The 57,671-nt window shown below is 59.2% G+C and carries 49 protein-coding genes (2 of these 49 running past the window's edge); 30 read left to right on the top strand and 19 right to left on the bottom strand.

The annotated features are described in order from the left end of the window. The 7 genes from MPN23_RS06125 to MPN23_RS06095 all read left to right on the top strand — a co-directional run. Window positions 1–1,364: the 3' portion of a monovalent cation/H+ antiporter subunit D family protein gene (locus MPN23_RS06125; RefSeq protein ID WP_243546819.1), read on the top strand. 187 nt of this gene lie to the left of the window's left edge; the window shows 1,364 of its 1,551 coding nt (coding positions 188–1,551); its start codon lies off the left edge, out of view; the stop codon is at window positions 1,362–1,364. A gap of 9 nt (window positions 1,365–1,373) precedes the next feature. Next, entirely contained in the window at window positions 1,374–1,631 is a 258-nt protein-coding gene (locus MPN23_RS06120; RefSeq protein ID WP_243546818.1) for a hypothetical protein, read from the top strand. Next, the gene (locus tag MPN23_RS06115) at window positions 1,621–3,411 is read left to right on the top strand and encodes a Na(+)/H(+) antiporter subunit D (protein ID WP_243546817.1); all 1,791 of its coding nucleotides are present in this window, start codon (window positions 1,621–1,623) and stop codon (window positions 3,409–3,411) included. Before MPN23_RS06120 ends, MPN23_RS06115 begins: the two co-directional genes overlap by 11 nt. 25 nt (window positions 3,412–3,436) lie before the next feature. Then, window positions 3,437–4,972 carry a complex I subunit 4 family protein gene (locus tag MPN23_RS06110; RefSeq protein WP_243546816.1) on the top strand — a complete coding sequence of 512 codons (1,536 nt, stop codon included), beginning with the start codon at window positions 3,437–3,439 and terminating at the stop codon, window positions 4,970–4,972. A gap of 12 nt (window positions 4,973–4,984) precedes the next feature. Further along, window positions 4,985–6,412, top strand: a complete 1,428-nt coding sequence (locus MPN23_RS06105; protein ID WP_243546815.1) for an NADH-quinone oxidoreductase subunit N — start codon at window positions 4,985–4,987, stop codon at window positions 6,410–6,412. A gap of 228 nt (window positions 6,413–6,640) precedes the next feature. Continuing rightward, window positions 6,641–8,074 carry an anion permease gene (locus MPN23_RS06100; protein ID WP_243546814.1) on the top strand — a complete coding sequence of 478 codons (1,434 nt, stop codon included), beginning with the start codon at window positions 6,641–6,643 and terminating at the stop codon, window positions 8,072–8,074. A 73-nt stretch (window positions 8,075–8,147) separates the two neighbouring features. Next, entirely contained in the window at window positions 8,148–8,732 is a 585-nt protein-coding gene (locus tag MPN23_RS06095) for a type I restriction enzyme HsdR N-terminal domain-containing protein (RefSeq protein ID WP_243546813.1), read from the top strand. Between the two features lie 5 nt (window positions 8,733–8,737). Here the strand turns inward: MPN23_RS06095 and MPN23_RS06090 are convergent, their stop codons facing one another. Then, window positions 8,738–8,953, bottom strand: a complete 216-nt coding sequence (locus MPN23_RS06090; RefSeq protein ID WP_243546812.1) for a ferredoxin — start codon at window positions 8,951–8,953, stop codon at window positions 8,738–8,740. Between the two features lie 73 nt (window positions 8,954–9,026). Here MPN23_RS06090 and MPN23_RS06085 point away from each other — a divergent pair, with 73 nt between their 5' ends. Genes MPN23_RS06085 through aroC form a run of 9 tightly spaced genes read left to right on the top strand, consistent with a single transcriptional unit; the run spans window position 9,027 to window position 17,539 of the window. After that, a complete protein-coding gene (locus tag MPN23_RS06085; protein WP_243546811.1) occupies window positions 9,027–10,028 on the top strand; it encodes a phosphotransferase family protein in 1,002 nt (333 codons plus the stop codon). Next, window positions 10,004–10,963, top strand: a complete 960-nt coding sequence (locus MPN23_RS06080) for an ABC transporter ATP-binding protein (protein WP_243546810.1) — start codon at window positions 10,004–10,006, stop codon at window positions 10,961–10,963. The genes MPN23_RS06085 and MPN23_RS06080 overlap by 25 nt, the downstream gene beginning before the upstream one ends. Continuing rightward, complete coding sequence (locus tag MPN23_RS06075) at window positions 10,960–12,168, top strand: ABC transporter substrate-binding protein (RefSeq protein ID WP_243546809.1); 1,209 nt, start codon at window positions 10,960–10,962, stop codon at window positions 12,166–12,168. Before MPN23_RS06080 ends, MPN23_RS06075 begins: the two co-directional genes overlap by 4 nt. Then, window positions 12,158–13,036, top strand: coding sequence for an ABC transporter permease (locus tag MPN23_RS06070; protein ID WP_243546808.1), 879 nt, complete (start codon window positions 12,158–12,160; stop codon window positions 13,034–13,036). Before MPN23_RS06075 ends, MPN23_RS06070 begins: the two co-directional genes overlap by 11 nt. Then, complete coding sequence (locus tag MPN23_RS06065) at window positions 13,033–13,818, top strand: ABC transporter permease (RefSeq protein ID WP_243546807.1); 786 nt, start codon at window positions 13,033–13,035, stop codon at window positions 13,816–13,818. Before MPN23_RS06070 ends, MPN23_RS06065 begins: the two co-directional genes overlap by 4 nt. Before the next feature lie 59 nt (window positions 13,819–13,877). Continuing rightward, window positions 13,878–14,399 (top strand): shikimate kinase AroL, encoded by a 522-nt coding sequence (gene aroL / locus MPN23_RS06060; protein WP_243546806.1) that lies wholly within the window; start codon window positions 13,878–13,880, stop codon window positions 14,397–14,399. Between the two features lie 37 nt (window positions 14,400–14,436). Beyond that, entirely contained in the window at window positions 14,437–15,798 is a 1,362-nt protein-coding gene (locus MPN23_RS06055; RefSeq protein ID WP_243546805.1) for a TrkH family potassium uptake protein, read from the top strand. A gap of 17 nt (window positions 15,799–15,815) precedes the next feature. After that, window positions 15,816–16,469, top strand: coding sequence for a potassium channel family protein (locus tag MPN23_RS06050; RefSeq protein ID WP_243546804.1), 654 nt, complete (start codon window positions 15,816–15,818; stop codon window positions 16,467–16,469). 8 nt (window positions 16,470–16,477) lie between these two features. Beyond that, complete coding sequence (gene aroC, locus MPN23_RS06045) at window positions 16,478–17,539, top strand: chorismate synthase (RefSeq protein WP_243546803.1); 1,062 nt, start codon at window positions 16,478–16,480, stop codon at window positions 17,537–17,539. A 2-nt stretch (window positions 17,540–17,541) separates the two neighbouring features. On the opposite strand, the gene MPN23_RS06040 is transcribed toward aroC, so the two are convergent. Together MPN23_RS06040 and MPN23_RS06035 are read right to left on the bottom strand one after the other, a co-directional pair. Continuing rightward, window positions 17,542–18,186 (bottom strand): FlgO family outer membrane protein, encoded by a 645-nt coding sequence (locus MPN23_RS06040; RefSeq protein WP_243546802.1) that lies wholly within the window; start codon window positions 18,184–18,186, stop codon window positions 17,542–17,544. A gap of 62 nt (window positions 18,187–18,248) precedes the next feature. Beyond that, window positions 18,249–19,076: a purine-nucleoside phosphorylase gene (locus tag MPN23_RS06035; RefSeq protein WP_243546801.1), complete on the bottom strand. Its 828-nt coding sequence runs from the start codon at window positions 19,074–19,076 to the stop codon at window positions 18,249–18,251. Between the two features lie 93 nt (window positions 19,077–19,169). Here MPN23_RS06035 and MPN23_RS06030 point away from each other — a divergent pair, with 93 nt between their 5' ends. The 10 genes from MPN23_RS06030 (at window position 19,170) to MPN23_RS05985 (ending at window position 27,370) form a co-directional block, all read left to right on the top strand. Continuing rightward, the gene (locus tag MPN23_RS06030; RefSeq protein WP_243546800.1) at window positions 19,170–19,922 is read left to right on the top strand and encodes a motility protein A; all 753 of its coding nucleotides are present in this window, start codon (window positions 19,170–19,172) and stop codon (window positions 19,920–19,922) included. Further along, window positions 19,922–20,665 carry an OmpA/MotB family protein gene (locus MPN23_RS06025; protein WP_243546799.1) on the top strand — a complete coding sequence of 248 codons (744 nt, stop codon included), beginning with the start codon at window positions 19,922–19,924 and terminating at the stop codon, window positions 20,663–20,665. Before MPN23_RS06030 ends, MPN23_RS06025 begins: the two co-directional genes overlap by 1 nt. 32 nt (window positions 20,666–20,697) lie before the next feature. Then, the gene (locus MPN23_RS06020; RefSeq protein WP_243546798.1) at window positions 20,698–21,075 is read left to right on the top strand and encodes a PilZ domain-containing protein; all 378 of its coding nucleotides are present in this window, start codon (window positions 20,698–20,700) and stop codon (window positions 21,073–21,075) included. Between the two features lie 57 nt (window positions 21,076–21,132). Next, window positions 21,133–22,497 carry an ATP-binding protein gene (locus MPN23_RS06015; protein WP_243547357.1) on the top strand — a complete coding sequence of 455 codons (1,365 nt, stop codon included), beginning with the start codon at window positions 21,133–21,135 and terminating at the stop codon, window positions 22,495–22,497. 1 nt (window position 22,498) lies between these two features. Next, the gene (locus MPN23_RS06010) at window positions 22,499–24,766 is read left to right on the top strand and encodes a Clp protease/crotonase-like domain-containing protein (RefSeq protein ID WP_243546797.1); all 2,268 of its coding nucleotides are present in this window, start codon (window positions 22,499–22,501) and stop codon (window positions 24,764–24,766) included. Window positions 24,767–24,817: 51 nt separating this feature from the next. Beyond that, window positions 24,818–25,468, top strand: coding sequence for a biotin attachment protein (locus tag MPN23_RS06005; RefSeq protein WP_243546795.1), 651 nt, complete (start codon window positions 24,818–24,820; stop codon window positions 25,466–25,468). A 32-nt stretch (window positions 25,469–25,500) separates the two neighbouring features. Further along, window positions 25,501–25,845 carry an enolase-like domain-containing protein gene (locus MPN23_RS06000; protein ID WP_243546794.1) on the top strand — a complete coding sequence of 115 codons (345 nt, stop codon included), beginning with the start codon at window positions 25,501–25,503 and terminating at the stop codon, window positions 25,843–25,845. 44 nt (window positions 25,846–25,889) lie between these two features. Further along, window positions 25,890–26,456: a single-stranded DNA-binding protein gene (locus MPN23_RS05995; protein WP_243546793.1), complete on the top strand. Its 567-nt coding sequence runs from the start codon at window positions 25,890–25,892 to the stop codon at window positions 26,454–26,456. Window positions 26,457–26,861: 405 nt separating this feature from the next. After that, window positions 26,862–27,125 carry an RNA recognition motif domain-containing protein gene (locus MPN23_RS05990; protein WP_243546792.1) on the top strand — a complete coding sequence of 88 codons (264 nt, stop codon included), beginning with the start codon at window positions 26,862–26,864 and terminating at the stop codon, window positions 27,123–27,125. An 89-nt stretch (window positions 27,126–27,214) separates the two neighbouring features. Next, complete coding sequence (locus MPN23_RS05985; RefSeq protein WP_243546790.1) at window positions 27,215–27,370, top strand: hypothetical protein; 156 nt, start codon at window positions 27,215–27,217, stop codon at window positions 27,368–27,370. Window positions 27,371–27,444: 74 nt separating this feature from the next. Here MPN23_RS05985 and MPN23_RS05980 read toward each other — a convergent pair whose 3' ends face one another. From MPN23_RS05980 to MPN23_RS05950, 7 genes are all read right to left on the bottom strand, one after another. Continuing rightward, window positions 27,445–28,059 carry a peroxiredoxin gene (locus MPN23_RS05980; RefSeq protein ID WP_243546787.1) on the bottom strand — a complete coding sequence of 205 codons (615 nt, stop codon included), beginning with the start codon at window positions 28,057–28,059 and terminating at the stop codon, window positions 27,445–27,447. Between the two features lie 8 nt (window positions 28,060–28,067). Further along, complete coding sequence (locus tag MPN23_RS05975; protein ID WP_243546785.1) at window positions 28,068–28,610, bottom strand: peroxiredoxin family protein; 543 nt, start codon at window positions 28,608–28,610, stop codon at window positions 28,068–28,070. A 188-nt stretch (window positions 28,611–28,798) separates the two neighbouring features. Beyond that, window positions 28,799–29,524: a 4Fe-4S dicluster domain-containing protein gene (locus tag MPN23_RS05970; RefSeq protein ID WP_243546784.1), complete on the bottom strand. Its 726-nt coding sequence runs from the start codon at window positions 29,522–29,524 to the stop codon at window positions 28,799–28,801. Window positions 29,525–29,534: 10 nt separating this feature from the next. Then, window positions 29,535–32,552: a formate dehydrogenase-N subunit alpha gene (fdnG, locus tag MPN23_RS05965; RefSeq protein WP_243546782.1), complete on the bottom strand. Its 3,018-nt coding sequence runs from the start codon at window positions 32,550–32,552 to the stop codon at window positions 29,535–29,537. Window positions 32,553–32,576: 24 nt separating this feature from the next. Beyond that, window positions 32,577–32,801: a hypothetical protein gene (locus tag MPN23_RS05960; RefSeq protein ID WP_243546780.1), complete on the bottom strand. Its 225-nt coding sequence runs from the start codon at window positions 32,799–32,801 to the stop codon at window positions 32,577–32,579. Window positions 32,802–33,034: 233 nt separating this feature from the next. After that, window positions 33,035–33,820: a hypothetical protein gene (locus MPN23_RS05955; protein ID WP_341540101.1), complete on the bottom strand. Its 786-nt coding sequence runs from the start codon at window positions 33,818–33,820 to the stop codon at window positions 33,035–33,037. An 82-nt stretch (window positions 33,821–33,902) separates the two neighbouring features. Further along, a complete protein-coding gene (locus MPN23_RS05950; protein WP_243546778.1) occupies window positions 33,903–37,115 on the bottom strand; it encodes a DEAD/DEAH box helicase in 3,213 nt (1,070 codons plus the stop codon). A 233-nt stretch (window positions 37,116–37,348) separates the two neighbouring features. Here MPN23_RS05950 and MPN23_RS05945 point away from each other — a divergent pair, with 233 nt between their 5' ends. Then, entirely contained in the window at window positions 37,349–38,947 is a 1,599-nt protein-coding gene (locus MPN23_RS05945; protein ID WP_243546777.1) for a peptide-binding protein, read from the top strand. Between the two features lie 114 nt (window positions 38,948–39,061). Further along, window positions 39,062–41,227 (top strand): RelA/SpoT family protein, encoded by a 2,166-nt coding sequence (locus tag MPN23_RS05940; protein ID WP_243546775.1) that lies wholly within the window; start codon window positions 39,062–39,064, stop codon window positions 41,225–41,227. Window positions 41,228–41,308: 81 nt separating this feature from the next. Here the strand turns inward: MPN23_RS05940 and MPN23_RS05935 are convergent, their stop codons facing one another. The 7 genes from MPN23_RS05935 to MPN23_RS05905 all read right to left on the bottom strand — a co-directional run bounded on the left by MPN23_RS05935 (window position 41,309) and on the right by MPN23_RS05905 (window position 52,312). Next, entirely contained in the window at window positions 41,309–41,725 is a 417-nt protein-coding gene (locus tag MPN23_RS05935) for a PPC domain-containing DNA-binding protein (protein WP_243546774.1), read from the bottom strand. A gap of 101 nt (window positions 41,726–41,826) precedes the next feature. Continuing rightward, on the bottom strand, window positions 41,827–43,044 hold the full coding sequence (locus MPN23_RS05930) for an NAD(P)H-dependent flavin oxidoreductase (RefSeq protein ID WP_243546772.1): 1,218 nt from the start codon (window positions 43,042–43,044) through the stop codon (window positions 41,827–41,829). Between the two features lie 98 nt (window positions 43,045–43,142). Next, on the bottom strand, window positions 43,143–44,336 hold the full coding sequence (gene lhgO / locus MPN23_RS05925; protein WP_243546771.1) for an L-2-hydroxyglutarate oxidase: 1,194 nt from the start codon (window positions 44,334–44,336) through the stop codon (window positions 43,143–43,145). Window positions 44,337–44,364: 28 nt separating this feature from the next. Beyond that, a complete protein-coding gene (locus MPN23_RS05920) occupies window positions 44,365–47,253 on the bottom strand; it encodes a PD-(D/E)XK nuclease family protein (RefSeq protein ID WP_243546770.1) in 2,889 nt (962 codons plus the stop codon). Then, the gene (locus MPN23_RS05915; RefSeq protein ID WP_243546769.1) at window positions 47,253–50,426 is read right to left on the bottom strand and encodes a UvrD-helicase domain-containing protein; all 3,174 of its coding nucleotides are present in this window, start codon (window positions 50,424–50,426) and stop codon (window positions 47,253–47,255) included. Before MPN23_RS05915 ends, MPN23_RS05920 begins: the two co-directional genes overlap by 1 nt. Continuing rightward, complete coding sequence (locus MPN23_RS05910) at window positions 50,423–51,325, bottom strand: DMT family transporter (protein ID WP_243546768.1); 903 nt, start codon at window positions 51,323–51,325, stop codon at window positions 50,423–50,425. Before MPN23_RS05910 ends, MPN23_RS05915 begins: the two co-directional genes overlap by 4 nt. Beyond that, a complete protein-coding gene (locus MPN23_RS05905) occupies window positions 51,326–52,312 on the bottom strand; it encodes an ornithine cyclodeaminase family protein (RefSeq protein WP_243546767.1) in 987 nt (328 codons plus the stop codon). A 157-nt stretch (window positions 52,313–52,469) separates the two neighbouring features. Here MPN23_RS05905 and MPN23_RS05900 point away from each other — a divergent pair, with 157 nt between their 5' ends. Then, window positions 52,470–53,276, top strand: a complete 807-nt coding sequence (locus tag MPN23_RS05900) for an RluA family pseudouridine synthase (RefSeq protein WP_243547356.1) — start codon at window positions 52,470–52,472, stop codon at window positions 53,274–53,276. 93 nt (window positions 53,277–53,369) lie between these two features. Here the strand turns inward: MPN23_RS05900 and MPN23_RS05895 are convergent, their stop codons facing one another. After that, on the bottom strand, window positions 53,370–54,839 hold the full coding sequence (locus tag MPN23_RS05895) for a 30S ribosomal protein S1 (protein ID WP_243546765.1): 1,470 nt from the start codon (window positions 54,837–54,839) through the stop codon (window positions 53,370–53,372). Between the two features lie 23 nt (window positions 54,840–54,862). Beyond that, window positions 54,863–56,284 (bottom strand): signal recognition particle-docking protein FtsY, encoded by a 1,422-nt coding sequence (gene ftsY, locus MPN23_RS05890; RefSeq protein ID WP_243546763.1) that lies wholly within the window; start codon window positions 56,282–56,284, stop codon window positions 54,863–54,865. A gap of 229 nt (window positions 56,285–56,513) precedes the next feature. Here ftsY and asnS point away from each other — a divergent pair, with 229 nt between their 5' ends. Further along, on the top strand, window positions 56,514–57,671 hold the 5' portion of the coding sequence (gene asnS / locus MPN23_RS05885; RefSeq protein WP_243546761.1) for an asparagine--tRNA ligase. It continues 210 nt past the right edge of the window; the window shows 1,158 of its 1,368 coding nt (coding positions 1–1,158); its start codon is at window positions 56,514–56,516; its stop codon lies off the right edge, out of view.

The raw sequence follows: 57,671 nt of genomic DNA, 5'->3' as shown, positions 1-57,671 counted from the left end.
TCTGGGGCTTCACGCTGTTCCACATCATGCCCGGCATCACGGTCTCGTTCGCGGCCGACGGCCTGAGCATGATCTTCGGCATCGTGGCTTCGTTCCTGTGGTTCTTCGCAACCAGCTACAACATCGGCTACATGCGGGAACTCAGGGAACACGCCCAGACCCGGTACTACATCTGTTTTGCAACCGCGATCTTCGGCGCCATGGGCGTCAGCTTCTCGGCGAACGTGTTCACCCTGTATCTCTTCTATGAAGTCATCACGGTGTTCACCTATCCGCTGGTCGCGCATCATCAGGACAGGGAAGCATTCATCGGCGCGCGGAAGTACATCATCTACCTGATGGGTACCTCCAAGCTCTTCCTGCTGCCCGCCATGGTCCTGACCTACGTGCTGTGCGGCACTCTTGATTTCAACCTGACGGACATCGCTCACGGCATGTTCCCGGCAGAGGTTGTTGCCGAACATCCCAGACTGGTGGCCATGACCTACGTCCTGTTCATCGCGGGTATCGGCAAGGCCGCGCTCATGCCGTTCCACAACTGGCTGCCTTCGGCAATGGTCGCACCCACTCCGGTGTCGGCGTTGCTGCATGCGGTGGCAGTGGTCAAGGCAGGCGTGTTCTGCGTGAGCCGCCTGATCCTGTCCGCGTTCGGCACCAAGACACTGGGAGGCCTGACCCTGAGCATGCTGTACATCGGCGAGCCCGGATCCGGTCTGGGGGACACGAATCTCGGCATAGCCACTGCGTTCGTGGCGGCATTCACCATTGTGGTCGCCTCGTTCATCGCGCTGACCAAGGACGACATCAAGGCGCGTCTGGCCTATTCCACGGTCAGCCAGCTTTCCTATGTGGTCATCGGCGTGGCCATGCTCGCCGACTCCGCAGTGCAGGGCGGGCTGATGCACATTGCCCACCACGCGTTTTCCAAGATCACGCTCTTCTTCGGCGCAGGCGCAATCTACGTGGCCACGCATCTGAAGAAGATCAGCCTGATGAACGGGCTGGGGCGCAGGATGCCCTGGACGTTCGCGGCATTCGGGCTGGCGTCCGTGTCCATGATAGGCATGCCGCCGGTCTGCGGCTTCGTGTCCAAATGGTATCTGGTCAATGGCACGCTTCAGGTCGGGCAGACCGTGCTTCTGGTTGCCCTGCTGCTGTCCACGGCCCTGAACGCCGGGTACTTCGTGCCCATCCTGTACAGGGCATTCTTCAAGAAGCCTGCACCGGACGCCAACATCGAACAGTACAATGAAGCGCCAAAGGTGATGGTCATTCCGCTGTTCGCGACGGGTGTGATTTCGGTTCTGCTGGGCCTGTATCCCCAGACGTTCCTCAACTTCATCAACGTCTTCGGGAAGTTCTAGGGGGCTTATATGAGTCAAGGTTTAGGTGGCATTCTCGAAAAGTGGCGGGAGTCGTGGAAGGCGTGGAGAACGGCCTTCTTCGTGATCCTCGCGGTGCTGGTGGGGTTGAACTTCTTCATCCATCCGCATCATCCCCACTTCGGTCTCGACAAGTATCCCGGATTCTTCGCCGGATTCGGTCTGGTGGTCGGGCTGGGCATGGTCATCATCATGAAAAGGATCATCCAGCCGTTCATCGCCCGCAAGGAGGACTTCTATGGAGACTAGTTTTCTCCACCCGTCCGCGGGTTTTCTGCTGCTGGCGTTCGTCACGCTCTTCATTCCGAAGGAGCTGTGGAAACAGAAAGTGGTCCGCTATGTGGCCCTGATTCCGCCGGTGCTGGCCCTGTATTCGGTCATGATGGTGGAGCCGGGCACCTACGGGTTTTTGACCTATCTTGATCAGGGATTGGTGTTGGGGCGCGTGGACAAGCTGTCCGTGATTTTCGGACAGGTCTTCGCCATCATCGCCATTGCAGGCACGATCTATTCCCTGCATGTGGAGGAAAAGGGCCATTACGTGGCCGGCTCCCTGTATGTTGCGGGCGGTTTCGGTTGTGTATTCGCGGGCGATCTGGTCACGGTGTTCCTGTTCTGGGAACTCATGAGCATCGGTTCCACCTTTCTGGTCTGGCAGGCCCGGACAAAGGAATCCGTGGGAGCCGGTTTCCGGTATTTCATGTACCATACCGTGGGCGGCCTGCTTCTGCTCGGCGGCCTGCTGCTCAAGTACAAGGCCACGGGCAGCTTCGTGTTCGACTGGGTCGATCCCGCAGCCGCTCAATACTATGACTGGCTGATTCTTCTCGGCTTCTGCGTGAATGCGGCCGTGGTGCCCCTGCATGCATGGCTGCCGGACGCCTATCCCCGTGCATCCATTGCGGGCGCGGTGTTCATGTGCGCCTTCACCACCAAGACCGCCGTGTACGTGCTTTGCCGCGGATTCCACGGCTGGAGCGTGCTGGCGTTCGCCGGTACGGCCATGGCAGTGTATGGTGTGCTGTACGCGTGCATCGAGAACAATGCGCGGCGAATCCTGTCCTACCACATCGTGTCCCAGGTCGGATACATGGTGGCAGGCATCGGCATCGGCACGGCAATGACCATGAATGGCGCCGTGGCTCACGCCTATGCCCACATCCTGTACAAGGGCCTCCTGTTCATGGGAGCCGGCGCCATCCTGTATGCCACGGGCACGGCCAAGCTCGACAAACTCGGCGGTCTTGTCCACAAGCTGCCGTGGGTCATGGTCTGGTACATGGTCGCGGCTCTGTCCATCTCCGGCATGCCGCTCTTCAACGGCTTCATCTCCAAGACCATGACGATTGCCGGGGCTGCCGAGGCGCATCAGGTGCTGTTGGCTCTGGGCATGGAGATTGCGGCGGTCGGTACGTTCATTTCGGTGGGCATCAAGCTGCCGTACTTCGCCTTCTGGGGAAGAAAGAAGGAATACGAGGGTGAAGTAAAGCCCATTCCCGTGAACATGTATGTGGCCATGGCCTTTACCGGTTCGCTCTGCATCATTCAGGGCGTGTATCCGGACATCCTGTATCGCTACCTGCCGTTTGCGGTGGAACACCAGTACGTGCCCTGGACCGTGTGGAACGTGCTTCAGGCGCTGCTGCTCCTGGGATTCTCCGGGCTGGCGTTCTACCTGACCCGCAAGATCATCACCCCGCACGCCTCCCTGAACCTCGACTTCGACTGGTTCTACAGGCTGATTGGCAGGGTAACCATGCGCGTGTTCTGCTGGCCGGTTTCCAAGGTCGACGACGTGTGGACCGAGGTCTATCGGACCGTGGGACTCAGATCGCTCATAGGACTGGGCAATGCCACTTCGGTCTTTGACAAGAAGGGCATTGACACCGTTGTTGACGGCAGCGCGTACACGGTTCGCAACATCGGACGCCTCGGTGCCCGTGTGCAGACCGCGCGGTTGCAGGATTATCTGGCACTGGCGGCCGTTCTCGGCCTGGGCATATTCGCCCTGGTTTGGTACTTCGGCTAGGCCGGCAAACAGAGGAGAGGTTGCTTTGGACTTCGGATACCCGGTTCTGACCTTACTGATCTTCTTCCCGCTCGTGGCGGCGTGCGGCCTGTTCTTCATCAGGGCGCCACAGGTGGTGCGGACATATACCATGGCCGCGTCCCTGATCGAGCTGCTGCTGGCCATTCCCACATTGGGATTTCAATTCAACGCGGACTTCCAGTTCGTCGAACGCATTCCCTGGGTCGCCAAATGGGGACTGGAATACTATCTGGCCGTGGACGGCATCAGCATTCTGATGGTCTGGCTCAGTCTGGTGGTCCTGCCCCTTTGCGTGATGTGCTCATGGACGTACATCGGCAAGCGGGTCAAGGAATTCCACTTCTGCCTGCTGTTCATGACCGCTGCGTGCGTGGGCGTTTTCTGCGCCATGGACTTCGTGCTGTTCTACGTGTTCTGGGAAGCCATGCTCATCCCCATGTATCTGCTCATAGCGGTATGGGGCGGCGACGACAGGAAGTACGCTTCCATCAAGTTCTTCCTGTACACTCTGGCCGGTTCCACCCTGCTGCTGGCGGCCATCGTGGCCTTCCGCATCTCGGGCGGCACTTTTGCCATTCCGGAACTCATGACCCAGACCTTCGGCTTCCGTTTCCAGTTCTGGGCATTTCTGGCCATGGCGCTGGCCTTTGCCATCAAGGTGCCCATGTTCCCGTTCCACACATGGCTTCCGGCTGCGCACGTTCAGGCCCCTGCGGCCGGGTCCGTGATTCTGGCGGCCGTGCTGCTGAAGATGGGAACCTACGGCTTCCTGCGCTTCTGCCTGCCGCTGACTCCGGCGGCCAGCGAATACTTCGCCCCCATGATGATCGCGATCTCCATCGCCTCCATCCTGTACGGCGGAGCCATCGCCCTCGGGCAGAGCGACATCAAGAAACTGATCGCCTATTCCTCGGTGGCCCACATGGGCTTCGTGACGCTGGGCATCTTCCTGTTCAACATGCGCGGCGTGCAGGGGGCCCTGTTCCAGATGCTGAACCACGGCATCATCACGGGGGCGCTCTTCATGATGATCGGCTGCGTGTATGAGCGGAGCCACAGCCGGGAGATCAGCCACAACATGGGCATGGGCAAGTACATGCCCGGATTCATGGCTTTCTGGGGTCTGTATGCACTGGCATCCTTCGGCTTTCCCGGAACAAACGGGTTCGTGGGCGAGATGCTGGTTTTCGTGGGCGCTTTCAAGCATGCCATATGGCTTGGCATGGCCATCGTGCCCGGCGCGCTGCTCGGCGCGGCCTACATGTTCCGCGTGTCCCTGAAAATGGCGTGGGGCGTTCCCGGGACCGCCAAGGGATGGAAGGACCTGAATGCCCGTGAATACATGTATCTGATCGTGCCTGCCGTGTTCGTCCTGTACATCGGGCTGAATCCGGCCATCTTCTTCAAGGTCATCGACCCGTCCGTGCAGAAGCTGCTCAAGGACTTCGACAGCCGACGTCAGATCGTGCAGGTCGAGACCGTGCAACCGTTGGAAACCGCTGCCCGGAATCTCGATTCCGTGCTCGCAGCCAGGCAATAAGGGGGTATGGACGTGAATTTCAATCCCGTTCTGATTGTCCCTGAACTCTACTTTCTGGCCCTGGTTCTGGTCCTGCTCGTGCAGGCGCTCGGTCCCAGGGACTGGCATCCGCACGTGGAGCGCTGGATTCCCTACGGGGCCGGACTCGGGTTCATGGTCACCATGACCGCGTACCATGCCCATGGCTCCATGTTCTGGGACGTGTACAAGCTGGACATGATGTCCCAGTTCTTCAAGATCGTGATCGCGTTCGGCTTTTTCGTGGCCGTGGTCAATGCCACGCGTCAGCCCACTCTGGAAGAGGGCAAGAGGTCGGACTACTTCATGCTTCTCGGTTTCTCGGCCCTCGGGCTGATGATGCTTTCCTCGGCCGTGGAGCTGATTACCGTGTATCTTGCTCTGGAACTGGCTTCCTACAGCCTGTATGCGGTGATTCCTCTGCGTTCCCGCGACAAGGGAGCTGCCGAGGCCGCCATCAAGTACATCCTGTTCGGTGCCGTGGCCACGGCTTTGGCCCTGTACGGCCTGTCCTACATCATGGCTGTGCAGCATACCACCTACATCTCCGAGCTGGTGAGCAAGCCGTGGCACTTTGCCGACGCGCCCATGGCCGTTGTCGGATTGTCCCTGTTTCTGGCGGGCATGTTCTACAAGCTGGCCCTGTTTCCGTTCCACTTCTGGTGTCCGGACGTGTATCAGGGCGCGAGCAATGAAACTGCCGCCTATGTGGCGACCCTGCCCAAGATGGGCGCGGTTGTCGTGCTGGTGCGGCTCGCCGCGTTCCTCAAGCCCGGTCTGGAAATCACTTCGATTCTGGCCGTGCTCGGTGCGGCTTCCATGACCTTCGGCAATCTGTCCGCCTTGGCGCAGACAGACCTCAAGCGCATTCTGGGCTTTTCGTCCGTGGCGCATGCCGGATACATCATGGTCGGTCTGGTGAGCGGATCGGCCGAGGGCCTTGCCGCTGCCGCATTCTACGCCATGTCCTATCTGATCATGAATCTGCTGGTGTTCTGGGTGGTCAGCCGCATTGCCGTGGATGGTCGGAACCTGCGTCTGGCTGATCTCAACGGGCTGCACAAGCGTGCCCCGGCTCTGGCATTTGCCTTGGCAGCCGGAGCCTTTGCCCTTGTGGGACTGCCCCCGACCATCGGGTTCATCGGCAAGTTCTTCCTGATCACCTCGGCATGGGATCACGGATACAACTGGCTGGTCATCACGCTGGTCGTGAACTCGGCGCTGGCCATCTACTACTATCTGAGCATCGTGCGTCACGCATACACCGAGGACGCGACTCAGGAGGCCGGGCCCGAGCCGGACAAGGGACCGTTCAGTATTGCCGGAGCAGGGCTGCTTGCCGGGGCCGTACTGGTGGTTGGCATGATTCCGGCTCCGCTGTTCAACTTTGCGGTCAAGGCCGGGGAAAGCCTGCTGCAATAACTGAGAGCATGAATGGTACAGGAAAGGGGGAACCGAGCGGTTCTCCCTTTTTTTTGTGCTTTCCGGCGGTGTCCCTCGGAAAATCTCTGCACGCCGTACGTCTTCCAAGGGGACGAAGGGCTCCAGATTCCGAATTGGGATTCGCTATTTGTAGTTCGTTATTTTATTTGTTCTTTTTCAAATATGTGCTATGTGGCTGGGGAGGGAAGTCAACAAGCGGGGGTGCGCATGAAACTGGACTGGAAGATGGTTCTCCCTGTGGCGCTAGGTGGTGCTGTTGCCTTGTTTCCCGCGCCGTCCGGCCTTCCTGCCGGAGTCTGGTACTATTTCGCATTGTTTGTTTCCGTGATTGTCGCCCTGATTCTGGAACCTATTCCCGCCGCAGCAGTGGGGTTGATAGGCGTTACCTTGGGGGCGGTATTGCGTTTGGTTCCGGTAAGTCCCGGAGAACCGGTTTCCACCGGGCAGGCCCTGCAATGGGCGTTGTCCGGATTCTCCAACAGTACGGTCTGGCTGATCTTTGCCGCGTTCATGTTTGCCCGTGGGTATGAGAATACCGGGTTGGGGCGTCGTATCGGGCTGGTCCTCATCAAGGCGTTGGGGCGGCGGACGCTGGGCATGGGCTATGCCGTGGCCTTTGCCGACCTTGTTCTTGCTCCTTTCACTCCGTCCAATACCGCGCGCAGCGGCGGCACGATCTATCCCATCATCAGAAACATTCCGGAACTGTACGGATCGACTCCGGACAACGAGCCGCGCAAGATGGGCGGGTATCTCATGTGGACGGCACTGGCTTCGACCTGCGTGACCAGTTCCATGTTTTTTACCGGACTGGCTCCGAATCTGCTGGCTTTGACCATGGTGCAGGATGTGGCCGGAGTGAACGTGACATGGATGGAGTGGTTCAGGGGATTTCTGCCTGTGGGGGCCGTCCTGTTTCTGAGCACGCCGTTCATGGTCTATTGCATCTACCCCCCGACCCAGCGGCATTCACCGGAGGCACCGGCATGGGCCGGAGCGGAGCTGGATGCCCTTGGCTGCGTGACACCCAGGGAATTGCTGATGATGGGGCTGATCCTGTTCGCCCTTGCCATGTGGATGTTCGGGGGAGCGATCATGAGCGGGACCACCGTGGCCATGGTGGTCCTGTGTCTCATGGTACTTACGGGGATATTGTCCTGGGATGATGTCATCGGCAACAGAAAGGCGTGGAACGTGCTGGTCTGGTTCGCCACACTGGTGACCATGGCGGGTGGCCTTGCGCGGACCGGATTTCTGAAGTGGTTCGCGGACAACGTGGCATTCATGCTGTCGGACATGGCGCCCCTGACCATAATCATGCTGCTTGTGACGCTATTTTTCGTGTCCCACTATCTGTTCGCCAGCATCACGGCACATGTGACCGCGCTGTTGCCCGTGTTTCTGGCTGCAGCCGTGGCCATTCCCGATCTGCCCATCAAACCGTTCGCCATGCTGTTGTGCTTTACCCTCGGGATCATGGGCGTGATCACGCCGTTCGCCACCGGGCCGAGCCCCATCTATTACGGAAGCGGGTATGTCAGCCGAAAGGAATTCTGGGTTCTGGGGCTGATTTTCGGAGTCATGTATCTGGCCGTGCTGCTTGTTCTCGGCGTGCCATATGTCCTGCGAATGTTCGGATAGGTTCGGGCCTGCTTGATTCAGCCCATGCGATCCTGTAGTTTGGCGGGTGCATAGGTAACAAAGGAAGGAAGTTATGCACGAGTCAAGTCTTGGTGGAACCCTGCTGGATTACATCACCGGGCAGGAAATAGAGGAAACCACCTTCGAGGAATTTCGGCAGGCTCTGGCCAGATTTCTGGTGGAGGAGAAGGGGTATCCCAAGGAAAACATTCGGGCCAAGGTCAAGCTGCGCTACGAAATGGATGGCGAGGAGTTCGAACGGCCCATTGACTATGTGGTGTACGACGATTCGGACCGGCCGATTCTGCTCGTGATCTTCTGTGCCGGCAGTGTCGGAACGTATGAGCGGGAAACCCTGTTTGCCGCGCGGCTGCTGGACGGCGGCCCCGTGCCGTTTGCCGTGACCACGGACACGAACGAGGCCACGCTTCTGGATGTGGCATCCGGGGATGTCGTGGAACAGGGGATGCGGGCCATTCCCGACTGGGAGAATCTGCTCGGGATGGCTCGGGGCGCATCTTCGGAGCCCCTGACTTCGGATCGCCGGGAAAAGATGCTGCGGATTTTTCATACCTATAGCGGATTCCTGTTCGGCACGTGTTGCAGCGAGTCCTGCACATTGCCGCCTCCGCATCCGTTGCTCAAGAAAAAGGATTGAACCGACTACTCATCCACGAACAGGATGCAGTCCTTGGGGCAGCAGCTCATGGCTTCCCGGACTTCCTCTTCGGTGACGTGGCTTTTTTTGACAACAGGCCTGTCCAGGGTTTCATCCCATTCGAAAATTTCGGGATTCAGTTCCGCGCATGCCTGACAGGCGTGGCATTCCCCAAGGTCCAGGCCTATTTCGCGAAGGTGTTCGTTGGTCTTGTCGTTCATGTACGTAAGATAATGTCCCGGATGCGGAAAGCAATGGTTTTGTCGTGAATTCCGGATCGTGATATGGAGACGTATGCAGAAGGATGCGAACATGGTCGAGGCTGTGCACGATTTTCTCGGGCACAAGGGGTGGCTGCAATTGGAGGGCCCGGAGCAGGTTACGTTTCTGGCTGCGGGCGAATACAATGAAAACTATCTGATCGTTACCGAGGAACTCTATGGAGAGTCGCGCCATGTACTGCGCATCAATCACGGCAGCCAGCTGGGTCTTGATGATCAGATCGCCTACGAATTCGCCGTGCTTCAGGCTCTTGTCCGGTCCGGCGTGACGCCCAGACCGTATTTCTGCGACCCCGAGCCGGATGACGAGCGTCTTGGGAACGGCGTGCTGCTCATGGAATACCTTGACGGTCGCCCGCTGGATTATGCTCGGGATACGGACGTTGCTGCAGGAATTCTTGCGGCGGTGCATGCTCAGCCCGTGGACGCGCGGCTTTTGACCCAGAGGAATCCTGTCCGGGATATTGTTCGGGAAAGCGAAGGATTGATTTCCCGCTACCCGGATCATCCCATGCAGCGGGAGCAGAAACGGTTGCTTGACTATCGGGACAGTATTCTCTCCCTGGCCGAGGAGACGGATTCCCTGTTTGCGGACGAGCCGCTGGTCATGGTGAATACGGAAGTGAATTCCCACAACTTCATCATTGCGGAGAATGGACGGGGATGGCTCGTGGATTGGGAAAAGGCCGTGATATCGTCCCGGTATCAGGATTTGGGCCATTTTCTGGTGGAGACCACGACCCGCTGGAAAAGGGATCATGCCTATTCCCGGGAGGAAAAGCGGGCTTTTGTCGCCGAATATCTGGAACGCGGAAAACTGGACATTTCGCTGGACGAGGCCGTGTTCAAGACTTCGGTGCTGGAGCGGACCATTCTGCTTCGGGCCCTGTCCTGGTGTTTCATGGCCTGGCACGAGTATTCCCATGGTGGGCGTGCCTTGGAAAACCTGGATACCTTTGACAGGATCAGGACGTATCTGGACGAAATGGAATGTTTTTTCACGCACTCGGATTGAACAAGGCCTATTCGGGCAAGCCTGTGTTGCGGGACGTGAGCTTTTCCGTGGAAAAGGGCGGTATAGTTTCGATTCTCGGGCCGTCCGGCGTGGGCAAGACCACGTTGCTCAAGATTCTGGCCGGATTGGAAAAGCCGGACTCGGGGGAGGTGCGCTTCAGCGAGCCTCTTTCCCGGGAGCGGCCTGCGATTCTGGTGTTTCAGGATTATGTGCTGTTTCCCAATCTGACGGTTTTCGAAAACGTGGCGTTCGGACTGCGTTCCCGGCGTGTGACGAAGGAGGAGGTTCGGGCAAGGGTCATGGAGCTGCTCGTTTTTTTCGGCATGGATGGGCATGACCGGAAATATCCGAATCAGCTTTCCGCGGGCCAGCAGCAGCGTGTGGCTCTGGCCCGGGCAATGGTGGTCAACCCGGCCCTGCTGCTGCTCGATGAGCCGTTTGCCAATCTGGATCGGAATCTCAAGCTGGAAACCGCGGAATTCATTCGGGACACGCAGAAAGCATTCGGCGTGACCACCGTGGCCGTGACGCATGATCAGGAAGAGGCGTTCGCCATGTCCGATATCATCGGTTTGATTTTGAATGGCAAATTGGTACAGTACGCCCCCGCCGGGGAGGTGTATGGTTCGCCAGCGAGTCTGGAGGCGGCCCGGTTTCTTGGTCCGCTGAATACGCTTTTGCCCGGCACGGCTCGACAGTTGGGGCTGTCCGGGGAGCACGAATGCTTTCGTCCGGAAGCTCTTGAACTTGTGCCGGACAACAACGGTCCGGCCCGGGTCGAGCATGTAATTTTCGCCGGACACTATACGCGGTACAGGGTCGCGGTGGGGGGGCAGACCCTGACAGTGTACGGCGCGGCCAACGGCATCCGGCCAGGGGACCGGGTGCGTGTACGTGTGGCGGAATCCTTTGTCCCCCAGAGGGTGAAATCATGAAGCGCTTGGCATTGCTGATCATGCTGGTGGGATGTCTGGGGGCCTGTTCCGTGTCCGAGGTTCAGGACCGGGATTGGCTCAGGGAGGACTGGAAGACTGTCGAAGACGGAGCGCGGGAAACCACGGTCCGTTTTTACATGTGGGGTGGTTCCGCCCCCATCAACAAGTGGGTGGATACCTACGTGGCGGATCAGGTCAAGAAGCGGTACGGCGTTTCCCTGATTCGCGTTCCCATGGATGCGGGCGTGTTCGTGAACAAGCTGCTCGCGGAGAAACGAGGTGGCCGCAAGACCGGAACCATTGATCTGCTTTGGGTCAATGGCGAGAATTTCAAGGCGTTGCGTGAGGCGGATGCCCTGTACGGCCCCTATGCGGAAAAGTGCCCGAATTTTCTGAAATACGTGAACAAGAAACTCGCGTCCACGGATTTCGGGTACCCCGTGGATGGCTACGAGACCCCGTACGGCTGGGCCCAGTTCGTGTTCGAGTACGATGGTGCGCGTACGAAGTCCGTGCCGGACGGTTTTGCCGAACTTCGGGAGTGGGTGCGGGACAATCCCGGGAAATTCACCTATCCCCAACCCCCGGATTTCACGGGGTCCGCATTCATCCGGCAGGCGTTCTATGCCGTGACTGGCGGGCCAGAGCAGTATCTCGGCGGATGGGACAGGGAACTGTTCGAGAGACAGGCTCCCAGGCTCTGGCAGTATCTGAACGATCTCAAGCCGTATTTGTGGCAGCACGGCAGAAGTCATCCCAAGAGCATTGCGGAACAGGATACCCTGTTTGCGCGCGGTGAGGTGGACATCAACATGTCCTATCATCCGCTGCACGCGCAGGGTAAGGTGCAGGAGGGCGTCTACCCGAAGAGCGTCCGCACTTTCGTCATGCGCGAAGGTTCGATTTTCAATCTGCATTTCACGGCCATTCCCGCCAACGCGCCCAACAAGGCCGGAGCCATGGTCGTGGCGAATTTCCTGATGTCGCCCGAGGCGCAGCTTTCCAAGTACGTGCCTGCCAAATGGGGGGATTATCCGGCCATTGACCTTGGTGCGTTGCCGCAGGAGAGCCGCGATCGTTTTGCCTCCGTGGATTTGGGAAGCTCGACGCTGGGCAGGGAGGCGCTGTCCGCCGTGGCCGTGCCCGAGATTCCCGTGGAATATCTTGAAGCCCTTGAAAAGGGGTGGGAGGAGCATGTTCGCTGAACGCGCGTCCTGGTGGGTGACGCTGTTCAAGCTGTCGCCGCTGCTCGTGCCGTTTTGCGTGCTGTTTCTGGGCGGGCTTGTACTGGCCGTGGCCCAATCATTGGGATTCTGGCTGCCCGTGCCGGTTTCGGGCGGTCTGTTCGACGGATATGGCGTGCTGCTGAATCCGCATGTGCTGGCTTCGGCCCGTTTCTCCCTGTGGGTGGCGCTGGCCTCGGCAGTGATTTCCGTAAGTGCCGGGGCTGTTCTGGCCTATGCCGTGTGGCGTCTGCCACATGGTTTGGAGCGGGCCTCGGTCGTGTACAAGGTGCCGCTCATTCTGCCGCACATTGCGGTGGCATTCATCGTGCTTGTCTTCTGGAGCCAGTCCGGGGTGGTCGCATCCTTTGCGTTTCACCTCGGGCTGGTTGACGGTGTGTCCGATTTTCCGTCCGTGCTTTACGGACCGGAGGGGGGCGGCATGATACTGGCCTATGTCTTCAAGGAAATTCCCTTTGTGGTCATCCTGGCTCATGCCGTGCTCAAGCGGCTTGATCCCCGGCTCGTGGAGACTGCGCACATGCTCGGAGCCGGGCGGGCGCGCGTCTTTCTTCAGGTGGTGCTTCCGCACATGCGTCCTGCGTTGAACACTTCGTTCATCATTCTGTTCCTGTTTTCCTTCGGTGCGTTCGACATTCCGTTTCTGCTCGCCAGAAGCTCGCCGGGAATGCTGCCCGTGGAGGTGTACAACCTGTATTTCCGGCGCGACCTGTCGCATCGGCCCGAAGCCATGGCCCTGCTGGTCTGCATGTTCCTGTTCGCCTTGGGTTTCGTGTCCCTGTACACGCGCATTGCCTCAAGGCTGGAACAGGGGGACCGCAAACTGTGAGAGCGTATTTCACCTTTGTCTTCATTGCGGTCTGCTCCCTGTTGCCGTTGCTGGTTCTGATTGTGTATGCGGTGGCTCCGGGCTGGACCTTTCCGGAACTGGTGCCGTCGGAGCTGGATTGGCGTGCCCTGCAATATGCCGCTTCCCAGTGGCAGCCCATTCTGCGTCATTTGAGCGTATCGGTTCTGTATTCTCTGGCCGTGGTGGCGCTGAGTCTGGTGCTGTGCCTTTTTCCTGCCCATCATTTTGCATACAGGCGTTTCCGGGGCAAATCGATGCTGGAAGGCGTGTTCCTGGCTCCGGCGCTGGTGCCGTCAATGACGTTTTCCATGGGGGCACAGTATCTGTTCATCCGTGTCGGGCTGACGGACACTCTCTTCGGGGTTGTTCTGGTGCTGACCGCATTCAGTTATCCCTACATGCTTCGAGCGCTGACCGCCGGGTATCAGGCGGTGGGCGAGGAGTATGAACTCTGCGCCCGGAATCTCGGGGCCGGGTTCTGGATGCGTCTGCTGCGGATTGAGCTGCCGTTGCTCATGCCGTCCGTGATCGCAGGCGGTTCCGTGGTGTTTCTGGTGGCGTTTTCCGAATATTTCCTCGTGTTTCTCATCGGGGGAGGCGCAGTGGATTCCTACACCGGGTATCTGTTTCCATATCTCGCGTCTTCGGACCGAAGCATGGGATCACTGCTGTGTCTCGTGTTTCTGGCCGTGCCCGTACTGCTTTTTCTGCTGGTGGAATACGGGGTTTCCCGGATGTATCGCGAGCGGGGCATGTATTGAGGTTTCCGCTTTGATACGGCTGCGTTGCGCGTCCGGCGGAATTGCCGTATTGTTCGCGTATGGCTGACACCAGAAACATTTACCTTGTGGGGCCGAGGGCCTCGGGCAAAACCTCCGTGGGCCGGGAACTGGCTCGCCGCCTGGGGCGGCGGTTCATGGATACGGACCATGAACTGGTTGCCATGGTCGGAGCTGAAATTGCCGAGTACGTGACCCGTTGCGGCTGGAATTCGTTTCGTGATCGCGAGGCCGAGGTGCTGGAGCATGTTGCTGCCATGAGCAATCAGGTGGTCGGTTGCGGCGGAGGTCTGGTGCTGCGACCGGAGAATCGTCAATTGCTGTCCGGCGGAATCGTACTGTATCTGGCGGTTGGTCCGGATGAACTGGCCCGACGGCTGTCCAGAAATCCCAACGAGGCCCAGCGTCCCTCCCTGACCGGAAAGTCTCTGGCCGATGAGGTCGCCGAGGTGCTTGTCGAGCGGGATTCCCTGTATCGCGAATGCGCCCATGCCGTGCTCGGGCAGGCATCGTTGCGGGCGACTGTCAACGCCGCTCTGGAATTTCTGGAGCATCGGGCATGATTGCCTTTCCCTTCCGCCCGGTGTTACTGACACGTTCATGCGTACCAAACTCCTGAGTCCGTACTGGCTTCCGGTCTGGTTCTTTGCCGGAGCCATTCTCGGCGGGGCCGCTCTGTTGCACATGGATTTCAGCCATCCGGGCGAACCCCTGTCGTGGATGGACTGTCTGTTTACCGCAACTTCGGCCATGTGCGTGACCGGGCTCATCGTGGTGGATACGGGCAGTTTCTTTTCCGGGGCCGGGCAGGCCGTGATCCTGGTGCTCATTCAGCTCGGCGGACTGGGAATCATGACCTTCACCTCGCTGATCCTGCATCTGCTCGGACAACGCGTGCCGCTCAGCGACCGGATCGCCGTGGGGCAGAGCCTGCTTCACGATCCCTCCTTCAGTCTGGGGCGCTTTCTGGTGCGTGTGGTGCTCGGCACTCTGACATTGGAAGGCATTGGGGCAGTCTGTCTCTGGCTGCTCGACCCGGAAGGCTTTGAACCGTATGTCGCCATATTCCATTCCATTTCCGCATTCTGCAATGCGGGCTTTTCCCTGTATGCGGACAGCCTGATGTCGTGGAAAGGCGATCCGGGCGTGAATGTCGTGATCATGGCCCTGATCATCATGGGCGGATTGGGATTCTACGTGCTCGGCGAATGCGGGACTCTGATCAAGGGCGTTGCCCTGCACGGGAGGAAGATGCTTCGCGGCAGGGCACACCTGCTTTCCTGGCACACGGATGTGGTGCTCAAGACCTCGCTGTTCCTGATCATCGCCGGAACAGCGGCCATCTATTTTGCGGAATTCATGGGCGGTGCCGGGGCCGGGCCGGGCGGCATGCTCGCTGCACTGTTCCAGTCCGTGACCTGCCGCACGGCCGGATTCAACACCGTGGATATCAGCCACATGACCAACGTGTCCCTCGTGTTCATGCTCATGCTCATGCTCATCGGCGGCTCGCCCGGTTCCTGCGCCGGTGGCATCAAGACCACCACGTTTCGTGCCATCTGGGGATTCATCATGGCTCAGGTGCGCGGGCGATCGCAGGTCGTTGTCGGGCGGCATGCCCTTGACCGTCCGAGCCAGAGCCGTGCATTGACCCTCATGGTCTTTGCCATGTTTCTGGTCACGGCCGCCACTCTGGTGCTCAACATCACCGAAGGCGGCGAAATTCCCCATGATCTGGCGCGTGGTGTATTTCTGGAAATACTTTTCGAGGTCATTTCCGCTTTTGGCACGGTGGGGCTTTCCACCGGCCTGACCCCGCATTTGACGGCTGTGGGCAAAGCGGTGATCATCCTTCTCATGTTCGTGGGCAGGCTCGGTCCCATCTGGCTGCTGTCCGCATTGCACAGTTGGCAGGACGAGCCGCGTTTTCGCCTGCCCGAGGACGAGCTGCCCCTCGGGTAGCCTGACGGAGATATCTCATGAAAATGGAAATCGGCGTTGTCGGTTTGGGCAAGTTCGGTCTGACTCTGGCGAAATCCGTGCACGACCTCGGGCATTCCGTGGTGGGCGTGGATGCGTTCAAATCTTCCGTGGACCGCGCCAGACCCCTCATTACCCAGGTCTATCAGGCGGACGGCACGGACAAGAAGGCGCTGGAGCAACTCGGATTCAGCGAGTTCGACCATGCCATCGTGTCCACGGGCGAGTCCATGGAGGCCTCGATTCTGGTCTCCCTGAACCTGCTGGAACTGGGCGTGAAAAAGGTCTGGGTCAAGGCGGTCAGTGCGGAGCATGAAAAGATACTCAAGCGCATCGGCGTGCATTACGTGGTCTTTCCCGAACAGTTCGTGGCGGAACAGCTTGCCCACAGGCTGGCCGTGCCCGGCATGATGGACTATCTGGCGTTCGGCAGTGACATCATCACCCGGGAGATCGTGGTCGACGAATGGCAGGGCAGCACCCTGCGCGATCTGAATCTGACCAATACCTTCCAAGTGCAGGTCGTGGCGTACAAGCACAACGGCAGTACGGAATTTTCCTTTGTGCCCAAGGCCGATCTTCGGCTGGAACAGGGCGACACGCTCGTGCTTCTCGGCAAGACCGAGGATGTCATGAAAGTGGGCAAATACTAGGAGTGACCATGAGCGGGAATACATTCGGCAGAATTTTTCGCCTGACCACGTTCGGCGAATCCCATGGCCCGGGGCTGGGCGGCGTGGTGGACGGGTGTCCGTCCGGCATTCCGCTTTCCGAGGAAATCCTTCAGCAGGAGCTGGATCGCAGGAAACCGGGGCAGGGAATCGCCTCCACTGCGCGCAGGGAATCGGACCGGGTGGAAATCCTGTCCGGCGTGTTCGAGGGCGTGACCACCGGAACACCCATCGGGTTTCTGATTCGCAACGAGGATCAGCGCTCCCGCGACTATTCGGACATCAAGGACGTGTTTCGGCCCGGTCATGCGGATTACGGATTCCATGCCAAGTTCGGTGTGCGCGACTACCGTGGCGGCGGCCGGTCATCGGGCCGGGAAACCGTGTCGAGGGTGGCGGGCGGAGCCATTGCGCAGGAATTGCTTCGTGCCGAAGGAATCGCCTTGCAGGCCTATACCGTGGAACTCGGCGGAATTCCGGCGAAACGCGTTGACGTGGAGGGCGCGCAGGCCCGTCCGTTCTTTGCGCCTGATCCGGACGTGGTGCCGGTTTGGGAAGAACGCGTGCGCGAGGTCAAGAGTCAGGGGGATACCTTGGGCGGCGTTGTGGAAATTCTGGCCCGAAGCGTTCCCCCGGGGCTGGGAGAGCCTGTGTTCGACAAGCTGGACGCGCGGCTGGCCCATGCGCTCATGTCCGTGGGCGCGGTCAAGGGGGTGGAAATCGGCGACGGCATGGACGCGGCCCGCAGTCTGGGGAGCGGGAACAATGATTTCATGACCAGTGAAGGCTTTGCATCCAATCATGCGGGCGGAGTGCTGGGTGGCATTTCCTCGGGACAGGACATTGTGGTGCGTGCCTACGTCAAGCCCATTCCCTCCATTGCTCTGGAACAGCGGACCATGACGGCACAGGGCAGGGAAACCTCCATTCGCATCGGCGGCAGGCACGACATCGCGGCCATTCCGCGCATCAATCCGGTGCTCAAGGCCATGGCTGCGCTGACCTTGGCCGACCTGCTTCTGCTCGACCGTCGTCTCGGACCGAGAGCGTAGGGCTATTCGAACTGCGTTTTGACGGTAGGTTCCAGTCCGCTGTCCCGGCCTTGAAGCTGGGGCAGCAGTTCCCGGACATCCTGCGTGACGGGCAGTTGCCAGCTATGCCCCGCAACCACGGCATTGTCATCCAGACGCACGATTTTCGCAGTCATGTAGATGACGCTGTCGCCCGGAATGTATGACCCGGTCAGCATGGCCGAGCGAGCCGGTTTTTCGTATTTGGAATCGTTGGCTGGCGATTCCTTTTCAACTGGCTGCATGCCGTTGTTCATGTAATCCTGCTGATCCGGCGCTCCATGGGTGATGACCATTCCCCGCTGGGCAAGGCGGTCCGCAACCTGTTCGGCCATGATCTTGCCGAACGCGGCCATGTCGTCCGGGCTGTTTTCATTCAGGAAACGACGCACGAATACCTTGGAATCCCCGCCCAGTTCCCTGCCACTTACGTTTTTGTAGAGCGTGTCCGCGGCATCGTAGTTGAATTCGATGATCGGCGTGGTGTTCTCGTGAAAGACCGCCTTGGACGTGGGCGCGGTGTCGAACACGGTGTCATAGGCCTCGTTGGCGTTCTCCTTGAACGAACTGCATCCTGAAATCAGGGGCAGGAGAATCAGGGCGGCAAGGGCGAGGACCGTTTTTTTCATGGCAGGTTCCATTGCTGGCTTGGGTTGTTCGGCGAAAATTCACCGTGAATTTCATCGGCAGGTTACGCGAATTCCTTTAGTACCGCGAGCATCAGCTGCGTCATGGCCGCCGAGGACTGTTCGGCTCTGGCCAGCACGGATTCGTGGGAAACCGGCTCCATGCAGTCCGGCAGATTCCTGTTCGTCAGGCAGGACAAGCCCAGAATGCGCATGCCCATGTGGTGTGCGGCAATGGCTTCCATGACCGTGGACATGCCGATGGCGTCCGCGCCGAGCATCCGGTACATGCGCGTTTCCGCCGGAGTTTCCAGACAGGGACCGGGGACCTGGATGTAGGTGCCGCGTTCCAGTCGGAGGCCCAGTTCCAGAGCCTTGGCTTCGGCGAGAGCTGCGAGTTCGCGGTCGTATACCGTGCTCATGTCCGGAAAGCGCGGGCCCCAGTCTTCGTGGTTGGGGCCGCAAAGCGGAGTCTGGCCCGTGAAGTTGATGTGGTCGCGGATGAGCATGGGCGCGCCGGTTTCGAAAACCGGATTGAGCGCCCCCGCCGCATTGGTCAGGACCACGGTGCGCACCCCGAGTTCATGCAGGACCCGGATGCCGAAGGCGGTGTCCTCGGCCGGGAATCCCTCGTAGAGATGGCAGCGTCCCTCAAGAACGAGAGCCGGTTTTTCCTGAGCCGTGCCGGAGACGAGCCTGCCTGCGTGTCCCTTGACCGTGGAAACCGGAAAGCCCGGGATGTCCGCATATTCAAGGGATTTTTCGTCTCTCAGGGCCTGAGCCATTCCACCCAGTCCCGAGCCCGTGACGATCCCTACCGTTCCGGGTTGAGTTTTCCCTAGCTTTTCCTGTATATATGCGACAGAATGACGTAGTTTTGAGCGGTAATTCATGCGGGCTCCTTGCGTGATCGGGTTCGGCGCAAACGGCTGCGGGGCCTCTGGACCGGTGTTCTTTCGATTTAGCAACAAGGTTAGGCTCGATTTATGGACATTGCGACGTTACTCGGCCTTGTGGTCGGTCTGTCCCTGGTTGCAGGGGCCATCGTCCTCGGCGGTGCCGTGGATGTTTTCATCAACATTCCCGGCATGATGATCGTTGTCGGCGGGACTTTGGCCTCCATCATGGTGGCTTTCCCGTTTGAAGAGGTCATACAGGCCTTTACCGCTGCCATCAAGATGTTCGGTCAGCGCAAGACCAAGGTCAAGGACGTGGTCAACATCATGGTCAAGGTGGCCGAGATCAGCCGCCGCGAAGGTCTGGTTGCTCTGGAAAACGTGCAGACCGAGAACATGGTGCTCAAGAAATCCTGCCAGCTCATCGCGGACAATGCCGACCCGGAGCTTATTCGATCCACGCTGGCCATCGAGATAAATTCCATGAAACGCCGTCATCAGGTTGGGCAGGACGTGTTCAAGCGGCTTGCGGCTCTGGCGCCGTCCTTCGGGATGATGGGTACCCTGATCGGTCTGGTTCAGATGCTTTCCCAGCTCGACGACCCCAAATCCATCGGGCCGGCCATGGCCGTGGCACTGCTGACCACGTTCTACGGTTCGGCCATGGCCACGCTCATCTTCATTCCCATTGCCGCAAAGCTCAAGGCGCGCACGCTTCAGGAACAGGTGCATCTGGCCGTCATCTTCGAAGGCGCGAAATCCATCCTCGAAAACAACAACCCGCGGCTTGTGTATGAAAAGCTGTCCTCGTTCCTGGCTCCCAAGGAGAGAGAGGCCAACTGATGATCGAAGATCGCAACGACATTTTTCTGGGCGGCGAGGAAGAGGACGACAGCGGCGGCGAGTGGTTGACCACGTTTGCCGACCTTTCCATGCTTCTTCTCGTGTTCTTCGTCCTGCTGTATTCCATGTCCACCTTGGACACGGAAAAGTTCTCCGAGACCTTTTCCTCGGTGACCAAGGCCCTGAGCGGGAGAATGGACAAGGTTTCCACCAGCAGGATTTCCCGGGAGGAAGCCGGTGTTCTCATTGATCAGGCACTCATGCGGCGGCAGATCATCGAATCCCAGCGCAAGGTGTTTGCCGAGGTCAAGACCCTTCAAACCAAAAAGGGCGTGGAAGGACTGGTCAGCGCCAATTTCGAGGACGGGATCATCACGTTGCGCGTGCCCGGGGACGTGATGTTCGCGTCCGGACAGATCGAGCTGGCTCCCAAGGGGCGGGCCATTCTTGCCACACTTCGGAATTTTTTCATTCAGCACCCGGATCAGACCATCAAGATCATCGGATATACCGACAATATGTCGGTTCGGCCCGGCGGTCGGTTCAAGGACAATTGGGAGGTTTCCGCGCTTCGGGCCATCAATGTGCTCAGAGCTCTGCTCAAGATGGGAATCGAGCCCTCGCGTCTCACTGCGACCGGGTTGGCCGATCTCAATCCCCTTTTCCCGAACACCACGGATGCCTATCGGGCCAAGAATCGGCGGGTCGAATTCATTCTGGAAAAACGCGTTTCCGGCAGATAAGCCGTTTTCGGCATCATGCGTTGGAGGAAACCATGTCTTTTGAAATAAAACTGGATGGTGGAGACGATCAGCTCCGCAAGGCCTTTCGTACACGCGTTCCCGGTCTTGCGGCCAGATTCCGGGATCGGGAACTGCAACTCGACGTCAAGGACCTCAGCGCGTCCGGATTTGCCGTGCTGGAGCAGACTGGCGCGTTCAAGGAAGGCGAAAGGCTGGCCATCGACCTGCTCATCAGGAACAAGCTGTTTCTCGGTGACGTCGGGGCAGAGGTCATGCGCGTTCTGGACAATGGCATCGTGGGCATGAATTTTCTGGAGCTTGATCGTCAGAAGCAGACCAAGCTGGACAAGCTGGTTCTCGAAGTGCAGAAGCGGCTCATCGAATTGCGCAAGAAGCAGCGAGAGGAATAGCAAAACTTCGTGGTTGATACGCACAGGGTTCTCATAGCCAACCGGGGAGAGATCGCCATGCGCGTCATGCGCGCCTGCGTCGGCCTCGGTCTGGAATTCGTCAGCGTCCATACCCGCGAGGATGCCGGGTCCGGCCATGTGGCGCTGGCCCGCAAGCTTGGCGGGGATTCCTGTCTTTACCGCATAGAATCCTATGCGGATGCCAATGAACTGTTTTCCGTTGCGGATGCGGCGCAGGCCACGGCCATACACCCCGGATACGGTTTCTTTGCCGAGGATTTCCGGTTCGCGCGGCGCGTGGTGCGTCGGGATCGGCCCATGGAATGGATCGGTCCGTCCTGGTGGGTGATCCGCGACCTTGGCGACAAGATCAACACCAAGCGCATTGCCCGCAGTTTGGGCGTGCCCACCATTCCCGGTTCGGATCGGCCCGTGTATTCCGAGCTGGAAGCCGAGGAGATCGCCCGGACCCTGTTCGACTTCCAGACTACTCAGGGCATTGTGGACGGCGTGGTGCTGGTCAAGGCTTCCGCCGGAGGCGGAGGCATGGGCATCGAGGAAGTGGGGAGCCTCGAAGCGTTCCGTTCCGTGTTCCGGCGCATTCGCAATTACGCCAAACGGAATTTCGGGGACGAGGGCGTACTCATCGAGCAGCGGATTTTCGATTTCAATCATCTGGAAGTGCAGATGGTTTCCGAACGCAGCGGCATGCGTCACGTGCACTTCGGCACTCGCAACTGCTCGGTGCAGAGCACGGGCAAGCAGAAGCGCATCGAGGTGGCCCCGGGGTTTGCTCCGGGCGACCTGCCGTACACGTTCGACGCACAGGGCGTGCTCGACGAGATCACAGCGCACTCCCTGTCCATGGCCCATGAGGTCGGATATGACAACGTGGGGACCTGGGAATGGATCGTCACGCCTCGGGGAGAGCCGTTTCTCATGGAGGTCAACACGCGCATTCAGGTGGAGAACGGGGTTTCCGCCGTGATTTCCCGGATAAACGACAGGCCCGTGGACATCATTACCGAACAGATTCGACTGGCTCTGGGCGAATCCATGGGCTACGGGCAGGGCGACGTGTCCTTTGCCGGGGTGGGCATCGAGTATCGCATTCTCGCCGAGGACCCGGGCAATCGGTTCACGCCCTGTGCCGGACGAGTCACGCGGTTTGCCTGGCCGCAATCGGACTGGGCACAGGTATTCACGCAGGTACCGGATTCCGGGGAGTATGAGATTCCCATGGAATACGATCCCAATCTGGCATTGGTCATCATCTGGGGCGAAAATCTGGCTCAGGCCAAGGCGCGGGGACTGGAATTTCTGGACGGTCTAGTGCTGGAAGGGGCAGCAAGCGGCAGCTCGGATTTTTCCACGAACATTGATTTCCTGCGGGAAAAAACAGCAAATCTCCTTGAGTTCTGACATGGATGCGGAAAAGAGAACAGACGCGCTCAGGGAGCGACTCAGCTACATCAGGGATATTTTCGGGCACAAGGAAGACGAGAATGTCCGCATGCTTGCGGCCCGTTTTAGCGAATTCGTGGAGCAGAGCAGGGAGGCGTCCGGGATTTTCGTGAAGGAGGAACTCGGGCGTCTGGAAGGTCTGTTCGATTTTTACGAGCGCAAGCTTGAAGTTGGCCTGACCCCCATGGATCGGGTGCGGATCGTGCGCCATCCCGGTCGCATCTGCCTGAAGGACATTCTGGAAAATGTTTACGACAACTATTCGGAAATTGGCGGGCGGGGAGAGTTCAACATCGATCCGGGCATGCTGATTGCCCGAGCCTATTTTGCCCGCCGGGTCGGGGACAAGGTCGTGAACCAGATGGTCATGGTCATTGGTCAGGAAAAGGGGCATGGCGAGGATTTTCGCAACGGCGGCTCAGTCAAGCCGTGGGGCAATGCCAAGGCCCTGCATTACATGAAGGTGGCGGAAACCGAGAACATTCCGGTGCACACCTTCGTGTTCACGCCCGGGGCCTATCCCATCGAGGACTGGCCGGGCGCGGCCCAGCAGATCGCGCGCAACCTGTATGAGATGGCCGCGCTCAAAACGCCGGTCATTTCCGTGTTTTCCGAAGGCGGTTCCGGCGGGGCCGAGGCCATCGGACTGGCGGACAAACGGCTCATGCTTTCCCACGGCTATTATTCCGTGATTTCTCCCGAAGGGGCTGCTGCGATAGAAGGCGGACTGCGTGCCGGTCAGCGGACCACCCCGGAGCTGATCGAGAAATGCGCGGTCCAACTGCATCTGACGGCCGGGGACAATCTGGAGAACGGGTATGTGGATCGCGTGATCCAGGAACCGTCGCTTGGAGCGCGTCCCCATCATTACGACTTTTTTCGGGAACTCAGGCGCGAGATCATTCAGGCCACCAACGAGGTGGTGTCGGACGTGAAGTCCATGAAACTGTACCGGGCCATGGCGCTGCGGCGTCATTCCTCGGATGATGCCGAAGCCATTTTCGTACGCTGGAATCTCAATACCTCGGCTCAGGAACGGCTGGTGGAGCGGCGGTACCGGAAGTTTCGCGCCATGAGTCGACATGCGCGAATCGACGGCACCGGACTGGTCAACAAGGCCGCATCCTCGGTCAGGGGCGCTGCCTGGGCCGTGCATTCCTTTTTTCGTTACGATCTGCTCGGACGACCCAAGAAGCGGCTTGACGCCATGGTCGAGGATCTGGAAGCCGAGGCCCATCTGGTTCGAAGACGTTTGCTCAAGCCTTTGAAAAGCGTGCTGGATCGTGCTTTGCCCACGGCCGGTCGCGACGAGGACAGCAAAGGCGAGGAAGCCCGCGAGCGGCTGACCCGACTTTCCTGCCCGGAAGAGGGTGCGTGCCTTGTGGGGGATGCGTGGCAGTGGATGAGTCCCCGGAGTCAGGAGGACAGGACGCTTTCCTGTCCCAACGTGCGAACGCATCATTGCCCGGATTTGTGGGCGCCTGATCTGTTCGGGGATTTTGCCGGGGTGTGCCCCTGCTGTGGCCACCATTTCCCCATGGAGTTCCAATGGGCTCTGTACAACGTGTTCGGATTCCTTCCGGGCCGGGAGTTCAATCGTGAGCTCGAATCCATCAATCCGCTTGGCTATGAACGGTTTGACGTCAAGCTGGACAGGGCCAAGGAGCAAACCGGACTGAAGAGCGCCTGCATTACTTTTGAAACCGATATTGACGACATCAAGTCGGTCGTGGCAGTTCTGTGCGCCCCGTTCCGAGGCGGCACCGTGGGCGCGGCCGAAGGGGAGAAGTTCATTCGGGCGGCGGAACGGGCCGCGCGCAAGCGGTATCCGTTCATCGCCTACGTGCACGGCACGGCCGGAATCCGCATTCAGGAAGGTGTGAACGGCGTGATACAGATGCCGCGCTGCACCCTGGCCGTGCGGCGGTACATTGACGCCGGAGGGCTGTACCTCGTTTTGTACGACACCAATTCCTACGCCGGACCTGTGGCGAGTTTTCTGGGATGCTCACCCTATCAGTTCGCGGTTCGATCCTCGAACATCGGCTTTGCCGGGCCCGGCGTGATTTCCGAGACCACTGGCATGGAGATTCCGCCGAAATACCATAGTGCGGACCTCGCGCTTTCCCGTGGGCACATTCACGGCATATGGGATCGCAGGGAGGTCAGGAAAAACCTGCATCAGGCGCTCTTGACCATGGGTGGCCGGAACCTTTACTATCGCTGACCCGCGTTGGGGAGCGCGGTTTCGACAAAGACAATCAATCTGGGGAATTACATGCTTAACGTAAAAGAATTGCTGGAAAAGATAAAAGAGTCTCCGTACAAGGAGATTGTGGTCAAGGCTCCGCACACCGGTGTGGTGGAGTTCGGGACCGTGAAGGCCGGGGATCGCGTGCACGGCAAGGCCGGAGAGTGGCAGGAAAAGCCGGGAACGGTTCTGGCCCATCTGACCCGGGAGCGCAACCGCAAGCCCATCCATGCCCCGGAAAAGGGTGAAGTGCAGTCCGTTCGCACGGAACTGGAAGGCAAGTTCGTGGAGGCCGGGGAGCCTTTGCTGACCATTCGCCATTTTCTGACCCGCAAGGAAGTCATCGAACTGATCCTTCAGGAAGCCCTGTACCTGTTTCGTGCTCCGGAACGGGCCAAGTACTACTTCGTGCCCGAGGTGGACCAGAAGCTCAAGGTTTCGGGCAAGCGGTCCGTCAAGGTGCATGAGGGTATGGAAATTCTGATCGTGTCCCGCATGAAGCGGGAAACGCCCTTGGCCTATTCCGGGCCGGAAGGTATCATTTATTCCGTGTATTTTTCGCGCGGCGAGAATGTTGACGAAGGCAGCCCGCTTATCGGCGTGTGCCCCGAGGATCAGCTGACCGTGATTCAGGACGTGGTGGCCCGCATTCAGAGCGAATGGGAAGAGGAACGGTAGAAACCGCCGTCCGGCGCAACAGGAGCATTGCCATGGGCAAGATCTTGCAGATTCGTGTTTCGGCTTGGACCTATGATGAGGACGAGGTCAGGAAAAAATGGCCTTCCTTGTGGAAGCTGGTCTGGGAGGAATCCGGTCCCCTGATGCGTCAAAAGGGTGTTGTGGACTTGGCCAAGGGTGTGTATGACGCGGTTCGCGCCGGGCTGATTCCCGATGCGCAGGCTCAGGCCCTTCGTCCGGAAGCCGAGAATCTGGAGAAAATCCGCTTGCGTCTCGAAGAGGCATTGGGAGCATGGAAAGCCAGGGAAGCGGATACGTTGACGTATTCCCTGGAAGATTCGCTCGATGCCCTGGAAGACACGGCAGGGAAATTCTGATACTCGAAAGTTTCATAGAGAATTTGTATTTGCAAGGAGTAGATATGGCTGGAAGCTTGAACAAGGTAATAATCATCGGCAGGCTGGGGCGTGATCCCGAACTGTCCTACACGCCCAATGGTCAGGCCATGGCCAAATTTTCCGTTGCCACGGACGAGGGATATCGCGACAGGCAGACCGGCCAGCGCGTCGAGCGCACCGAGTGGCATCGCGTTGTCGCTTGGCGGCAGACGGCCGAGTTCTGTGCCAACTATCTGGGAAAGGGCCGTCTGGTGATGGTCGAGGGCAAGCTTCAGACCCGCAAGTGGCAGGATCAGAACACGGGACAGGATCGTTTCATGACCGAAATCGTGGCTGACAATGTTCAGGGGCTGGATCGCGCCCCGGACGGCCAGTTCAATCAGGCCCAGCAGGGTGGCTATCAGAACCAGCAGCAGGGCGGCCGTCAGCAGGGTGGTTACCAGAATCAGCAGCAGGGCGGATACAACAACGGATATTCCCAGCAGGGGCAGCAGAGTCAGCAGAATCAGCAGTCTCAGCAGAATCAGGAAGAGGACCTCGGTCCGGCATTCCCGTCCGAAGCCAGCGGCATGGATGACGTGCCGTTCTAGCGGTTTCGGGATATGACATGAAAAGGAGGCCTGAGCCTCCTTTTTTTGTTCTTTGGTCGGTGCCGAATCCGAAAGAACCATCGTAGGTTTTCTCGGGTGCGGGCCGTTGCATGTTTGGGGGAAGGCGTTGTGCCTCCTGAAGCGGCCTGTTTGGCGCATTTTGCAAGGCAAACTGGTGGAAGTTGCTTTTGGATTGCGAATATGGCTTGACTTTATTCCAAAAACAGCGGAAAAGATGGTCTCTATGCCAGCGGCACCCTTGGAGGTGCGGTCCTATGTTGGCTTGTGCTGGCTTTAAAGGAAACAGGAATAACGAGGAGCAGCGTGCGTACTTGTGCCCTGCTTCTTTTTATATGGCGTATGGACGCCAAGGTTATTATCTCACACTTCTCAGGAGTATTTGGAATGTCCAAGAACATCTATGTCGGCAATCTGCCCTGGTCCGCCACCGAAGACGAAGTCCGTGCTGCTTTCGAAGCTTACGGCGAAGTGACTTCCGTCAATCTGATCGAGGACCGTGAAACCGGTCGCCCCCGTGGCTTCGGTTTCGTTGAAATGGACGATGCTGGTGCCCGCGAAGCCATCGAGAATCTCGACGGCAAGGATTTCGGTGGCCGCAATCTGCGTGTCAACGAAGCCAAGCCTCGCGCGCCCCGTCCTCGTTGGTAGTTGCCGACGTGAGGCCGTAAAACGGCATTCGGCGCCCGTCTCCCTACGGGAGACGGGCGTTTTTTTGATATCACTACAAGGAGAGTACATTGCCCAACCGCAACTACAAGTTCGAGAAGCGGCAAAAGGAATTGGCAAAGAAGAAAAAGAAGGAAGAAAAGAAGCAGCGGAGGCTGGCGCGTAATCAGTGCGAGGAAGAAAACGGAACGGATTCCAATGGACAGGAACCTTCCGGCGGAGAATAACTCGTTGCAGTGAGCATCCCATGCGAAATTACACGAAATACGGCGGCCTGGTCTCTTGTTGACCAGGCCGTTTTCTATTCAAGGGATTTGACGGCGTTGACCAGTGCCCCGAGATCGGGACGCTGATTGATGTCGTTGACCAGCAGCCATCGGACAATGCCCTTTTTGTCGATGAGGAACAGGGCCCGTTCCGCAGTCCCGTCGGTGCGCAGAATGCCGTAGTTGTCCGCAACGCGACCATGGGGCCAGAAATCGGAAAGGATTGGGAAGTCGAGCCCGCCCATGGCGTTGGTCCAGGCATGAAGACTGGGAATGTTGTCCACGCTGATGCCGAGAAGTACGGTATCGTTCTGACTAAACAGCTCCAGAGCAAGATTGTACCCGGGCCATTGATCCGAACAGACCGGGGTCCAGGCTGCCGGGACAAAGGAAAGCACCACGTTGGATTTGCCCCGGTATTGCGAAAGGGTCACTTTTTCGCCCTTGATCGAGGAAAGGGTGAAATCCGGAGCCATGTCACCCGGTTTCAGGGACGTTTGCGAATCTGTCGGCTTGAGCATGCCCACGGGATAGACGCTTTCCGCGAGGGTGTGAGCCCATGCCGGACCGGACAGGAGAAGGGGCGCGCAAAGAAGAAGGGGCGCGCAAAGAAGAAGGGGCGCGCAAAAAAGAAGGATGCAACGTTTCATTGGAATACCTACCGGATTCCCGCCTTGGAAAGGATGTCCCTGAGCATGGTGGCTTCGTTGTCCACGGCCCCTTCCCGGGCGTACATGATTTCCAGATTGTCCGGGCCCGAATTCTTTACGAGAACGAAATAGGGCGTGCCCACATTGCCCAGCGCCTTGTGCATGGAGTAGTCCTCGTCCGGGATCAGCGGGAAGGGCACATTGAATTTCTTGCGGAAGAATTCCACCTCGAACGGCGTGTTGCCTGCTCCGATACCGATGAGCTTGATCTTGCCGTTGTTGCCCTCGGCAGCAATTTCCTCAAACCAGACATTCACTGTTGGTGCGTCCTTTTGGCAAAGGGGACAATACATGCTGAAAACCTCGATGAGCAGGTACTCTGCGGCGGTATCCGACAGACGGAATTGTTCTGTTTCGGTCAGGCCCAGATACGTTCGATCCGATTCTTCCAGATTCGTTCTGATGCTGAAATCCGGAAACGTGCCGCCTGCAAGGGCGGACTGAGACAGAATCAGAAACAGCGCCGTTGCTGCCAGTATCGATTTTCTCATGCAATTCTCCCTGATTGATCTGCTGAGATTAGCCTTTGTCCGGGGAATAGGGAAGTATAAAGGGCCCCGTCCGGAGCGGGCGGGGCCTGGATTCTCCGCAACCGGACGATTGCCGTCCCGGAGCCGTATTCCGGGAAGTCCGGGGCCGCTTGCGCAGCCCCGGAGCTATTACGGAGGTGTTCCTTTGATTACGAGCGCATGCGTTTCACAGGGGAAGTCAGCTTTGCCAGAAACTGCTTTCTGGACAGCGGGCCGCGCTGAACGCCGGAGGCATCCGCGGACAGGTACTCGTAGTACTCTTCCGTGGGTTCCGCTGCCAGGTAGATGACGCGCACGTCTTCATAATCCACCAGTTCGGCATCCGGGTACTTTCCGTTCTGCGCCTTTTCCAGTGCTTCCTCGGCCAGTTTGAGCATGTCCTCGCGGTCGCCGAAGCTCATGGCCCCGGTGGGACAGGTCTGGACGCATGCCGGAAGCATGCCTGCGGCCACGCGGTCGTGACACATGTCGCATTTGGTGATGACGCCATCCTCGCGCAGGCGCGGAATGTCGTAGGGACAGGCGTCGCGGATGTCCTGGAAGTTCTCCTGCTTGGTCAGTTCGGTGTAGATGACCGCACCCGTGGCCTCGTCAACGATGATCGAGCCTTCCACCATGGCGGCCGCCGCACACGGCGGATCGGTGCAGTGGCGGCACTGTTCCGGAAAGAACAGCCACTTGATCTTTTCGTCTTCCACGATTTCGGAGAAGCGGACTATTTTCAGGGAATTGCCCGAGAGGTCCCTGGGATTCTGATGGGAGCCCCAGTTCACGGTCTTTTCTGCGGGCAGTTTCTTCCATTGCTTGCAGGCTACCTGGCAACCCCGGCAGGCCGTGCATTTGGTCAGGTCGACAAAGAAACTCTTTCCGTTCATGTCGTCCTCCTTACGCCTTGCGTACGTTGACCATGAAGGCCTTGGTTTCCGGAATGCCCGTGTTCGGGTCGCCTACGGACGGGGTCAGGATGTTGGCGGAATCGCCGCCATCCTTGGGCCAGGTCCAGCCGAAGTGCCAAGGCAGGCCCACCTGATGGATGGTCTGTCCCTGTACGGTAAAGGGCCGGAGACGCGGAGTCACGATGGCGATGGCCCAGATGGAGCCGCGCAGGCTTTCCACCATGACCTTTTCGCCGTTTTCGATGCCGCGGAGTTCGGCCAGTTCCGGGTTCATTTCCACGAACACCTGCGGCTCGGCCTCGGTGAGCCAGGTGCAGTTGCGGGTCATCAGGCCCGTCTGCCAGTGTTCGGTCACGCGATAGGTGGAACATACGAACGGGAATCTGGGGTCGCACACGGCCTTGGCCTCATCGTCGAACTTGAGAGCCGTGGGGTTGTGCAGGGTGCCGGAGAAGGGATGTTCCTTCACCGGGCATTCCAGAGGTTCGTAGTATTCCGGGAACGGACCGTCGACCCGGCCGGGGCCGAATATCTGGCCGAAGCCGTGCTTGCGCATGATGAACGCATGCTTGGTGCCGGGTTTCCAGCCGCCGTCGGGTACGTCGCCGACCCACTTGGAGCCGTTCCATTCGATGACCGGCTTTTCCGGTGCCCACGGTTTGCCCTGAAGGTCCACGGAGGCGCGGTTGTACAGGATGCGGCGGTTGACCGGCCAGCACCAGCTCCAGTTCGGGTACAGGCCGATCCTGGCTTGTTCCGCGCTCTGCGTCTTGTCGCGGCGGGCAGCCATGTTGCCCTTGTCCGTATAGGAGTTGCAGTACAGCCAGTTGCCCGAGGTCGTGGAGCCATCGGCCTGCAGGAAGGCGAAGCTCGGAACCTGCTGGCCCTTTCTGTACTGCTTGCCCTTGATGGTCACGTCGCGGGTGAAGTAGCCGTTGATCAGCTTTGCGGTCTTGTGTGCGTCGAACACGTTGTTTTCCGCAATGCCTTCCCAGTTCAGCCGGAGGATGGGATCGGTGAACACACCGCCATCCTTGGCGTACAGATGCTGAATCTCCTTCATCAATTCGTACATGATGTCGCCATCGGGCATGGTTCCCTTGCGGGGTTCCGGTCCCTTGTAGCGCCACTGCATCCACCGGCCGGAATTGGTGATGGACCCTTCCTTTTCAATGGAAACCGCGCAGGGCAGGAAGAACACTTCGGTCTTGATGGACTCGGGGTCCATGCCGGGGCCTTCCCAGAACCAGCCGGTTTCATTGGGGAAGATGTTGACGTTGACCAGCCAGTCCAGCTTGGATAGGGCCTGTCTGGTCTTGTTGGAGTTGGCGCCGGAGCAGGCCGGGTTCATGCCCCAGGCAAACAGGCCGTTGAACTGGCCTTCGTCCATCTTGTCGAACAGGGTCAGCCAGGAGTATTCGCGGGCCGATCTGTTGTCGAGTCTCGGCAGGTATTGGTAGGAGACCTTGGGATCGTCCTCCAGCCACATGGCCTTGAGCAGGCTTGCCGAGTACTTGGGATAGTTCTGCCACCAGTTCGCGGACTCGGGGTCATTGGAAATCGGCGTGTATTTCTTGTTGTACTCGTCGAAGGAATCCTCGCCGGCCAGCGGAGTCTTCAGGTAGCCGGGCAGGATGTGATAGAGCAGACAGTGGTCAGTGGAACCCTGTACGTTGGATTCGCCGCGCAGGGCGTTCACGCCGCCACCAGCCACACCGATGTTGCCCAGCAGGAGCTGGATCATGGCCATGGTGCGGATGTTCTGCACGCCAACCGAGTGCTGGGTCCAGCCCATGGCGTACATGATGGTGCCGGATTTGTCGCCGACGCCGGTGGCGGTGTAGGCCTTGTACACTTCAAGCAGCTTGTCCCTGGACATGCCGGATATTTCCTCGACCTTGTCCAGCGTGTAGCGTGCATAATGCTTCCTGAGGAGCTGGTACACGCACCGTTCGTGCTTGAGAGTCGGGTCCTGAGCCGGAACGCCGTTTTCGTCCATTTCAAAGGCCCAGGTCTTCTTGTCGTAGGATCGGGTCTTGGGATCATAGCCCGAGAACAGACCGTCCGAGAAATCGAAGTCCTTGCCCACGATGAACGAGGCATTGGTGTAGTCGACAACGTAATCCCGGAAGATCAGGTCGTTGTCCAGAATGTACTTGATCATGCCGCCCAGTACCGCAATGTCCGAACCCGAGCGGAGCTGTGCGAATATGTCCGCCTTGGTCGACGTTCTGGTGAACCGGGGGTCGACGTGGATCAGGGTTGCGCCCTTTTCCTGCGCCTTGGTTACCCATTTGAAGGAAATTGGGTGGTTTTCGGCAGCGTTGCTGCCCATTATCAGAATGCAATCACTGTTCTGGATGTCGATCCAGTGATTGGTCATCGCGCCGCGTCCGAACGACTCTGCCAGAGCCGCAACAGTTGCGCTGTGTCAGATACGCGCCTGGTGCTCCACATACACCAGGCCGAGGCTGCGGAGCATGGTCTGGTAGGCCCAGCACTCCTCGTTGTCCAATGCGGCGGAACCAAGGGACGCGATGTTGTCGCATCTGTTGACCACCTGCCCCTTGGCATTGACCCGGGTGAACCCGGCATCGCGGGTTTCCTTGACCTTTTCCGCAATGCGCTTCAGGGCCCATTCCCAGGACACCTTCTTGAATTTTCCGGAATAGGGAGCCCTGTAGAGCACGGAATCCGGACGGCGGTCGTTGTCGCCGAGCTGCCAGATGGACGCGCCCTTGGCGCACAGGGAACCTTCATTGACGGGATGGTCGGGGTCGCCTTCGACGTTGACGGCCTTGTGGTCCTTGAGAGACGTGTTCACAATGAGCCCGCAGCCCACTGCGCAATAGCAACAGACGCTGGTGGTCTGTTTGCTCCATTTCGGGTCCAGCATCGCCGCGCGGTCGGCCAGCTTGGCGGTCTGCGTGCACCCGAGCCCTCCGAAAGCGGTCATGGTGGCCGCTGCGGCGGAGAGTTTCAGGAAAGATCTGCGATTGACGTTCATCCTACCTCCTTTGACGTTGTTTGCTCATCGTCCGCGAATTTCGCGTCCCAGGGCCACGAGCAGGTCGAAGCCTCCCGGCCTTTCAGGGGCCTGCCTCACGGTCCGGCTCGCATGTTCGCGGCACGACAATGCGTACCGCGCCACAAGCGCGCCAGCCCTTGCCTTTACCGGGGAGAGATCGAATCCCAGCCCGTCAAAGGGAAGCGTCCGGCCTGAGGCCGGTCCGGGGTTGATGGGGTCGTGTTTCACGATGCACCTCTTTAAAGATTTATCGATATTCCACCATTGTACCGGGAGAGAAAAATCCACAAGAAAAGGCATCATCCCCACGTTTCAGCACAAGCGAAGCGTGGGGATGATGCCTTTTTGAATTGTTTCGGGGCGCGATCAGCTGCGTTTTCGCGCGTATCGGGCCTGACTGGAATAGAATGTGTTGTAGATCAGGGTCAGACTGATGGCGAGAAGTGCTGCGGCAACGCCGATCAGCACATTGTAGAAGGGGGGGCGGTCAGCGCCAGCCGGATCAGCAGCGTGGAGAGCACGAATCCGGAGTTGCGGAACACGGCCCGGAATTCCGGCAGAAAGCGTTGGGAGATGAGCACCAGCAGGATGTCGCTGAAGATCAGCACTGTGTAGAAATTCTTGAAGAAGTGGAAGGTGGGCTGGCCGGAAACAAAGAGCCGGGCATTTTCCAGTCCCATAACCAGAAAGACGCAGAGCAGGACAAGCGCCACGATCTTTTTCGAGGCCACGAAGCGGAACAGTCTGGGGCCGCCGCGCAGGGATTCCTCCAGCCGGTAGCGCAACAGAGTGTACACGCCGAGAAGACCGAAAATGGCGATGGCTCCACCCCCGTCAGCAAGCAGCCGCCACACCGCGTCCATGTGGCCGGCCACGGTGATGGGTTCGGGAAATTCCGCCAGTTCCTTGAAGGAATTTCGGAGCAGGATCAGGGCCAGAATCTCGAATTGCTTGCCCACGGCTCTGGATATGGAACAGGGCAGGGTGAAGATCAGGCTCACGACTTCCAGAATCAGCACCAATGTGAAAGCCAGACTGATGGCCATGTAGTGGCTGGAAGGAACCAGATGCGTGAATTGCGAGGGGAGCAGCCCCTGCCGGTTCAGCTCGATGGCTCCGAGCGAAAGCAGAAAGACGAAGATCAACAGGCCGCCGACACGTCGTTGCGTGGATTCCCGTTCCCAGTACTGGTGCAGAGGGTCGAATGCGTAAGTGGCAAGTGCGTATATCGAGCTGAATCCGGGCATTTGTTGCTACCTGTGACAATGATAATTTTTATTGGAGTTGCGTGCGGAAAAAGGGAACATGCCAAGGCATGTTCCCGATCCCTCAGATTTCGAAAAGCATTTCCAGATCGTCACGAGTCAGGCTCTTGAGAGCGGACTGACCCGGGATGATGGCTTCAGCCACATCCTTTTTCTGTTCCTGAAGCTTCAGTATCTTTTCTTCCACCGTATTCTGGCAGATCATCTTGTAGGCAAAGACCTGTCGCTTCTGGCCGATGCGGTGCGTCCGGTCCGTGGCCTGATTTTCCACGGCCGGGTTCCACCACGGATCATAGTGGATGACGTAGTCCGCGCTGGTCAGGTTCAGGCCGGTGCCGCCCGCCTTGAGCGAGATCAGGAAGATCGGAATATCCTCGTTCTCGTTGAAGCGGTCGACCTGATCGAAGCGGTCCTTGGAGGAGCCGTCCAGATAGGCGAAGGGAATTTCCCTGATCTGGAGCCAGTTGCGGATGACGTGGAGCATGCGCACGAACTGGGAGAAGACCAGCACCTTGTGTCCGCTTTCCACGATATCCGTGATCAGGTCCTTGAAGGCGTCGAACTTGCCCGAGGGCAGATTCGTGGAAACGCCCGGAATGTCCAGCTTGAGCAGGCGCGGGTGACAGCATATCTGGCGAAGCTTGAGTAGCGCATCCAGAATCGACATCTGGCTCTTGGCAATGCCCTTTTCGTCCACGTCCCTGAGCACCTGATCCTTGAGCTTCTTGGCCAGTGCGTTGTAGAGGTCGCGCTGTTCGTCCACGAGGTCGCAATAGTGCACGGTTTCCACCTTGGGCGGCAGGTCCTTGGCAACCTCGGACTTGGTGCGGCGCAGAATGAAGGGTTTCACTCTGGTGCGCAGGTAGTCCAGGGTTTCCTCGTCACCGTCCTTGATGGGCTTGACGATGCCGCGCTGGAACGAATGCTGCGAACCGAGGAAGCCGGGCATGAGAAACTCGAACAGGGACCACAGCTCGAACAGGTTGTTCTCGATGGGCGTACCGGACAGGCAGACGCGCAGGCCTGCGTCCAGCTTGCGCACCGAGCGCGCCGTGATGGTATTCGGGTTTTTGATGTTCTGGGCCTCGTCAAGAATCACCGAGGCATAGGTGAACTTGAGCAGCTCATCCAGATCGCGCCTGAGCAGGGCGTACGTGGTGATGACAAGGTCGGATTCGCCAATGTGCTTGAACAGCTCTTCGCGTTTGGTACCGTAGATGGTCAGCCGCTTGAGTTCGGGCACGAACTTCTTGGCCTCGCGCTCCCAGTTGGGCAGCACGGACGTGGGCACGACGATGAGGTTCGGGCCTTCCAGTCCGGTTTCCTTCAGCTTCTGGATGTAGGAGAGGGTCTGGATGGTCTTGCCAAGCCCCATTTCGTCGGCCAGAATGCCGCCGAATCCGTATTCCCGCAGAAAGTTCAGGTAACTGAGCCCCTGCACCTGATATGGGCGCAGGGTGGCCAGCAGGCCCTCGGGTTGGCCAATCATCTTGATTTGTTCGAAATTGTTTATTTTTTCCTTCAGTTTGACATAGAAGGAGTCCGTGTGCGCCTGAGGCAGGTCTTCAAGCAGCTTGTCCAGCACCGGGGCTTCGAACTGCTTGAACTGACGTTGCGGCGGCTTTTCCGGATCAAAGCCCAATGCCTTGAGCTTGTGTCCCAGCTTGTGGAGCCAGGATTCGGGCAGGCTGGTGTAGGAACCGTCCTGAAGCTGCACATAGCGCTTGCCCGAGGTCCATGCCTTCCAGATCGTCTCGATGGGCACGCGCTGTTCGTCGTATTCCACGTGCAGATCGAGGTTGAACCACTTGTCGTCCTCGTCGGTCTCCACCTCGGCCACGACCTGAGGCTGGGACGTGCGCACCTTGTAGCGGGTCAGATTCTGTTCGCCATAGACGCGGTACGCCTTGACCAGAGTGGGGTAGTGGTCCAGCAGGAAGTTGATCGCCTCCTCCTGTTCCATGAACCAGATGTGGTTGCTTCTGGGCTGGAAGCCCATGTCCTGAAGCTCGGCAAAGAGCTGGGCCTCTTCGTCCTGAGCGCGACGAATGAGGTAGCTTTTGCCTTCGTAATGGTAGCTGCCGGTCTGGAGGTCCGGGTTGGGACCGGTCATGACGAATTCGCCATGCTCGTTCTCGTAGATGTTCTGAATCTTCATGACCAGCAGGCTGCCTTCCTCGTCCATGTACAGCTTGGGATTGAAGTCCGCTGGCTGGAAGATAGGGCCGACCCGTTCGAGGAAGTCTTCCTGTCCGTAGAGGTCGGACACCGGAATCTTGGTCCACACGCGATCCAGAAATTCCGAAACATCGGCATGGGGAATGATGGGCTTGAGCTGCACCATTTCCTGTATCAGCTTGGGGTCGAGGCCTGTCTGCACCGGGTAGAAGGCCTGACGATAGAAAACCCACAGCGGCAGTCTGCCGTAGAAGAAGAGTTCCTCTTCATCCGTGATGGAAAAGGGAATCTTGTCCTCGCGCGCCAGCAGGGTTTCAAAGCTCAGGCCGTCCTCGGAAAGCTTGGGCGCGAGCTTGAGCTGCATGGGCTTGTTCTCGATGCGCAGCGGCTGGTCGGTCTCCCGCAGATAGAGATAGTACTCGTTCTTGACCGCACGGAAGAACCAGGAATGCAGACCGGCCGGTATTTCCACCCTGTGGCCCCAGTAGTCCAGGAAATGCCCGATCTGGTCGGCCACGCCGGGCAGGGCCGGGGAGGTCTCGCACCAGTCCGGGTTTTCCACGATCTGGGTCAGGGTCACCTCGTTCTGCACCTGGGATATGCCGGATTTGTTTTGCCGGGCGCGAAAGAACGCCACCTGCAACCGTCCCATTTCCGGGAAGATGCGGTAGATCAGGTAGTGCTTGCCGGCTTCGGGCTCCAGCTCCGTGGCGAAAAACGGACGAAATGTCTGCCGCCAGTCGGTACGGGGCGTGGGCAGGGCTTCCTCGCCCTGATCGCCGTCCAGCGAGTTGTGGAGCTTGAGCGCCGTGGCTGCGACATGTCGGCACACGCCGGAAAAGGAATCTGCGCAGTTGCAATAGTAATTGATGGTATTGTCGCTCAGATTCAATCCGACTTCAGAAGTGTAATTCTGAAAGTCCTCGCCTTCGACCTGTCCGTCGATGTCCCAGTACTGATCGCGTTTCTTCAGATCCAGTTTCTGCACGCCGCCGGAGGCAACTATATCACGGGCAAGGTCCAGAATGTAATCCGGGACCGTGTCGTTGATGAAATTATCGAGTATTGATTTTACTATATTTTCTTCGCTGTATGTCATTTCAGCGACTCCTCGCTCAGGAACAGTCGGTACTTTGGACCGGAGAATATACACCCATATTCCACGGGGGGCAAGTCAAGATATATTTTTCGGCTCAGGCTCTGACAGCTTGGCATTTTTCGTCCCTTGGTTCATACTCCACGGGTGTAATGAATCGAAAAAAAACTGTATGACCACCCGGTTTTATTTTGCAAGAAAAAACGAAGATTGTCCCGTTAGCAGTATTATTAATAATGCTTGTGCTCGTCGGGTGTGGCGAATCCGGTCCTGCCACGCCGGTGTCTCCCGTGGATTCGGCAGATATTCCCGCAGTTCCGCAACGCGGAGGTACTCTTGTCGAGCCATCCCTTGGCGAACCCAGCAACCTCATACCCTATTTCGCCACGGACAGCGCGTCCCATGAAGTCGGGACGCTGATCTATGTCAGCCCGCTTCGCTACGACAAGGACATCAAGCTGGTTCCCTACGCCGCCGAATCCTTCGAGGTTCTGGACGGTGGCAAGCTGCTGCGGTTCCGGCTGCGGCAGGATATCCGCTGGTTCGACGGCGTGCCGCTCACAGCGGATGATGTGGAATTCACCTATCGCATGATGATCGATCCGGCCACGCCGACAGCGTATGCCGAGAAGTTCAAGGCCGTGAAGGAATTCCGCAAGACCGGCAGGTTTTCCTTTGAGGTGGAATACGAGGAGCCCTTTGCCCAGGCTCTCGTGACCTGGGCTGGCGACATCCTGCCCAAGCACGCCCTTGAGGGCGAGGACCTGATTTCCACGCAATACAGCCGAAAGCCTTTGGGAGCTGGCCCTTACAAGCTCAAGGAATGGGTTCCCGGCTCCCAGATCGTTCTGGAGGCCAATCCGGACTATTTTGCGGGGCGTCCCTATCTGGACAAGGTTGTCTATCGGGTCATTCCCGACCTTTCCACGCAGTTTCTGGAACTCAAGGCCGGGCATCTGGACAGCATGTCCCTGACTCCGATGCAGTATCTGTATCAGACCTCGGGCAGTGGCTGGGACGGTTCGTTCAACAAATACAAGTATCTGGCTTTCGGCTATTCCTGGCTGGGATTCAACTTCCGGCACAGCTTTTTCAAGGATGTGCGTGTCAGACAGGCCATTGACTTTGCCATCGACAAGCAGGAGATCGTCAAGGGCGTGCTGCTCGGCATGGGCGTGGCTGCAAACGGGCCGTACAAGCCCGGAACATGGCAGTACAACGAATCGGTCAGGCCCAGACCGTACAATCCGGAACGCGCCCGCGCCCTGCTGGCCGAGGCCGGATGGAAGGACGAGGACGGCGATGGCATCCTCGACAGGGACGGCGTGCCCTTTGCCTTCACTATTCTGACCAATCAGGGTAACTCCCAGCGCGTCAAGACATGCATCATCATTCAGCAGCGGCTTCGGGAAGTGGGTATCAAGGTGGATGTCCGAACCGTGGAGTGGGCTGCATTCATAAACGAATTCGTTGACAAGGGCCGGTTCGATGCCGTGCTTTTATCATGGAATATACTTCAAGACCCTGATATCTATGCTGTCTGGCACTCGTCTCAAGCCAAGGAGCGCGGACTGAACTTCATGCACTACAGGAATCCGAAGTTGGACCGGCTTCTGGAAAGGGGCAGGCGACTTCTCGACCCGAAGCTGCGCAAGCCCATTTACGACAAGGTGCAGGAAATACTGCATGACGATGCACCTTACGTGTTTTTATACGTTCCCATGGCTCTGCCCATCGTGCAGGCCCGTGTTCAGGGCATTGCGCCAGCCCCGGCAGGCATCAGCTACAATTTTGAAGAATGGTGGATTCCCGAAAAGCTGCAACTTCGGCCCTAGCAGCTCGGTACAACAGAACAATACACCGGCTTGCGAAGACGGCATGTGACCGGTTCGGAGGCGTTGCGCGCTCCGTCGGCCCTCGTTTCCCCAAGCTTCAGGCGGCTTCGATACATGATTCGCATCAATGAAATAACCGACCTCATTTCGTCGTATATCGACAAACCCGATCTGGACCTTGTCCAGCGCGCATACATTTTTGCGGCTCAGGCCCACGATGGCGTGGTGCGCCGTTCCGGCGAACCCTACATTTCCCATCCCATGAACGTGGCCCATCTTCTGGCCAAAATGCAGCTCGACGAGGCCACGGTCGCGGCCGGTCTGCTGCATGACACCGTGGAGGATACGGATACCACGGTGGACGAGATCGAGGAGCTGTTCGGCGAGGAAGTCGCGGATATCGTGGACGGTGTGACCAAGATCAGCAAGATGCAGTTCGAATCCCGGGCCGTGGCTCAGGCCGAGAACATCCGCAAGCTGATTTTGGCCATGGCCGAAGACATCCGCGTGCTCATGGTCAAGCTGGCGGACCGGCTGCACAACATGCGCACGCTGGAGTTCATGAAGTCCTTCAAGCAGCAGCTCATTGCCGAGGAAACGCTGGACATCTACGCGCCTCTGGCCAATCGGCTCGGCCTGCACCGCATCAAGACCGAGCTGGAGGACCTGTGCCTCAAGTATCTCAAGCCGGATGTGTACGAACAGCTTCAGGAGGCGGTCTCCGAGCACCGGGCCGCTGGCGGGGAGTATATCGAAAAGGTCATCGAGATCATCAACGACATGCTCGCCAGGAACAAGATCAAGGGCAATGTCCACGGCAGAACCAAGCATCTGCACTCCATCCACGTGAAGATGGAACAGCAGAATCTGATGTTCGACCAGATATACGATCTCATCGCCTTCCGCATCATTGTGGGGTCCATCAAGGACTGCTATGCCGTGCTCGGCCTGATTCACGCCATGTGGAAGCCGGTTACCGGACGGTTCAAGGACTACATTTCCATTCCCAAGGCCAACATGTATCAGAGCCTGCACTCCACGGTCATTGGCCCGGAGGGCGAGCGCATCGAGGTGCAGATTCGTACCGACGAGATGCACAAGGTTGCGGAATACGGCGTTGCTGCCCACTGGCAGTACAAGGAAGTGGGCAAGGGCAGGAAGGCTGGCAGGACGTCCGGAACGCGCGATGCCGAGCGGTTCACGTGGCTGCGCCAGATCATGGACTGGCAGCGCGAGCTTTCCGATCCTCGGGAATTCATGGCTTCCCTGCGGTTCGATCTTTTTCAGGAAGAGGTCTACGTATTCACGCCCAACGGGGACATCAAGGAGCTTCCCGAGGGGGCCACGCCCGTGGATTTCGCGTATTCCATCCATTCCGAGGTGGGCGATCATTGCGCCGGGGCCAAGATCAACGGCCGTATCGTGCCGCTGCACATGCCGCTCAAGAACGGGGATTCCGTGGAGATCATCACGGACAACCATCGCAACCCCAGCCGGGACTGGCTCAAGTTCGTCAAGACTGCAAAGGCCCGGACGCGCATCAAGCAGTACATCCGCACGGTGGAGCGCGAGCGGAGCATGGCCCTTGGTCGCGAGCTTCTGGAAAAGGAAGGTCGCCGCTACGGGGTGAACGTGCAGAAGGCGGCCAAGGATGGTGATCTGCTCAAGGTGGCCGGGCTGTTCAACAGCGGCAGTCTCGAGGATTTGTACTGTCAGGTCGGATTTTCCCGGTTCACGCCGCGCAAGGTCGTCAAGCGGCTGTATGCCGAACTGAACGGCGAGACGCTGGACATGCGCAAGCCCGCCGAAACAAAGGAGCCGGAGGACAGGAAAAAGCCCAAGAGCGAAGGGCTGAACATCAGCGGCGTGGACAACATGCTGGTGCGTTTCGCCAGTTGCTGCAACCCGTTGCCCGGCGATCCCATCGTGGGCTACATCACGCGCGGCAGGGGCGTGACCATTCATCGCCACAGTTGCCACAATGTCAGGAATTTCGAGCCCGAACGGCTTCTGACCGTGACATGGGAAGGGGCGGAGGAAAAGCCCTATCCGGTCAACATCCGCATCAAGTGTCGCAATGAACTGGGCATGCTGGCGAAGATCAGTTCCCTGCTGACGGAACAGCACGTGAACATTACCGCCGGTACGTTTTCGTCCAGTGTCGACGGTACGTCGCTTCTGGAATTCACCGTGGAGGTCAAGGACCTTGACCAGCTCTATGCGACCCTGAAAAAGGTCAAGAGCCTCAACGCGGTCTCCGAGGCGCTTCGGTTGTCCTGATTCGCACGCATTGCAATTGCGAACGCCCCGCGCACGCTCATGGTGCACGGGGCGTTTTTTTCTTTTGGGCAATTGGGGGAATCAGTTTGGCTCCCGCCACAGGAACAAGCCGGTTTCCTCGTCGAATTCGCGATGCAGGGGCGGGCCGGAGATTTCCCGGATCATGGCTTCGGCCGCAAGGATGATGCAGCCTTCCATGGCGTGTCCGCCGGTGCACCCGCCGCTTTCATCGCCAAGGGTGAGATGCAGGTGCACGAAGGTTTCCCCGTCCTTGAGCGAGATGTTGCCCATGCCCGCCAGTATTTCCACGTCATGCTCCAGCGTGCGCGGCACATAGGTCTGATCCTTTTGGCGGTAGAAGGATATTTCGGCGCGTTTCAGTGCGCCGATGACCTGGACCGTGCCCTTGGTCATGTTCTGGGCGTCGGCGGCGCGCTTGATTTCCCTGATCAGATCGCCGCCCTTGGGCAGGCGTTGCAACATGGCGCGTTCGTTCATGGCGTGGTTCTCCTGCGGGAATGGTACGGCAACCTCGGGACGAAGGAAAGAAAAAGCCCTCCGCACAGCTGCGGAGGGCCTGTCTTCATGTGATGCGGGCGTTATTTCTTGCCCAGCGTCTTGTCCACGAATTCGTCGAGTTCGCCCCTCTTGCGTTGGACAAAGTCGTCCAGCTCGGTCTTCTTGCGTCCGATCATTTCGTCGATGCCGGACCGTTTCTCGTCCAGAAAGGTCTCGCATTCCTCGCGCAGGGAGCCGACAAGCTCCTTGACCGACACGATCTTGTCCACAAGATAGGCATTGGCTCCGGCAAAGGCGAAGCCGTAGTTGAATCTGCCCTTGTAGGCGTTCACCAGTGCCTGGGCAATGCAGTACGGGGAATTTTCCTCGGCGCAGCTGTGCAGGCACTTGTGGATGCATTTCTTGGGATGCCGAAGTCCGGCGGAGGCCGCTTCCAGAAAGGGGTTCTTCAAGGCCCGGCCGGGCATGCCCACCGGGCTTTTGATGATGGTCACGTCTTCCTGCTTGGCCTCGACATAGGCGCGCTTGAATGCCTCGTCCGCATCGCATTCATGAGTGGCCACGAACCGGGTGCCCATCTGCACGCCCGAGGCGCCCATTTCCAGATACTTGGCGATGTCCGCGCCGGTGTAGACGCCGCCAGCCACGATGACCGGGATGTTCTTGCCGGATTTTTCGCGGTACGGAGTCACGGCCTCGATGACTTCGCCCATGATGTGGTCGAGGTCGTAATGGGGGTCGTTGATCTGTTCGGGCTTGAATCCGAGATGACCTCCCGCCTTGGGACCTTCGACCACGAATCCGTCGGGCGCGTAGTCGTATCTGGACATCCATTTGCGGCAGAGGATGTTTGCGGCGCGTCCCGAGGACACGATGGGCACCAGCTTGGTGCCGAGGTCCTGCTTGAGTTCCGCAGCGGTTTCCTTCAGGTACTTGGGAAGTTCCAGAGGCAGACCGGCTCCCGAAAAGATGATGTCCACGCGTTCCTTGATGGAGGTGGTCACCATTTCGCGGAAATTGGTCAGGGCGCACATGATGTTCACGCCCAGCAGGCCGTCGGTCATTTTTTCACGGGCCTTGTGTATTTCGTCGGCAAGGGCGCGGATGTCCGCACCGATCGGGTCCTTGCTGCGATCGGGATCGCGCATGCCGATCATGGCGGTGGCAATGACGCCCACGCCGCCTTCGTTGGCAACGGCGGAAGCCAGGCCGGACAGGGAAATGCCCACGCCCATGCCGCCTTGGACGATGGGAAGCTTTGCGGCCAGATCGCCGAATTTCAGTTCGGGAAGTTTCATTATCTCACCTCTGTTTATATATAAAGGTGCTTCCCAATAGCACACCGTGCCGTCGAGTCAAGATATTCGCAGTGTTGAGGTGCGTCTAAAACAGATGTTTAAATGGTGACGAAGTCGCTGACCACCATCTCCGCAAAGGTCATGGAACTGGTGAAGGCCGGAGAAACCGCATTGAGAACGTGAACGCTGTTCGGCCCCTTTTCCACCATGAAGTCCATGATCATCTCGCTGGTGTCCAGATTGATGAGCTGGGGACGGATGCCTGCCTTGGCGCAGGGCAGGATATCCCGGGGCGCAAGATGTTTCACCAGCTTTGCCGCGTCGCGATAGAAGTATTTGGCGATGTATTTCCTGGGTTCCTCCAGTGCGACGCCCCGGAATTTGGGGTTGACCAGAAACAGGGAAGCGTCCCGGAGCAGGATGGAGAACATTTCGCCGTCCAGACCGTGCAGGATGCCGTAGTTTTCGCGTCCGAAAGCGGGAATCGCGGTGGGGCCGACATAGACGTCGCCGTACACGCTGCGGGTGAAGTGCACGCCCAGAAACGGGTTCCTGATGTTGGGAACCGGGTAGATGCTGCCACGAATCTTGTCGGCTGCGGGCTTCTTGAGGATGCGGTAGATACCCTTGAACGGAATCATGCGCAGATTCATGCCCACGCCGAACGCCTGTGCCACGCGGTCGCTGTAGGTGCCTGCCGCATTGATGAACAGGCCGCAGTCGATGTCGCCCCGGTTGGTGCGCACGCCGGAGGCAGTGCGTTCCAGAAACCGGGTGTTGAAGAAGAACCGAACCTTGCCGGAACGCTCCAGGTCGTGGCGCAGGGAAGTCAGCACGGCCTTGGGATCGACCACGGCGGTGAACGGGGAATGCAGGGCCTTGCCCACGGTTCTGGCGTTGGGTTCCAGCTCGGCAAGCTGGGTTTCGTCGATGAGTTCCACTTTTGCGCCGTTGGCGTCGGCCCGGCGCTTGAGTTCCTCGAGAGTGGGCAGCTCGTCTTCGGTCCGGGCCACCACAACCTTGCCGGATTCGAACAGAGGCAATCCCTTTTCCCTGCAATACGCGCGCATGCGCTGGTTGCCCTCGAAGCACATGCGTGCCTTGAGCGTGCCCGGGTCGTAGTAGATGCCCGCATGAAGCACGCCGGAGTTGCGGCCCGAGGCATGCGCACCGAGTTCGGGTTCCTTGTCCATGATCACGATGTTGCCCGCATTCCGGGCCACGAGTTCCCTGGCAATGGTCAGGCCGATGATTCCGGCCCCGCAGATGGTGATGTCGGCAGTATATTTCATGGTTCCCTCCCGGTTGGATTGGTGTGCGTTACTGTCCGCAGGTCCCCTTGAAGTCGCACCATTGGCATGTGCGTCCCGGCGTGGCGCGGAATTCTTCGGCCCCGAGCATGTGGTTGACCAGAAAATTCAGCAGGCGCGGTGTCATGGACAAGACCGCTTCGTCGCGCTCCTCCTCGGTCCATTTGGAGCCGAACAGCCATTTGATGTCGCCGTTCCGACCCATGAGCACCAGCCCGGCGTCGTGCGGCCTGAGATCGTGATTGGCCGCATACAGATGGCAGTAGGCCGGAAGCTGCACGCTGACAACGGATCGGGCCAGATCGGCAAGCAGTGCGGTGTCGTCCTCGGGTTCGGCAAGGCGTTCCCAGAGGTCCATGTCCTCCCAGAATCCCTTGGTTGGCAGTCCGCCCTGTCCGGTCTTGTAGTCCAGAACATGGATGCCGTCCTCGCGTTTCTCGATGCGATCGAGCTGGCCCTTGAAGGGGATGGTCAGGCCATCGGCGCGGAGGCTGGTCTCCATGCTGGTTTCCAGTCCGATCAGGGTTGCCGGTTCCTGACTCTCCAGAAAACGGGCCAGCCGGAATCGTCCGGTTCGCAGGAGTGCGGCCCGGGTGTCGAAGGGCAGCTGTTCGAAAAAGTCGCTTTGTCTGAGTGCGGTTTCGAAGTCGGCCAGAATCGGGGCCGGGTCCATGTTCGCCGGGGTCACGGTCCGTCCCTTCCATGGCAGGAAGCAGTCGCGAAGGACTTCGTGCAGCAGGGAGCCGAATGCGCTGCGGTCGCCATCCTCGTCGATCTTTTCCATGGGCCGCAGTCCGCCAAGATAGCCGAGGAAGAAGCGGAGCGGGCAGTTCAGGTACTGATCCAGGGAGGACGGAGACAGGCCGCGTGTTTCGAGCTTGTCCCGGAGCGCGGAGCGAATGGCCGGGGTCACGGGCACGGCGCGGGTGTCCGTGGGGATGGCCGAGGCCGGAAAGGTGACGGTGCGGAATACGGATGTATCCTTTTCCAGCAACCGTTTTGCCTTTTTTTCCCGTTCCCATAGCAGTTGTTCGACGAAACGGCTGCGCACGCTCTTGGAGTCGAGCAGCCCGGGCTGAATCCCGCTTTGATAATAGATCACGGCCTGTTCCGCGCCCATGAGCAGACGGTAGAAGTTGTATCCGGCCACGTTGTCGCGCTCGCGTGAATCGGGCAGGCCCAGCAGCTTGCGCAGAGGATCGGGCAGGAGCGGATCGAACGGGTTGGTGCCGGGCAGCCGTTCCTCCACCGCGTCCAGAAGGAAGATTTTGCCGAAACGGAGCAGGCGGGTTTCCAGCACGCCGAGGACCTGAAGCCCGCCGAGCGGGTCCGGTTCGAAGGAAACGCGTTCCGCGTGCAGAAGCTGGCGGAGCATGGAAAAGAGCACGCGCCGGGGATAGTGCTCGCTGGCCGCTTCCGCGCTTTTCAGGGCCGGGATCACGGACGTGGTCAACCGGAACAGGCATTCCGCATCCATCAGATAGGTGTGCCACAGGGATTCGCCGTGGCGGTGCAGCATGGCTGCCAGCCCGGAAAGCGAGTCCGCAAGCTGGTCCAGCGTTTCCAGCCCGGTAAAGGCCGTGACGCAATGGTGCATGATCTCCTGCCGGAGCGGTTCGGCCGTGTGCCGGTTCACGCCCTCCAGAACGGGATCGTCATATGGCGGCTCCCAGGCCAGCGGGTGGAAATGCCGGGACCCGGTGCGGATTTCTCCTTCCCACACCTGAAAGAGTTTGCGCAACGGCTTGTCCTCGGGGCCGAGCATGCGCAGCCATGGGTGGCGGATGAGCCCGGTCACGCTCTTCCAGTGGCATCGCCCGTCCTTGAGACGCGTTTCCTGAAGCGTGAGAATCGATTCGATGAGCCGGGCCAGTCCGGTGCGTTCCAGCGGATACCCCATGGAAATGTTCGGTGGTTCCACAGGAAGGTGATGCAGCACGGGCAGCAGTGCGCCTTCATCCGGCAGGATCACGGCTGCGTCGTCCAGTGATTCGGGTTCGGCAAGGTCCGTGTTCAGGGCGGCAAGTTGCGAGTGGCGGTCGAAGCCTTCGCAGAACCGGACTTCCGGCGGATTCGTCCTTGTCGTGGAAGTGGAAGCGAGCTCGGGTCGGACATGCCAGCGGGTCATCCATGCCTGATGCTCGGTGGTTGCCCAGTGCGCCTTTTCTCCCGTGGTCAGGGCCGGATCGCTGTGCCACAGGGGCAGAAGCTGGCCGCTTTCCCAGAGCGAGCGGAAAAACAGGTCTTCGGCGCCGCCAAGGGCGTAGAAGCCCGCTGCGATGACCGTGGAATTCCCGAGATGCGCGCGGATGGCGTCCAGATGGGTGACCGCGAACTGCCAGTCCAGGCCCGGGGTTGTCCAGCCTCGTTCGAACAGGGCTGTGGTGTAGGCCGCGTAGATCCTGTCGAGCTGCTCCAGCAGGGCTGCGGCATAATCCGCGACTTCGCCCTGCATGTACTTGAGGCCGCCGGGCTCCACGTTCTGGCGCAGCAGGTCCTCCAGCAGGGCCGCCAGCCGCATGCCCCACGGGAAGAAGGCTTCCCGGTCCATGGCCGGCAGTTCGGCCAGCAGGCCGTATTTCTCGGTGCGCTCGGCGCGCAGGGTGTTGACCGTGGCATGCAGCAGTTCGACCAGATCGAGCCGGTTGGCCGGGGAGACCGGAACCGGGGAAAGCTCGCGCCGCAGGTCGGCCACGAATTCGGCTACCGAGGTCATGCGCGGCAGGAATACCGGGCGTTCCAGTGCGGGATGCGCGGCCAGCAGCTTCTTCAGGTAGCGGCGCGGCCTGTTGTGGGGAAAGATCACGGTGAGCGAGGAGAAATCCGGGCGTGCCGCAATCAGGTCGGCCAGTTCGACCATGAAATCCGCGTTCCAGGGGATGAGCGTGATGGGCTGCATCAGGCATTGCCTCCGGTTACGTCATGAATTTCATGCAGGTCCAGATACACGACCATGCCGGAGAGCGGAGCAGGAGAGCCCATGGCCTTGAGCAGGGACAGGTAGCGGTTTACCTGCTTCTGGTGTTCATCCCGGATCTGTCCGGTTTTGTATTCGATCACAATGGTTCCTTGCGGGCTTTGGCAGAGTCGGTCGACGCGATGAAAGTCGCCGTTTTCATCCATGATTTCAGGTTCATTCACGCCCTTGGCAAGCAGGGGAGCAAGCTGTTTTTCATGCAGGGCCCAATCCAGCATGGAGCGCAGGTCGGCTTCAAGTGTCTCGCGTTCGTCGCGGCTCAGGGAGCCGATGGCCGGGAAATCCTGCATGGCCAGAAACACGGCCCTGTCCCGGTCTGCATCGGGGGTACTGCTGATGACGAGCCGTTCCATGGCTCTGTGTGCCACTTCGCCGCGCATGCGTTCGTTGTAGAAGTATTCGTCGAGGTTGTGGCGATAGACGCGCAGCCTCGGGAGCCATTCCATGAGCTCCGGAGCCTGCTCCCGGGGCGCAATTTCTCTGGTGGCCGGAACCGCTTCGGCCTCCCGGGCCGTTGTCAAGGTTGCCGGGATCTCGCCCTGTTCGAACACGTCCTGTCCCTCGGGCAGGTCCAGAATCAGGTTGATGGCTGTCTGGGCCGGGGAATCTCCGGTCCTGTCCGTGAAAAATCCGTGCAGTTCCTGCCCGGCGCGGGTCCATGCCACATAGAGCAGATTGAGCTGTTCGCGCACGGCCCGCCCCATGCTTTCGAAATAGGGGTGGCCCAGTCCCTTGCGCATGGGTACGAGCAGCTGGTGGCCGTTGTGGCGCCGCAGTTCGTAGTCGCGGTCCGGGCCGACCTTCCAGTTGTGAAAGGGAACGATCACGACCGGAAATTCCAGTCCCTTGGACTTGTGGATGGTCATGATGCGCACGGCATCGATGTTTTCCGGCAGGGGGACCTTTTCCTGTCCCGAGTTCTGCTCCCAGAAGTCCAGAAAGGCGGACAGGGTGACCAGACCGTTTTCCTCGGCCAGATGTACCACCTCCAGAAAACGGCGCACATAGAGTTCCGCATCCGGGTGGCGTTCCAGAACGCGGAAGGCGCGGACTGCCTCCTGCGTCAGGTCGTAGGGCGTCATCAGACCGGAACGGTTGTAGAACGGTTCCACGCACCGTTTCCAGATGTCCGGAAAATCCTCGCGGAACTGTACGCCCAACGGTTTCTTGCGGGGCCGGGACAGCCAGTCGAAGAATTCGGTTTCCGCCATGCCTGCCTCGGCAAGAAAGACCTCGGCTCCGCCTGCAAAGTCCGCGAACGCGATGTTGTCGCGCGGATAGTCCAGAAAGGCGAGAAATGCGGCAAGCTGGCGCACGATGGGGTGCTTGTCGAGTTGGAGACTGTTTTCCGTGATTACGGGAACGCCTCGGGCCACGAGCAGGTCGCAGACCAGCTTGGCATGGGCATGGGTGCGGACGAGCACGGCCACGTCGCCACAGGGGCGCCGGGCAAGGATGTCGTCCATGCTCTGGCCCAATGCCTCCAGCGCTGCCTGCTCCTCTTCCTCGACCTTGCCGCCTGCCAGTCGTTCCAGACGGATGTATCCGCCTGTTTCCGCATGTTTGTCAGGCACCCCCTGAGTGCAGGCGCGGAAGCCTTCGGCCATGTCGTCGGAAAAGGATTCCAGAAAGGTTTCGGGCGCGTCCCTGAATACATGGCGCGCCAGTTCCTCGGTGCGCGGTGTGGCCTCGAAATGCTGGAAGAACCAGTTGTTGAAGTCCACCACGTTCCTGTGGCTGCGCCAGTTGTCCGGCAGATTCTCGGAATCGAGATGCATGGCAAGGGGCGCGATGTCCGGTTGGCGCAGCACTTCATCGAACAGGGCGGAGTCCCCGCCGCGCCAGCCGTAGATGGCCTGCTTCACGTCACCCACGAAATACAGGCTGCCGCCCTTGGCAAGGCATTCCACGGCCAACGGCGTTGACGCGCGCCATTGTTCGCGGCTCGTGTCCTGAAATTCGTCCACCAGCATGTGATGCAGGCGGCAGCCCATGCGGCAGTATGCCTCGGGGATGGCTGAGCCATCTTCCAGCAGGTCGGCCACGCCAGCGGCAAGGGCCGAGCCGAGCACGATGCCGCGCTGTTTCTGGAGTTCGTCCAGCTCATGCAGCAGGGATCGGGCAATGCGAACCGTGGGAGCCAGAAAGTGCGCTCCGGCCAGTTCGGCCTGCTGGCGCCCGTAGTCGGCCCATGCGCGTTGCATTGTTGCGTATGCCTGCTCGTCGTTTTCATCCGCCTTGGATTTGCCGGCCTTGAGCAGACAGTCGTAGATGGTCGTCTTTTTTATGGTCGCGGAATCCGGAACCTTGTCGAACAGGCCGAGGTCGGTGCATTTGACGAGAAACTTCTTGAAGTGCGCAGTGGCTGGAAGTCCGCGCTGCTCCAGATGGCGTTGCATGACCACCACCGCGTCCCTGAATTCGGCATTGGCCTTTTTCAACAGATCGAGAATGACTTCCGGGTCGGTCTCCACGTTTGCCGGAGCCGTGCGCAGGTAGTTGACCAATGTGCCCAGTCGGCTGCGGAATGCGTCCTGAAGCCAGAAGCCGTTCTTGCCTTCGTCGCGGATCATGGTGTCCAGCGCTGCGGCGAGTTCGTCGCGCTCCGGGCCGTCCGCTTCGCAGCGTTCCGCGAAATGGTCGAAGATGGCATTGAACAGTTCGGATTCGTCGAAAGCGATCTCGAAGTCCGGGCGGATGCGGAATTCCAGGGCAAAGAGACGGAGCAGCAGGGAAAGCAGACTGTCGATGGTGCGGATGTTCAGGCGGTGATAGCGGCGGAGAATGGCGTTCAGCGCGCTTGCGGCCCGGGCCGGAGTGGCCTCGGGAACGCCCCGGATTTCCGCTGCATCCCCGAATGCGATCTTCTTCAGGCTGCCCACCACGCGTTCCTTCATTTCCGTGGCTGCCTTGTTGGTGAAGGTTACGGCCAGTATCTCCGGCCATGCGTGGCCTGCCGGAGTCCTGGCCTGACAGGTGAACGGGCGGTCCGCCTCGTCGGAACTGAACAGCAGACTCAGGAAGCGACGGGTGAGCTGGTAGGTCTTGCCCGATCCGGCTGAAGCCTTGACCTGTTTGAGTTCGGAAACGATCATGACTGCTCCGCAGGCTGCGCGGTTGGTGCGCTTTTGGGATTGCGGCTGGCGAGTACGACCAGAAACACCGCAGAGATGATCAGGGCGCTGCCCACATAGCCGGACAGGGTGAACCGTTCCCCGAACAGGGCAAAGGCCAGGGTCGCAGCAACCACGGGTTCAAAGGTGGCGATGACAGAGGCCTTGGTTGCCTCAAGGCGTTTGAGGCCCGCGTAATACGCGGAAAACGCGCCGTATGACGTGATTGCGCCCAGCGCCAGCAGCAGGAGCCATGCGGTCAGGGTCTTTTCATGAAAATCCACGAACGGGAGCAGGGGGAGAGCCCCGGCGGGCAGGGCGTAGACGAAGATCGTGGGCGTGGCGTACTTGTACAGGTATTTTTTTCCGAAGATGTAATACAGGGCGTAGGTCATGCCCGAGACGAGGCCGGCGATCAGGCCGAAGGTGTTCAGGTTCAGATCGCCGCCGCTCATGAGGCGTGGCACAAGGCATATGCAGGCCACGCCGGCCAGAGTCATGGTCACGCAGATGGTCTTGAGCGGAGTCATGCGCTCCTTGAGCACCAGACAGGAGAGCACGGCTACCCATGCCGGGGCCGTGTACAGGAGCACGGCGGCGAGTGCCACGCCTGCATCCCGGATGGCGAGCTGGTAGGAGCCGTAGAACGTGGTCACGCAGACCACGCCGAAAATGAGCAGCAGGGGCAGGTCGCTTCGGTGCGCCTTGAGCTCCCTGGTGAACGAGGCGTGGATCACGAAGATGATCCATGCAAACCCGGCGCGCCAGAATGCGATTTCCAGTGCGCTGATGCCCTCGGCCAGAATGTATTTGGTGAATACCCCGATCATGCCCCACATGGAGGCGGCCGCCAATACGTACAAAACTCCGCGAATGTCCATTTACAATGTCACCTTGGTGCCCAGTCCGTTTTCCCGGGCCAGTTCGTGTATCAGTGCGGCGGTCATCACGTCATGGCTGGCAATGCCCATGAGCACCGCGCTCCGTCGCCCGGTGCGGACGCCCTGTTTGGCGCCCGCGCAGATTTCCCCCATGTCCGCGTCCATGTCCTGCGGACCCGGGTAGCCATTTTGAAAATAGGCGCCCTGTTTCCGCGTCCAGAGATACTGGTTGCGGTTGTCGCAGGTGAAGTGTGCGCCCAGAAAGACGTTTTCGTGGATGGCGGAATCATAGTCAACCGAAATCACCAGACAATCCGATTTCAGCCATTCGCGGTGCACGAAACGTTGCGGAGCTTCGACAATGGGAGTGCAGGTTATCAGGACTTCGGCTTCGGCAACCGCAGTGCGCACGTCCGGACAGATCACGAATTCCGCGTCCGGCAGCTCGCGGTGCATGTCGCGCACGAACCGTTCCGCGGCTTCGTCGAACTTGTCGTGGCAGAACACCCGGGAGAGGCGCGGAAAGACTTCCTTCATGGCCAGCAGATTGACCCGTCCCTGCACGCCCGTGCCGATGATGGACACGGTCTGCGTGGCCGGATCGCCGAAATGGCGGGCATACACGCCCGAGGCAGCGCCAGTGCGCCATGCCGTGACCCAGCCTGCATCCATCACGGCCTGGGGAATGCCGGTTTCCGGGTCGGTCAGCAGCATGATGCCCGTGATGTAGGGCAGTCCCTTTTCCGGATTGCTCGGGTAGCCGGAAACGCATTTGATTCCGGCGCGGTCAACATTGCCGCCCAGATAGCAGGGCATGGCGTGAATGAAGCAGTCCTCGCGCGGGTGGATGCCGATCTTGGCAGGCATTTCCCCCTGCCCCTTGCCGAGGGCCGCGAAGCCCGCTTCCACTGCGTCCATGATTTCGCGCATGGAAATTCCCAGGGTGTCGATTTCAGCCGAAGAAATCCAGAGTACGTCAAATCCCATGATTTTCTCCCGGTTGGAAATTGTCGGATCGGCATTGCGGACGGACCGCCATTGACTCACTGGTGTAGGGCTTTTTCCAGACTCCGTCAAAGGGGGGAATCATCTTGCGTGGCAACGTGTTGGCGGGTACTGTCCGGGCATGGAGAATGTGGTGGAAATGAGGGTGGGGCCCGAAGAGGAGGGCCTTCGGCTGGACAGGGTGCTGGAAGGGCTTGTGCCCGAGGGCGGTCTTCGGCTCAGGCGGCGTTTGTGCGATCAGGGCAGGGTTCTTGTCAACGGCAGGCCCGCCAAATCGTCATGCAAGGTTCGCGAGGGACAGACCGTGCAGGTCCGCATGCAGCGGGTGGCTTGCGATCCCGCGGACATGGGGTTGCGCGTGCTTTGCCGAAGGAACGGACTGGCCGCCGTGGACAAGCCGGCCGGTGTGCATTCCGCTGTGGTGGCCGGTTCGTCGGAACCAAGCGTGGAAGGGGCGTTGCCCCGGCTTTTCCCCGGTGAGAACGCGGTGTTGCTCAACAGGCTGGACCGACTGACTTCCGGCATTGTGCTTGTCGCGCTGACAGCGGAGGCCGAGGCCCGGTATCACGAGGCCGAGTCCGCCCGAACCGTGACAAAGGAATATCTGGCGCGGGTTGCCGGGCGGCTGGATTCCCCGGTCACGGTCAGGTTTGCTCTGGATACGGACAACCGCAGGCTGACGCGGGCATTGGACAAGGATGATCCCGATTCCCGGCGCTGGACCCGGGTGGAGCCCCTGAACTGGGACGAGAAAACGCAGACTTCGCTGGTCCGGTGTTTCATCCGCATGGGCGCGCGGCATCAGATTCGCGTGCATCTTGCCGCGCTCGGGCATCCCATTCTCGGCGACCCTCTGTACGGCGGTCCCGAGGCCGAACGCCTGCATCTGCATCATCGCTGTTTTTCGCTGGACGATTTTTCCGTGCAGTCCGAAGCGGCGTTCTGATCCCCAAGCAGGCGGCTGGTTGCTTTCGACGCGAAAAAAGCCCCGGGTTCTCATGGAGAACCCGGGGCTTTCTTGTTGTATTCGGAACAGGAACTACTTCTTGTTCTTCAAGGCTTCCTGAAGCTTCTGGCCCAGCAGGCCCATGCCGCCGCCGGACGGGGCGGAAGAGGCCTTTTTCGGAGCGAATTCCTTCCAGTCTTCGGCATCACGGGCATCGGCGGGCACAAGAGAAATCTTGCGCTCGACCGCACGCACCTGACCGATTTTCAGGGAAACCTCATCGCCGGGCTTGAACTTGTCGAACTCGGCGGGCTTTTCGGAACGGGCAATGGCGGATTTGGGCAGCAGGCCGGTGATGCCGGGTTCAAGCTGCACGAACATGCCGAACTGTTCCATCTTTTCCATGGTGCCGGTCACGGTCTGCCCGGGCTTGTACTTGTCGGCAGCATCCAGCCACGGGTCGCCTTCCGCATCCTTGATGGACAGGGAAATGCGGCGCTTGTCCAGATCTATGGATTTGATTTTGACCGGGACCTGCTGGCCTTCGGACAGAAAGTCCGAGGGCTTGTTCACGCGTTTGGTGTAGCTCATCTCGCTGACGTGAACCAGACCGTCCACGCCCGGAGCGATTTCCACGAACGCGCCGAAGTCGGCCAGACGCACGACCTTGCCCGTGACCTTGTCGCCTTCGGCAAATGTCGAGGCAATCTCGTCCCACGGATCTTGCGCAAGCTGTTTCATGGACAGGGAAATCTTGAGACGACCGCCCTTGTCCTCCGCCATCTTGAGGATGCGGGCCTTGACGTGCTGGCCCGGGCTCACGGCTTCCTCGGGATGCTGCACCCGGGCGTAGCCCAGTTCGGAGACATGCACCAGTCCGTCCAGACCGGGCTTGATCTCCACGAAAGCGCCGTACGGAGCGAGGCGGGTGATCACGCCTTCCACATCGTCGCCGACCTTGGTTTCGCTCAGGAAGGCCTCGGCAGCCTCGGCGGCTTCGATTTCCAGCAGGGAGCGGCGGGAGACCACGATGTTGCGGCCGTTCTGCTCAAGCTTGGTGATCAGAAACTGGAAGGTTTCCCCAACATATTGTTCGCCGTCTTCGACAAACTTGTTGTCGATCTGGCTGATGGGGCAGAAAGCGCGGCGCTGCAGCACCATGACGTTGAACCCGCCCTTGCAGGTTCCGGCCACCTTGCCCTCCACGGGCAGGTTGCGCTCCTTGGCCTCTTCCAGCATCTTCAGTCCACCGATACCGGTCAGAGCGCGGGACAGCTTGATGCCGGAAGAATCCTTGCCAACCACGTAGAGCTCCACGGTGTCGCCTTCGGCCACAGTGCAGTTGCCCTCGTCATCGAGCAGTTCTTCCCTTTCCACAACGCCGTCCAGCTTGGACCCGGTATCCACGAACACCAGCGTGTCGCCCACGGAAATGACGGTGCCTGCGATCTTGTCACCGACGTTGACGTTGTCGGTTCCGCCTTCGCTGTACTGTTCGAACAATTCGGCGAAGGATTCCTCTCCGCCGCCATCATTATTGCGGTTCTTGAATTCCTCGGACACGTGTTTACCCATGCTATTAAAGGTTAAGTGAGGAGCGCCTTGGCGAAATCCTTGCCATTGAAGGGGCGCAGGTCTTCCATTTTTTCGCCCAGTCCCACAAAGGTGATGGGCAGACCATACTGGATGGTCACTGCTACGACTACACCGCCTTTGGCCGTGCCGTCCAGTTTGGTGAGAACAATTTCATCCACGCCCACAGCCTCGTGAAACAGCCTGGTCTGCGAAAGGGCGTTCTGGCCCGTGGTCGCGTCGATGACCAATACGTTTCGATGCGGAGCGCCTTCATGCTTCTTGCCGACCACGCGCCTGATCTTCTTCAGTTCTTCCATCAGGTTGTGCTTGGTATGCAACCGACCGGCCGTGTCGAGCAGGAGCAGGTCGTATCCTTCGCGGACCGCCATGTCCATGGCCTCGAACGCCACGGCAGCCGGGTCCGAGCCTTCACTCTTGGCAAAGAATCCGGTTCCGAGGCGCTTGGCCCAGACTTCGAGCTGATCGATGGCTGCGGCGCGGAACGTGTCGCCCGCCGCGATGAGCACCTTGCGGCCCTGCATCTGGGCGCGATAGGCGAGTTTGGCGATGGTCGTGGTCTTGCCCACGCCGTTCACGCCGATCATCATGACCACCTCGGGCGGGTTGACCACGGTGATGCGGGGAGTGGGCTTGAAGATTTCCTCAAGCTCGTCGCGCAGGATGTCCTTGAAATCCTCGGGATTGTCAGTTCCGGCCTTGCGTGCGCGTTCCTTGAGGTTGTCCATGAGCATGCCCGCGGCTTCCATGCCCACGTCGGCCATGATCAGGATTTCCTCGAATTCCTCCCAGAAGTCGTCGTCCAGGCTGGAGTGGGCCGAGAGCAGGCCGTCGATGCGCTTGGTAATCTGTTCCCGTGTCTTGGAAATGCCCTCGGACAGCTTGAGGAACAGCCGGTCGCGTTCGTCTTCCTCGTCTTCCAGTTCCAGAGCCAGAGCCAGACGGTATTGCAGTTCGGACTTGAACTCCTCCACGGCGCGGTAGCCCATGTTGTCCAGCCAGTCGCGGAAGCGGTCGATGAAGTCCCTTGCCTCATCCTCGGGCGCGCCAAGGGCCTTGAAGAGGAATGCCAGACGTTCCCAGAGCTTTTCGTCCGCCGTGTCCACGTCCGCCAGAATGGTGTTCAGCCATTCGGAAAGTCGGGGTTCGGCATTGCGCAGGGAAAGCGTGAGTTCCTTTTGCCAGCCTTCGCTGGCCGTGGGGGCGGCGTCCGTGGGGTCCTGCTGATGCTGCTTCGGTTCCTGGACTGGGGCGGGAGTCGGTTCGGTCTTTTGGGCGGACGGTTCGGGGTCCGCTTTCTTTTCCACAACCGGCTCCGGCGTTATGCCGACCTCTTCCTTATATTCCTCGACAGCCTCGGCAGCGATATCTTCCGGGCTTTTCCAGACTTTCTTCAGTTTTGAAAAGAATCCCATGCGTTCCTCGTATATCCAATGTCGGTTTGTTTCGGGGCATGGTTGTAGCCCACCTATTGCCGGGACGCAATAGTTTGGGCGGTTTGGCGGGTTTTCAGCTTCCTGCTCCCGTATCATGCGGTTTCGGATGTCTGCAATCGGTCCGTCGTGGGCTTTCCTGGTCCTGTTCGTTGCCATTCCGGCGATATGCGGCTAGAAGAATCGCAAAAAACATCAAGAGGACGTCTCGATGAAACGAACCAAGATAAAAAACGCATTGCATGCGGAGGCCCCGGTTTCCGAGATTCGCATCGGCGGCTGGGTCCGCACCAAGCGCGATTCCAAGGGCTTTTCCTTTATTGAACTGAACGATGGTTCCTGCCTGACCAACATTCAGGTCATCGTGGACCACACGCCGGAAATTCTGGCGGCGCTCGAACGCATCGGTACAGGCGCTTCGGTTCTGGTCGAGGGCGAGCTTGTGGAATCCCCGGGCAAGGGGCAGAAGTGGGAAGTTCGCGGCAAGAGCCTGAATGTACTGGGTGAAGCCGATCAGGATACCTTTCCTCTTCAGAAGAAGCGGCACACTGACGAATTTCTGCGCGGCATTGCGCATTTGCGTCCCCGCACAAACAAGTACGGTGCCATGTTCCGCATCCGGTCGGAATTGGCACAGGCCATACATCAGTTTTTCAAGGAGCGCGGCTTCTTTTACGTGCATACGCCCATCCTGACCGGTTCGGATTGCGAAGGCGCTGGCGAAATGTTTCGTGTGACCAGTCTGGAACACGGCAGCAGGGCCCCGGTAGAAGAGGATTTCTTTGGGAAGCCCGCTTCCCTGACCGTGTCCGGTCAGCTTGAGGCCGAGATGTTCGCCCTGTCTCTCGGGGATGTGTACACCTTTGGTCCGACCTTCCGCGCCGAGAACTCCAACACGCCCCGGCACGTGGCCGAATTCTGGATGATCGAGCCGGAAATGGCTTTTGCCGACCTGCGGGATGACATGGATCTCGGCGAGGACATGATCAAGTACCTTGTGCAGCACATTCTGGATCATTGTGCCGAGGACGTGCAACTGTTTGGCAAATGGGTGGACAAGACCCTCATGCCGACTCTGGAGACCATTCTCAGGGAGCCGTTCGAGCGCGTGTCCTACACCGAGGCGATCAGGATTCTCAAGAAAACCAAGAAGACGTTTGACTACCCGGTGGAGTGGGGCATTGACCTGCAGACCGAGCACGAGCGTTTCCTGTGCGAGGAGAAGTTCAAGAAGCCGGTCTATGTCTATGATTATCCCAAGACCATCAAGCCGTTCTACATGCGCATGAACGATGATGACAAGACCGTGGCGGCCATGGATTGCCTGGTGCCGCGCATCGGGGAAATCATCGGCGGTTCCCAGCGCGAG

This window comes from Pseudodesulfovibrio tunisiensis (assembly GCF_022809775.1).
In the GTDB taxonomy this organism is placed as follows: Bacteria; Desulfobacterota; Desulfovibrionia; order Desulfovibrionales; family Desulfovibrionaceae; genus Pseudodesulfovibrio; species Pseudodesulfovibrio tunisiensis.
Note: the sequence above shows the minus strand (reverse complement) of the source record. Positions and strands in the feature narration are given on the sequence as shown.

Bases quoted from the DNA above. Each gene is read 5' to 3' on its own strand.
- MPN23_RS05980 (WP_243546787.1), bottom strand. From the start codon at position 28,059: ATGAAACGTTGCATCCTTCTTTTTTGCGCGCCCCTTCTTCTTTGCGCG.
- MPN23_RS05940 (WP_243546775.1), top strand. From the start codon at position 39,062: ATGATTCGCATCAATGAAATAACCGACCTCATTTCGTCGTATATCGAC.
- aroL (WP_243546806.1), top strand. From the start codon at position 13,878: ATGGCTGACACCAGAAACATTTACCTTGTGGGGCCGAGGGCCTCGGGC.
- MPN23_RS05950 (WP_243546778.1), bottom strand. From the start codon at position 37,115: ATGACATACAGCGAAGAAAATATAGTAAAATCAATACTCGATAATTTC.
- aroC (WP_243546803.1), top strand. From the start codon at position 16,478: ATGAGCGGGAATACATTCGGCAGAATTTTTCGCCTGACCACGTTCGGC.
- MPN23_RS06030 (WP_243546800.1), top strand. From the start codon at position 19,170: ATGGACATTGCGACGTTACTCGGCCTTGTGGTCGGTCTGTCCCTGGTT.
- MPN23_RS05995 (WP_243546793.1), top strand. From the start codon at position 25,890: ATGGCTGGAAGCTTGAACAAGGTAATAATCATCGGCAGGCTGGGGCGT.
- MPN23_RS06035 (WP_243546801.1), bottom strand. From the start codon at position 19,076: ATGAATTACCGCTCAAAACTACGTCATTCTGTCGCATATATACAGGAA.
- MPN23_RS05935 (WP_243546774.1), bottom strand. From the start codon at position 41,725: ATGAACGAACGCGCCATGTTGCAACGCCTGCCCAAGGGCGGCGATCTG.
- MPN23_RS06070 (WP_243546808.1), top strand. From the start codon at position 12,158: ATGTTCGCTGAACGCGCGTCCTGGTGGGTGACGCTGTTCAAGCTGTCG.
- MPN23_RS06025 (WP_243546799.1), top strand. From the start codon at position 19,922: ATGATCGAAGATCGCAACGACATTTTTCTGGGCGGCGAGGAAGAGGAC.
- MPN23_RS05990 (WP_243546792.1), top strand. From the start codon at position 26,862: ATGTCCAAGAACATCTATGTCGGCAATCTGCCCTGGTCCGCCACCGAA.
- ftsY (WP_243546763.1), bottom strand. From the start codon at position 56,284: ATGGGATTCTTTTCAAAACTGAAGAAAGTCTGGAAAAGCCCGGAAGAT.
- MPN23_RS06015 (WP_243547357.1), top strand. From the start codon at position 21,133: ATGCGCGTCATGCGCGCCTGCGTCGGCCTCGGTCTGGAATTCGTCAGC.
- MPN23_RS05945 (WP_243546777.1), top strand. From the start codon at position 37,349: ATGCTTGTGCTCGTCGGGTGTGGCGAATCCGGTCCTGCCACGCCGGTG.
- MPN23_RS05920 (WP_243546770.1), bottom strand. From the start codon at position 47,253: ATGCAGCCCATCACGCTCATCCCCTGGAACGCGGATTTCATGGTCGAA.
- MPN23_RS05955 (WP_341540101.1), bottom strand. From the start codon at position 33,820: ATGCCCGGATTCAGCTCGATATACGCACTTGCCACTTACGCATTCGAC.
- MPN23_RS06010 (WP_243546797.1), top strand. From the start codon at position 22,499: ATGGATGCGGAAAAGAGAACAGACGCGCTCAGGGAGCGACTCAGCTAC.
- MPN23_RS06115 (WP_243546817.1), top strand. From the start codon at position 1,621: ATGGAGACTAGTTTTCTCCACCCGTCCGCGGGTTTTCTGCTGCTGGCG.
- MPN23_RS06020 (WP_243546798.1), top strand. From the start codon at position 20,698: ATGTCTTTTGAAATAAAACTGGATGGTGGAGACGATCAGCTCCGCAAG.
- MPN23_RS05910 (WP_243546768.1), bottom strand. From the start codon at position 51,325: ATGGACATTCGCGGAGTTTTGTACGTATTGGCGGCCGCCTCCATGTGG.
- MPN23_RS05930 (WP_243546772.1), bottom strand. From the start codon at position 43,044: ATGAAACTTCCCGAACTGAAATTCGGCGATCTGGCCGCAAAGCTTCCC.
- MPN23_RS06080 (WP_243546810.1), top strand. From the start codon at position 10,004: ATGTTTTTTCACGCACTCGGATTGAACAAGGCCTATTCGGGCAAGCCT.
- MPN23_RS06120 (WP_243546818.1), top strand. From the start codon at position 1,374: ATGAGTCAAGGTTTAGGTGGCATTCTCGAAAAGTGGCGGGAGTCGTGG.
- MPN23_RS06085 (WP_243546811.1), top strand. From the start codon at position 9,027: ATGCAGAAGGATGCGAACATGGTCGAGGCTGTGCACGATTTTCTCGGG.
- MPN23_RS05915 (WP_243546769.1), bottom strand. From the start codon at position 50,426: ATGATCGTTTCCGAACTCAAACAGGTCAAGGCTTCAGCCGGATCGGGC.
- MPN23_RS06050 (WP_243546804.1), top strand. From the start codon at position 15,816: ATGAAAATGGAAATCGGCGTTGTCGGTTTGGGCAAGTTCGGTCTGACT.
- MPN23_RS06100 (WP_243546814.1), top strand. From the start codon at position 6,641: ATGAAACTGGACTGGAAGATGGTTCTCCCTGTGGCGCTAGGTGGTGCT.
- MPN23_RS06005 (WP_243546795.1), top strand. From the start codon at position 24,818: ATGCTTAACGTAAAAGAATTGCTGGAAAAGATAAAAGAGTCTCCGTAC.
- MPN23_RS05905 (WP_243546767.1), bottom strand. From the start codon at position 52,312: ATGGGATTTGACGTACTCTGGATTTCTTCGGCTGAAATCGACACCCTG.
- MPN23_RS05900 (WP_243547356.1), top strand. From the start codon at position 52,470: ATGAGGGTGGGGCCCGAAGAGGAGGGCCTTCGGCTGGACAGGGTGCTG.
- MPN23_RS05970 (WP_243546784.1), bottom strand. From the start codon at position 29,524: ATGAACGGAAAGAGTTTCTTTGTCGACCTGACCAAATGCACGGCCTGC.
- MPN23_RS06040 (WP_243546802.1), bottom strand. From the start codon at position 18,186: ATGAAAAAAACGGTCCTCGCCCTTGCCGCCCTGATTCTCCTGCCCCTG.
- MPN23_RS05975 (WP_243546785.1), bottom strand. From the start codon at position 28,610: ATGAGAAAATCGATACTGGCAGCAACGGCGCTGTTTCTGATTCTGTCT.
- MPN23_RS06090 (WP_243546812.1), bottom strand. From the start codon at position 8,953: ATGAACGACAAGACCAACGAACACCTTCGCGAAATAGGCCTGGACCTT.
- MPN23_RS06000 (WP_243546794.1), top strand. From the start codon at position 25,501: ATGGGCAAGATCTTGCAGATTCGTGTTTCGGCTTGGACCTATGATGAG.
- MPN23_RS06095 (WP_243546813.1), top strand. From the start codon at position 8,148: ATGCACGAGTCAAGTCTTGGTGGAACCCTGCTGGATTACATCACCGGG.
- MPN23_RS06055 (WP_243546805.1), top strand. From the start codon at position 14,437: ATGCGTACCAAACTCCTGAGTCCGTACTGGCTTCCGGTCTGGTTCTTT.
- MPN23_RS06075 (WP_243546809.1), top strand. From the start codon at position 10,960: ATGAAGCGCTTGGCATTGCTGATCATGCTGGTGGGATGTCTGGGGGCC.
- lhgO (WP_243546771.1), bottom strand. From the start codon at position 44,336: ATGAAATATACTGCCGACATCACCATCTGCGGGGCCGGAATCATCGGC.